General features: G+C 62.6%; 53 protein-coding genes and 2 pseudogenes (1 of these 55 cut by a window edge). 40 read left to right on the top strand and 15 right to left on the bottom strand.

Annotation, left to right across the window (positions count from 1 at the left end):
- From bamA to ACTHNZ_RS17685, 8 genes are all read left to right on the top strand, one after another.
- On the top strand, nt 1-427 hold the 3' portion of the coding sequence (bamA, locus tag ACTHNZ_RS17720) for an outer membrane protein assembly factor BamA (protein WP_440543855.1). The gene continues 1,880 nt to the left of window position 1, outside the view; only the last 427 of its 2,307 coding nucleotides appear in the window; its start codon lies beyond the left edge, outside the window; the stop codon is at nt 425-427.
- A 36-nt stretch (nt 428-463) separates the two neighbouring features.
- Nucleotides 464-1,003, top strand: coding sequence for an OmpH family outer membrane protein (locus ACTHNZ_RS17715; protein WP_440543853.1), 540 nt, complete (start codon nt 464-466; stop codon nt 1,001-1,003).
- A 19-nt stretch (nt 1,004-1,022) separates the two neighbouring features.
- The gene (gene lpxD / locus ACTHNZ_RS17710) at nt 1,023-2,099 is read left to right on the top strand and encodes a UDP-3-O-(3-hydroxymyristoyl)glucosamine N-acyltransferase (protein WP_440543852.1); all 1,077 of its coding nucleotides are present in this window, start codon (nt 1,023-1,025) and stop codon (nt 2,097-2,099) included.
- 116 nt (nt 2,100-2,215) lie between these two features.
- Nucleotides 2,216-2,674: a 3-hydroxyacyl-ACP dehydratase FabZ gene (gene fabZ / locus ACTHNZ_RS17705; RefSeq protein WP_102643444.1), complete on the top strand. Its 459-nt coding sequence runs from the start codon at nt 2,216-2,218 to the stop codon at nt 2,672-2,674.
- A 19-nt stretch (nt 2,675-2,693) separates the two neighbouring features.
- On the top strand, nt 2,694-3,482 hold the full coding sequence (gene lpxA, locus ACTHNZ_RS17700) for an acyl-ACP--UDP-N-acetylglucosamine O-acyltransferase (RefSeq protein ID WP_440543851.1): 789 nt from the start codon (nt 2,694-2,696) through the stop codon (nt 3,480-3,482).
- A gap of 3 nt (nt 3,483-3,485) precedes the next feature.
- Nucleotides 3,486-4,652, top strand: a complete 1,167-nt coding sequence (gene lpxB / locus ACTHNZ_RS17695; protein ID WP_440543850.1) for a lipid-A-disaccharide synthase — start codon at nt 3,486-3,488, stop codon at nt 4,650-4,652.
- A 110-nt stretch (nt 4,653-4,762) separates the two neighbouring features.
- Entirely contained in the window at nt 4,763-5,437 is a 675-nt protein-coding gene (rnhB, locus tag ACTHNZ_RS17690; protein ID WP_440543886.1) for a ribonuclease HII, read from the top strand.
- Nucleotides 5,434-6,219, top strand: a complete 786-nt coding sequence (locus ACTHNZ_RS17685) for a TrmH family RNA methyltransferase (RefSeq protein ID WP_440543849.1) — start codon at nt 5,434-5,436, stop codon at nt 6,217-6,219. Before rnhB ends, ACTHNZ_RS17685 begins: the two co-directional genes overlap by 4 nt.
- Nucleotides 6,220-6,244: 25 nt before the next feature.
- On the opposite strand, the gene ppsR is transcribed toward ACTHNZ_RS17685, so the two are convergent.
- Nucleotides 6,245-7,060 (bottom strand): posphoenolpyruvate synthetase regulatory kinase/phosphorylase PpsR, encoded by an 816-nt coding sequence (gene ppsR, locus ACTHNZ_RS17680; protein ID WP_440543848.1) that lies wholly within the window; start codon nt 7,058-7,060, stop codon nt 6,245-6,247.
- A gap of 296 nt (nt 7,061-7,356) precedes the next feature.
- On the opposite strand from ppsR, the gene ppsA reads away from it, so the two are divergent.
- From ppsA to ACTHNZ_RS17665, 3 genes are all read left to right on the top strand, one after another.
- Nucleotides 7,357-9,759 (top strand): phosphoenolpyruvate synthase, encoded by a 2,403-nt coding sequence (ppsA, locus tag ACTHNZ_RS17675; protein ID WP_440543847.1) that lies wholly within the window; start codon nt 7,357-7,359, stop codon nt 9,757-9,759.
- A gap of 96 nt (nt 9,760-9,855) precedes the next feature.
- Complete coding sequence (locus tag ACTHNZ_RS17670) at nt 9,856-10,332, top strand: NfeD family protein (RefSeq protein WP_440543846.1); 477 nt, start codon at nt 9,856-9,858, stop codon at nt 10,330-10,332.
- 5 nt (nt 10,333-10,337) lie between these two features.
- Nucleotides 10,338-11,276, top strand: a complete 939-nt coding sequence (locus tag ACTHNZ_RS17665) for an SPFH domain-containing protein (RefSeq protein ID WP_440543845.1) — start codon at nt 10,338-10,340, stop codon at nt 11,274-11,276.
- A gap of 16 nt (nt 11,277-11,292) precedes the next feature.
- Here the strand turns inward: ACTHNZ_RS17665 and smpB are convergent, their stop codons facing one another.
- Nucleotides 11,293-11,739, bottom strand: coding sequence for an SsrA-binding protein SmpB (gene smpB / locus ACTHNZ_RS17660; RefSeq protein WP_440543844.1), 447 nt, complete (start codon nt 11,737-11,739; stop codon nt 11,293-11,295).
- Between the two features lie 104 nt (nt 11,740-11,843).
- Between smpB and ACTHNZ_RS17655 the strand changes: the two genes are divergently transcribed.
- Both ACTHNZ_RS17655 and ACTHNZ_RS17650 read left to right on the top strand, forming a co-directional pair.
- Entirely contained in the window at nt 11,844-12,281 is a 438-nt protein-coding gene (locus ACTHNZ_RS17655) for a type II toxin-antitoxin system RatA family toxin (protein ID WP_440543843.1), read from the top strand.
- Nucleotides 12,278-12,610 (top strand): RnfH family protein, encoded by a 333-nt coding sequence (locus ACTHNZ_RS17650; RefSeq protein WP_440543842.1) that lies wholly within the window; start codon nt 12,278-12,280, stop codon nt 12,608-12,610. Before ACTHNZ_RS17655 ends, ACTHNZ_RS17650 begins: the two co-directional genes overlap by 4 nt.
- A gap of 13 nt (nt 12,611-12,623) precedes the next feature.
- Here the strand turns inward: ACTHNZ_RS17650 and ACTHNZ_RS17645 are convergent, their stop codons facing one another.
- Nucleotides 12,624-13,604 (bottom strand): DMT family transporter, encoded by a 981-nt coding sequence (locus ACTHNZ_RS17645; RefSeq protein WP_440543885.1) that lies wholly within the window; start codon nt 13,602-13,604, stop codon nt 12,624-12,626.
- A gap of 340 nt (nt 13,605-13,944) precedes the next feature.
- Between ACTHNZ_RS17645 and guaB the strand changes: the two genes are divergently transcribed.
- From guaB to guaA, 3 genes are all read left to right on the top strand, one after another.
- Nucleotides 13,945-15,405: an IMP dehydrogenase gene (gene guaB / locus ACTHNZ_RS17640; protein WP_440543841.1), complete on the top strand. Its 1,461-nt coding sequence runs from the start codon at nt 13,945-13,947 to the stop codon at nt 15,403-15,405.
- Nucleotides 15,406-15,419: 14 nt separating this feature from the next.
- Nucleotides 15,420-16,139: a hypothetical protein gene (locus ACTHNZ_RS17635; RefSeq protein ID WP_440543840.1), complete on the top strand. Its 720-nt coding sequence runs from the start codon at nt 15,420-15,422 to the stop codon at nt 16,137-16,139.
- A 140-nt stretch (nt 16,140-16,279) separates the two neighbouring features.
- On the top strand, nt 16,280-17,863 hold the full coding sequence (guaA, locus tag ACTHNZ_RS17630) for a glutamine-hydrolyzing GMP synthase (protein WP_440543839.1): 1,584 nt from the start codon (nt 16,280-16,282) through the stop codon (nt 17,861-17,863).
- Nucleotides 17,864-18,449: 586 nt separating this feature from the next.
- On the opposite strand, the gene ACTHNZ_RS17625 is transcribed toward guaA, so the two are convergent.
- Entirely contained in the window at nt 18,450-19,472 is a 1,023-nt protein-coding gene (locus ACTHNZ_RS17625; protein ID WP_440543838.1) for a LacI family DNA-binding transcriptional regulator, read from the bottom strand.
- A gap of 266 nt (nt 19,473-19,738) precedes the next feature.
- Here ACTHNZ_RS17625 and ACTHNZ_RS17620 point away from each other — a divergent pair, with 266 nt between their 5' ends.
- From ACTHNZ_RS17620 to ACTHNZ_RS17590, 7 genes and pseudogenes are all read left to right on the top strand, one after another.
- The gene (locus ACTHNZ_RS17620; protein ID WP_440543836.1) at nt 19,739-20,800 is read left to right on the top strand and encodes a fatty acid desaturase; all 1,062 of its coding nucleotides are present in this window, start codon (nt 19,739-19,741) and stop codon (nt 20,798-20,800) included.
- Nucleotides 20,801-20,817: 17 nt separating this feature from the next.
- Nucleotides 20,818-21,141, top strand: coding sequence for a non-heme iron oxygenase ferredoxin subunit (locus tag ACTHNZ_RS17615; protein ID WP_131321869.1), 324 nt, complete (start codon nt 20,818-20,820; stop codon nt 21,139-21,141).
- 82 nt (nt 21,142-21,223) lie between these two features.
- A complete protein-coding gene (locus tag ACTHNZ_RS17610; protein ID WP_440543835.1) occupies nt 21,224-22,258 on the top strand; it encodes a sugar ABC transporter substrate-binding protein in 1,035 nt (344 codons plus the stop codon).
- 19 nt (nt 22,259-22,277) lie between these two features.
- On the top strand, nt 22,278-23,525 hold the full coding sequence (locus ACTHNZ_RS17605) for an NAD(P)/FAD-dependent oxidoreductase (RefSeq protein ID WP_440543834.1): 1,248 nt from the start codon (nt 22,278-22,280) through the stop codon (nt 23,523-23,525).
- Nucleotides 23,522-24,421 (top strand): sugar phosphate isomerase/epimerase family protein, encoded by a 900-nt coding sequence (locus ACTHNZ_RS17600; protein WP_440543833.1) that lies wholly within the window; start codon nt 23,522-23,524, stop codon nt 24,419-24,421. Before ACTHNZ_RS17605 ends, ACTHNZ_RS17600 begins: the two co-directional genes overlap by 4 nt.
- Nucleotides 24,418-24,495, top strand: a pseudogene (locus ACTHNZ_RS17595) (zinc-binding alcohol dehydrogenase); the annotation flags it as partial. The gene ACTHNZ_RS17600 and the pseudogene ACTHNZ_RS17595, both read left to right, overlap by 4 nt.
- Nucleotides 24,496-24,804: 309 nt before the next feature.
- On the top strand, nt 24,805-25,581 hold the full coding sequence (locus ACTHNZ_RS17590; protein WP_440543832.1) for a type II toxin-antitoxin system HipA family toxin: 777 nt from the start codon (nt 24,805-24,807) through the stop codon (nt 25,579-25,581).
- 202 nt (nt 25,582-25,783) lie between these two features.
- Here the strand turns inward: ACTHNZ_RS17590 and ACTHNZ_RS17585 are convergent, their stop codons facing one another.
- The 3 genes from ACTHNZ_RS17585 to ACTHNZ_RS17575 form a co-directional block, all read right to left on the bottom strand.
- Nucleotides 25,784-26,659 carry a lipid A biosynthesis lauroyl acyltransferase gene (locus tag ACTHNZ_RS17585; RefSeq protein WP_440543831.1) on the bottom strand — a complete coding sequence of 292 codons (876 nt, stop codon included), beginning with the start codon at nt 26,657-26,659 and terminating at the stop codon, nt 25,784-25,786.
- Between the two features lie 108 nt (nt 26,660-26,767).
- A complete protein-coding gene (locus tag ACTHNZ_RS17580; RefSeq protein WP_440543830.1) occupies nt 26,768-28,018 on the bottom strand; it encodes an IS256 family transposase in 1,251 nt (416 codons plus the stop codon).
- A gap of 204 nt (nt 28,019-28,222) precedes the next feature.
- Complete coding sequence (locus ACTHNZ_RS17575; protein ID WP_440543829.1) at nt 28,223-28,630, bottom strand: Wadjet anti-phage system protein JetD domain-containing protein; 408 nt, start codon at nt 28,628-28,630, stop codon at nt 28,223-28,225.
- Nucleotides 28,631-28,926: 296 nt separating this feature from the next.
- Between ACTHNZ_RS17575 and ACTHNZ_RS17570 the strand changes: the two genes are divergently transcribed.
- From ACTHNZ_RS17570 to ACTHNZ_RS17555, 4 genes and pseudogenes are all read left to right on the top strand, one after another.
- Nucleotides 28,927-30,009, top strand: a complete 1,083-nt coding sequence (locus ACTHNZ_RS17570) for a type IV toxin-antitoxin system AbiEi family antitoxin (protein WP_440543884.1) — start codon at nt 28,927-28,929, stop codon at nt 30,007-30,009.
- A pseudogene (locus tag ACTHNZ_RS17565) lies at nt 29,997-30,212 on the top strand (hypothetical protein); the annotation flags it as partial. The gene ACTHNZ_RS17570 and the pseudogene ACTHNZ_RS17565, both read left to right, overlap by 13 nt.
- 30 nt (nt 30,213-30,242) lie before the next feature.
- Nucleotides 30,243-30,434 carry a hypothetical protein gene (locus ACTHNZ_RS17560; protein WP_440543828.1) on the top strand — a complete coding sequence of 64 codons (192 nt, stop codon included), beginning with the start codon at nt 30,243-30,245 and terminating at the stop codon, nt 30,432-30,434.
- Nucleotides 30,435-30,568: 134 nt separating this feature from the next.
- Entirely contained in the window at nt 30,569-30,910 is a 342-nt protein-coding gene (locus ACTHNZ_RS17555; protein WP_440543827.1) for a DHCW motif cupin fold protein, read from the top strand.
- A 144-nt stretch (nt 30,911-31,054) separates the two neighbouring features.
- Here ACTHNZ_RS17555 and ACTHNZ_RS17550 read toward each other — a convergent pair whose 3' ends face one another.
- Nucleotides 31,055-31,687, bottom strand: a complete 633-nt coding sequence (locus ACTHNZ_RS17550) for a LysE/ArgO family amino acid transporter (RefSeq protein WP_440543826.1) — start codon at nt 31,685-31,687, stop codon at nt 31,055-31,057.
- Nucleotides 31,688-31,781: 94 nt separating this feature from the next.
- Here ACTHNZ_RS17550 and ACTHNZ_RS17545 point away from each other — a divergent pair, with 94 nt between their 5' ends.
- From ACTHNZ_RS17545 to ACTHNZ_RS17535, 3 genes are all read left to right on the top strand, one after another.
- Entirely contained in the window at nt 31,782-32,246 is a 465-nt protein-coding gene (locus ACTHNZ_RS17545) for an Lrp/AsnC family transcriptional regulator (protein WP_440543825.1), read from the top strand.
- A 211-nt stretch (nt 32,247-32,457) separates the two neighbouring features.
- Nucleotides 32,458-33,066: a cytochrome b gene (locus tag ACTHNZ_RS17540; protein WP_440543824.1), complete on the top strand. Its 609-nt coding sequence runs from the start codon at nt 32,458-32,460 to the stop codon at nt 33,064-33,066.
- Nucleotides 33,063-34,658, top strand: a complete 1,596-nt coding sequence (locus tag ACTHNZ_RS17535) for a glycosyltransferase family 2 protein (RefSeq protein WP_440543823.1) — start codon at nt 33,063-33,065, stop codon at nt 34,656-34,658. The genes ACTHNZ_RS17540 and ACTHNZ_RS17535 overlap by 4 nt, the downstream gene beginning before the upstream one ends.
- A 107-nt stretch (nt 34,659-34,765) precedes the next feature.
- Here the strand turns inward: ACTHNZ_RS17535 and ACTHNZ_RS17530 are convergent, their stop codons facing one another.
- The 7 genes from ACTHNZ_RS17530 to ACTHNZ_RS17500 form a co-directional block, all read right to left on the bottom strand.
- A complete protein-coding gene (locus ACTHNZ_RS17530) occupies nt 34,766-35,503 on the bottom strand; it encodes a FadR/GntR family transcriptional regulator (protein WP_440543822.1) in 738 nt (245 codons plus the stop codon).
- Between the two features lie 45 nt (nt 35,504-35,548).
- Nucleotides 35,549-37,060, bottom strand: a complete 1,512-nt coding sequence (gene arfA, locus ACTHNZ_RS17525; protein ID WP_440543821.1) for an arabinosylfuranosidase ArfA — start codon at nt 37,058-37,060, stop codon at nt 35,549-35,551.
- 22 nt (nt 37,061-37,082) lie between these two features.
- On the bottom strand, nt 37,083-38,411 hold the full coding sequence (locus ACTHNZ_RS17520; RefSeq protein ID WP_440543820.1) for an extracellular solute-binding protein: 1,329 nt from the start codon (nt 38,409-38,411) through the stop codon (nt 37,083-37,085).
- 162 nt (nt 38,412-38,573) lie between these two features.
- Nucleotides 38,574-39,437: a carbohydrate ABC transporter permease gene (locus tag ACTHNZ_RS17515; protein WP_440543819.1), complete on the bottom strand. Its 864-nt coding sequence runs from the start codon at nt 39,435-39,437 to the stop codon at nt 38,574-38,576.
- Nucleotides 39,434-40,360 carry a carbohydrate ABC transporter permease gene (locus ACTHNZ_RS17510; protein ID WP_440543818.1) on the bottom strand — a complete coding sequence of 309 codons (927 nt, stop codon included), beginning with the start codon at nt 40,358-40,360 and terminating at the stop codon, nt 39,434-39,436. Before ACTHNZ_RS17510 ends, ACTHNZ_RS17515 begins: the two co-directional genes overlap by 4 nt.
- The gene (locus ACTHNZ_RS17505; RefSeq protein WP_440543817.1) at nt 40,350-41,438 is read right to left on the bottom strand and encodes an ABC transporter ATP-binding protein; all 1,089 of its coding nucleotides are present in this window, start codon (nt 41,436-41,438) and stop codon (nt 40,350-40,352) included. Before ACTHNZ_RS17505 ends, ACTHNZ_RS17510 begins: the two co-directional genes overlap by 11 nt.
- A 455-nt stretch (nt 41,439-41,893) precedes the next feature.
- Entirely contained in the window at nt 41,894-42,985 is a 1,092-nt protein-coding gene (locus ACTHNZ_RS17500) for an acyltransferase family protein (RefSeq protein WP_440543816.1), read from the bottom strand.
- A gap of 557 nt (nt 42,986-43,542) precedes the next feature.
- On the opposite strand from ACTHNZ_RS17500, the gene ACTHNZ_RS17495 reads away from it, so the two are divergent.
- From ACTHNZ_RS17495 to ACTHNZ_RS17450, 10 genes are read left to right on the top strand one after another with little or no spacing between them, the layout of a single operon-like run.
- Nucleotides 43,543-44,913: a glycosyltransferase gene (locus tag ACTHNZ_RS17495; RefSeq protein ID WP_440543815.1), complete on the top strand. Its 1,371-nt coding sequence runs from the start codon at nt 43,543-43,545 to the stop codon at nt 44,911-44,913.
- Nucleotides 44,914-44,930: 17 nt separating this feature from the next.
- Nucleotides 44,931-45,440 (top strand): hypothetical protein, encoded by a 510-nt coding sequence (locus ACTHNZ_RS17490; RefSeq protein WP_440543814.1) that lies wholly within the window; start codon nt 44,931-44,933, stop codon nt 45,438-45,440.
- 48 nt (nt 45,441-45,488) lie between these two features.
- Nucleotides 45,489-46,025, top strand: a complete 537-nt coding sequence (locus tag ACTHNZ_RS17485; RefSeq protein ID WP_440543813.1) for an arsenate reductase/protein-tyrosine-phosphatase family protein — start codon at nt 45,489-45,491, stop codon at nt 46,023-46,025.
- 2 nt (nt 46,026-46,027) lie between these two features.
- A complete protein-coding gene (locus ACTHNZ_RS17480; RefSeq protein ID WP_440543812.1) occupies nt 46,028-48,271 on the top strand; it encodes a GNVR domain-containing protein in 2,244 nt (747 codons plus the stop codon).
- A complete protein-coding gene (locus ACTHNZ_RS17475; RefSeq protein WP_440543811.1) occupies nt 48,268-49,521 on the top strand; it encodes a hypothetical protein in 1,254 nt (417 codons plus the stop codon). Before ACTHNZ_RS17480 ends, ACTHNZ_RS17475 begins: the two co-directional genes overlap by 4 nt.
- Nucleotides 49,518-50,678 carry a glycosyltransferase gene (locus tag ACTHNZ_RS17470; RefSeq protein WP_440543810.1) on the top strand — a complete coding sequence of 387 codons (1,161 nt, stop codon included), beginning with the start codon at nt 49,518-49,520 and terminating at the stop codon, nt 50,676-50,678. Before ACTHNZ_RS17475 ends, ACTHNZ_RS17470 begins: the two co-directional genes overlap by 4 nt.
- Nucleotides 50,675-52,126 (top strand): oligosaccharide flippase family protein, encoded by a 1,452-nt coding sequence (locus ACTHNZ_RS17465; protein ID WP_440543809.1) that lies wholly within the window; start codon nt 50,675-50,677, stop codon nt 52,124-52,126. The genes ACTHNZ_RS17470 and ACTHNZ_RS17465 overlap by 4 nt, the downstream gene beginning before the upstream one ends.
- Nucleotides 52,126-53,055: a hypothetical protein gene (locus ACTHNZ_RS17460; protein ID WP_440543808.1), complete on the top strand. Its 930-nt coding sequence runs from the start codon at nt 52,126-52,128 to the stop codon at nt 53,053-53,055. The genes ACTHNZ_RS17465 and ACTHNZ_RS17460 overlap by 1 nt, the downstream gene beginning before the upstream one ends.
- Nucleotides 53,056-53,064: 9 nt before the next feature.
- Nucleotides 53,065-55,203: a glycosyltransferase gene (locus tag ACTHNZ_RS17455; RefSeq protein WP_440543807.1), complete on the top strand. Its 2,139-nt coding sequence runs from the start codon at nt 53,065-53,067 to the stop codon at nt 55,201-55,203.
- Nucleotides 55,204-55,225: 22 nt separating this feature from the next.
- Complete coding sequence (locus ACTHNZ_RS17450; RefSeq protein ID WP_440543806.1) at nt 55,226-56,164, top strand: glycoside hydrolase family 26 protein; 939 nt, start codon at nt 55,226-55,228, stop codon at nt 56,162-56,164.
- The last annotated feature ends 135 nt before the right edge of the window (nt 56,165-56,299 follow it).

The following is a 56,299-nucleotide window of genomic DNA, read 5'->3' as shown; positions in this document are numbered from 1 at the left end:
GAATTTCCAAGGCGGCTACGGCAACGGCATGGGCGGCAAGCCGTTCCCGATCTTCAAGAACTACTTCGCCGGTGGTATCGGGTCGGTGCGCGGCTACGAGCCGAGTTCGCTCGGTCCGCGCGATGCGACGACGAACGATCCGATCGGCGGTTCGAAGATGGTCGTCGGCAATATCGAGTTGACGTTCCCGCTTCCGGGCACGGGCTACGACCGGACGCTGCGCGTATTCACGTTCCTCGACGGCGGCAACGTCTGGGGCACCGAGGGCTCGAGCATCGGTGCGAACGGCCTGCGCTACGGCTATGGTGTCGGTCTCGCCTGGATCTCGCCGATCGGTCCGCTCAAGATCAGCTTGGGTTTCCCGGTCACGAAGCACCAGGGCGATCAGTATCAGAAATTCCAATTCCAGATCGGGACGGCGTTCTAACGGCGCCATACCCTGTCCAGCATCGAGAGGAAGATTTTGCAAACCGGTACGTTTATCAGACGCGTGTTGGGTACGGTGGCATTGGCGGGGGCCCTCGTGGCCGTGTCCGGCATCGCGCAAGCGCAAGAGGCCCGCATCGCGGCAGTCAATTCCGATCGCATCTTGCGCGAATCGGCAGCGGCCAAGGCGGCTCAGCTCAAGCTCGAAGCGGAATTCGCGAAACGCGATAAAGATCTGCAAGACATGGCGAGCCGTCTGAAGACGTTGTCCGACCAGCTCGACAAGAACGGTGCATCGATGTCGGCGACGGACCGCGCGGCCAAGCAGAGCCAGTTGTCGAATCTCGACAGCGAATTCCAGCGCAAGCAGCGCGAGTTCCGCGAAGACTTGAATCAACGCCGCAACGAAGAACTGGCAGCGGTGCTCGACAGGGCGAACAAGGTGATCAAGCAGATCGCCGAGCAACAGCACTACGATTTGATCGTGCAGGAAGCCGTCTACGTGAGTCCGCGCATCGACATCACCGATCAGGTGCTCAAGGCGCTGGCTGCCTCGAGCCCGGCCGCGACGAACTGAATGACGGAGTAGCACGCGAATGGCATTGACGCTCGAGCAAATTGCGCAGCGCTTTGGCGGCGAAGTCGTCGGGGACGCGGCCTGCAAGGTCGCGGGCCTCGCGCCGCTCGATCAGGCGCAACCGCATCAACTGGCGTTTCTGGCCAACCCGAAATATCTGTCGCAGGTCGATACGACGCAAGCCGGCGCGGTGCTGATCGCGCCCGCCGATCTCGAGAAGCTCGCATCGCGCGAGGGGCGCAACTTCATCGTCACCCCGAACCCGTACGCTTATTTCGCGCGGGTCGCCCAGTGGTTCATCGACTTGGCGGCGCCGAAAACGGCAGCCGGCGTGCATCCGAGCGCCGTCATCGATCCGAGCGCGCAGGTGGCGCCGGACGCCGTCATCGGGCCGCACGTGGTGATCGAAGCCGGCGCCGTCATCGGCGAGCGCGTGCGGCTCGATGCGCACGTCACGATCGGGCGCGGCGCGCGTATCGGCGAAGATTCGCATCTGTACCCGAATGTGGCCGTCTATCATGGCTGCAAGATCGGGCCACGCGCCATCGTGCACGCGGGCGCCGTCATCGGCTCGGACGGGTTCGGCTTCGCGCCTGATTTCGTGGGCGAGGGTGACGCGCGCACGGGCAGCTGGGTCAAGATTCCGCAGGTCGGCGCCGTCACGATCGGCGCCGACGTCGAAGTCGGCGCCAACACCACGATCGATCGCGGCGCGATGGCCGACACGATCATCGAAGACTGCGTGAAGATCGACAACCAGGTGCAGATCGGCCACAACTGCAAGATCGGGGCGTACACGGTCATCGCCGGGTGCGCCGGGATCGCCGGCAGCACGACGATCGGCCGCCATTGCATGATCGGCGGGGCCGTCGGTATCGCGGGTCACGTCACGCTGGCCGACTTCGTCATCGTGACGGCGAAGTCGGGCGTATCGAAATCGCTGCTCAAACCGGGCATGTACACGAGCGCTTTCCCGGCCGTCGGCCATGCCGAATGGAACAAGAGCGCGGCGCTGATGCGCAATCTGGACAAGATGCGCGAGCGCATCAAGGCGCTGGAAGCCACGCTGGCCGAGCGAGGTGGCAACGCCGCGTAAGGCAAGCGCTCGGGCACCGCACGGCGCGGCGGTGCCTGCAGGCGAGCATATTCGTCGCCACATCAGCATTCGCAGTCAATCACCCGCGCGAGAACATTGCGTGGAGCAGACACACCATGAGCACTGAAAAAATCAATCTCGACATCCATAAGATTCTCACGCTGCTGCCGCATCGCTATCCGATCCTGCTCGTGGATCGGGTGCTCGAGCTCGAGCCGCACAAGAGCATCAAGGCGTTGAAGAACGTGTCGATCAACGAGCCGTATTTCATGGGGCATTTCCCGCAGCGCCCGGTAATGCCCGGTGTGTTGATCCTCGAAGCGCTCGCGCAGACGGCGGCACTCCTGACGTTCGCCGAGGAGCCGCACGATCCCGAAACGACGCTGTACTACTTCGTCGGCATCGACGGGGCTCGCTTCAAGCGGGTCGTCGAACCGGGCGATCAATTGATTTTGAACGTGACGTTCGAGCGCTACATGCGCGGCATCTGGAAGTTCAAGGCGCGCGCGGAAGTCGACGGCGTTACCGCCGCCGAAGCCGAACTGATGTGTACGGTCAAGCACACGAACGAGTGACGAGAAGGGCGACTAGCGCATGAGCAGGATTCATCCCACCGCGATCATCGAGCCGGGCGCACAGCTGGCCGACAGCGTCGAGATCGGGCCGTATGCGATCGTCGGCGCGAACGTCACGATCGGCGAGCGCACGACGATCGGCTCGCATAGCGTGATCGAAGGCCATACGACGATCGGCGCCGACAACCGGATCGGCCACTACGCGTCGGTCGGCGGCCGGCCGCAGGATATGAAATATCAGGGCGAGCCCACGCGGCTCACGATCGGCGACCGCAATACGATTCGCGAATTCACGACGATCCATACCGGCACCGTGCAAGACGGGGGCGTGACGACGGTCGGCGACGACAACTGGATCATGGCCTACGTGCACATCGGCCACGATTGCCATGTCGGCAACCGCGTCATCCTGTCGAGCAACGCGCAGATGGCCGGGCACGTCGTCATCGGTGATTGGGCGATCGTGGGCGGCATGTCGGGCGTCCATCAGTTCGTGAAGATCGGCGAGCATTCGATGCTCGGCGGCGCGTCTGCGCTCGTGCAGGACATCCCGCCGTTCGTCATCGCGGCCGGCAACAAGGCCGAGCCGCACGGCATCAACGTCGAAGGACTGCGGCGCCGCGGTTTTTCGGCGGATGCGATCTCCGCGCTGCGCAGCGCCTACCGGCTGCTGTACAAGAACGGCTTGTCGCTCGAAGAGGCGAAGGTGCAGCTCGCGGATCTCGCATCGGCGGGCGGCGACGGCGACGAGCCCGTGCGCAAGCTGATCGCCTTCATCGAAGCTTCTCAGCGCGGCATCATTCGCTGAGCGATGACGCAATCCCATGCATTGCGCCTCGCGATGGTCGCGGGCGAGCCGTCCGGCGATCTGCTGGCGGCCTCGCTGCTCGGCGGCCTGGCCCGCACGTTGCCGGCTTCCACGCGCTATTACGGCATCGGCGGCCCCCGCATGGCGGCACAGGGTTTCGAGGCCCACTGGCCGATGGACAAGCTGGCCGTGCGCGGCTACGTCGAAGCGCTGCGCCACATTCCCGAAATTCTTCGCATCCGCAGCGAACTGAAGCGCCAACTGCTGGCGGAGCCGCCGCACGCGTTCATCGGCGTCGATGCTCCCGATTTCAACTTCGGGCTCGAGCAGCCATTGCGCGGCGCCGGCATTCCCACGATCCATTTCGTTTGCCCGTCGATCTGGGCTTGGCGCGGCGGCCGCATCAAGACGATCGCCAAGGCTGTCGATCACATGCTCTGCGTGTTCCCGTTCGAGACGGCGCTGCTCGAAAAAGCCGGCGTGCCCGCCACCTACGTCGGCCATCCGCTGGCGGACGAAATCCCGCTCGAGCCCGATGTCGCGGGTGCGCGTGCAGCGCTGGGTCTGCCTTCAGCCGGTCCCGTCGTAGCCGTTTTGCCGGGTAGCCGGCGCTCGGAGATCGGCTTGATCGGCCCGACGTTTTTCGCGGCGATGGCGATCATGCAGCGGCGCGAGCCGGAGCTGAAGTTCGTGATGCCCGCGGCGACGCCCGCGTTGCGCGAACTGCTGCAGCCGTACGTCGCGGCGCATCCCGGACTTGCGCTGACGATCACGGACGGCGATGCCCAGCGCGCCATGACGGCGGCCGATGCGGTGCTCGTGAAAAGCGGGACGGTCACGCTCGAAGCGGCGCTGCTCAAGAAGCCGATGGTGATCTCCTACAAGGTGCCTTGGCTGACGGGGCAGATCATGCGCCGCCAGGGGTACTTGCCATATGTCGGCCTGCCGAACATTCTGGCGGGGCGCTTCGTCGTGCCGGAACTGCTGCAGCATTTCGCGACGCCCGAGGCGCTCGCGGATGCCACCCTCGTTCAGTTGCGTGACGAGGCCAATCGGCGCACGCTGACGGAGGTGTTCACGCAGATGCATCTGACGCTGCGCAGAAACACGTCCGAGCGCGCAGCCGAAGCTGTTGCGCGCGTCATCGAAGCGAGGAAGCCGCGTCTATGACGAGTTCGCCATCGCCGCGCGTGAAGCGGGCCACCGCCGCGCCGGGGCCGCAGTCCGAAGCCGGCACGCCTGGGCCTAGCCGCGCGCGGTCTGGCATTGCATCGCAGGGCATGCTCGATTTCAGCTCGCCGCTCGACATCGTATGCGGTGTCGACGAAGCCGGGCGCGGGCCGCTCGCGGGGCCTGTCGTCGCGGCCGCCGTGATCCTCGATCCAAAGCGCCGCATCCGCGGGCTCGACGACTCCAAGGCGTTGAGCGCCAAAAAGCGCGAGGCGCTCTACGAGAAGATCGTCGAGCGATCGCTGAGCTTTTGCGTGGCCTCGGCGAGCGTCGAGGAGATCGATCGGCTCAACATCTTGCATGCGACGATGCTGGCCATGAAGCGGGCCGTCGAAGGGCTGTCGATGACGCCGACGCTCGCGCGCATCGACGGCAACCGTTGCCCGCAGCTCTCGGTGCGCAGTGAAGCCGTCATCGGCGGGGACGCGCTCGTGCCGGCGATCTCGGCGGCGTCGATTCTCGCGAAAGTCACGCGCGACCGCATGCTGCTCGACTTGCACGCCCAGTTTCCCGTGTACGGTTTCGACGCCCATGCCGGCTACGGTACGCCCCAGCACTTGGCGGCGTTGGCTGAGCACGGCCCGTGCGAGCACCATCGCCGGTCGTTCGCCCCCGTGCGCGTGGCATTCGAGCGGCTCGGCGTCAAGGTCACGCTGCCCAGCGGTGCGACCGTCGCGGCGTCTGAAATCGGCGACGACGCATTCGGTGAGGGCGCGCTCTCATGAAGGCGATCACGTCGCGCGACAATCCGTTCTACAAGCGTCTGAAGGCGCTCGCTGCTTCGACGCACCAGCAAAAGAAAGGCGGCCAGGCGTTGTTGGAAGGTTTTCACCTGGCCAGTGCCTACCTCGACGTCGCGGGGCAGCCCGAAACGTGCGTCGTGACCGAAGGCGCGTTGCAGCACGACGAAGCGCAGACCATCGTCGCGCGTGTTCCGGCAGAGTGCGTCGTCGTGCTGCCCGACGCGCTGTTCGGCCAATTGTCGAACGTCGTCAACGGCGTCGGCATGCTCCTCGTCGTGCGCAAGCTCGAGGCCGCGCTGCCCGAGCGTGTGCATGAGCGCTGCGTCGTGCTCGACGGCGTGCAGGATGCGGGCAACGTGGGGTCGATCCTGCGCAGCGCGGCCGCCGCGGGCGTGAAACAGGTATTCTGCGCGCCGGGGACGGCCTATGCGTGGTCTTCGAAGGTGCTGCGCGCCGGGATGGGCGCGCATTTTCTGCTCGAGGTGCACGAGGACGTCGAGGCCGCCACGCTGATCGAGCGTCTGGCCGTGCCGGCGGCCATTACCGATTCGCACGCACCGCAGGCGCTCTACGATTGCGATCTATCGGGGCCGATCGCCTGGGTTTTCGGAAACGAGGGGGCCGGGGTATCGGCCGCCTGGCGCGCGGCCGTCTCGCATCGGCTGACGATTCCGCAGCCGGGCGGCATGGAGTCTCTGAACGTGGCGGCGGCCGCCGCCGTTTGCCTCTTCGAGCAGTGCCGCCAGCAGCGCGCAATGCGCTGACTTTCTTCTTGCTTTCCGCCGGCTTTCAATAAGTCGGCCGGTCGAGCTTGATTTCCTGCAGGATCGTCGTCGCGATCTCTTCGATCGACTTGTGCGTCGACGACAGCCACTTGATTCCCTCGCGCCGCATCAGCGCTTCGGCCTCGTTGATCTCATAGCGGCAATTTTCCGGCGCGGCGTATTTGCTTCCCGGCCGCCGTTCGTTGCGGATTTCGGAAAGCCGCTGCGGATCGATCGACAAGCCGAACAGCTTTTCGCGATGCGCGATCAGCGGCGTGGGCAGTTTGCCGCGCTCGAAGTCCTCGGGGATCAACGGGTAGTTGGCGGCTTTCACGCCATATTGCATCGCGAGATACAGGCTCGTCGGCGTTTTGCCGCTACGCGAGACGCCGACGAGGATGACGTCGGCATCGGCCAGATTGCGGTTCGACTGGCCGTCGTCGTGGGCGAGCGAGAAGTTGATCGCCTCGATCCGCGTCTTGTATTCCTCGGTGTCGGCGTTCTGGTGCCCGCGTCCGATCGCATGCGTCGACTTCATCTCGAGTTCTTGCTCGAGCGGCTCGACGAACTGCTGGAAGATGTCGAGCACGAGCGCGTTCGAATTCTTGACGATCGCGTTCGAGGCGCTGTCGACGAGCGTCGTGAAGACGATCGGACGGCGGCCGTCGAGTTCGGCCGATTCGGCGATCTTTTCGATCGTGGCGTAGGCCTTGTCGATCGAATCGACGAACGGCACGCGAACGAGACGGAATTTTTGGTCGAATTGGGACAGGATCGAGTGCGCGAAGGTTTCGGCGGTGATCCCGGTTCCGTCCGAGACGATGAATACGGTAGGCGGCATCGGCAAACGCGTCAGAAGCAGCGGGCGCTGCGGGAAGAAACGCGATTTTCGCGCGTTTTCGCGGGCATGGGTGCCAGCGATTTACATTTTGTCATCCGCTTGTCGCGACAGCGCAAGCAGGGACGGAGAAGCAGGTTAGAATAGCGGCAACCTGTTGGATAAGCAATTGCAATCGGCGGCGCGGCGCGATTGCTTCTCCAACAGGTTTCGCGTGCTGCGCGGCAGGGCTCCAATGGGCTCGCGCGCACCAAGCCCACACGCGCGACCGAGTATTTTTTTCACACTTAGGGGCTTGTATGACTAACGCAGCAAACGTCACGAAGGATCAGGCGTATGTAATTCCGTTCGAGCAGCTACGGATGACCGATGTGGAGATCGTGGGCGGCAAGAATGCGTCGCTCGGCGAGATGATCAGCCAACTGGCCGAGGCCGGCGTGCGCGTGCCCACGGGCTTCGCCACCACGGCGCTCGCCTTCCGCGATTTCCTCAATCACAACAATTTGACCGAACGGATCGCCGCTCGGCTCGAGACGCTCGACGTCGACGACGTCAAGGCGCTGGCGGCCGCGGGCAAGGAAATCCGCGCGTGGATCGTCGATGCGCCGATGCAGCCGCGCCTCGAGGCCGAAATTCGCGCGCAGTTCGATGTCCTCCAAGCCAGCTCGCCCGAGGAGCTGTCGTTCGCCGTGCGCTCGTCGGCGACGGCCGAGGACCTGCCTGACGCGTCGTTCGCCGGGCAGCAGGAAAGCTATTTGAACGTGGTCGGCATCGAGGATGTCCTCGATCGCATGAAGCACGTCTTCGCGTCGCTCTACAACGACCGCGCGATCTCCTATCGCGTCCACAAGGGCTTCACGCACGCGGAAGTCGCATTGTCGGCCGGTGTCCAGCGCATGGTGCGCTCCGACGTCGGCGCGGCCGGCGTGATGTTCACGCTCGATACCGAATCGGGCTTCAAGGATGCCGTCTTCATCACGTCGAGCTACGGCTTGGGCGAAACGGTCGTTCAGGGCGCCGTGAACCCGGACGAGTTCTATGTCTTCAAGACGACGCTCGAACAAGGCAAGTACCCGATCATCCGCCGTTCGATCGGCTCGAAGCTCATCAAGATGGAGTTCACGAAGCCGGGCGAGCCGGGCCGCGTGAAAACGATCGACGTCTCGCACGAGCAGCGCAACCGCTTCTCGATCACGGACGAAGACGTCATCGAGCTCGCCAAATACGCCGTCATCATCGAGAAGCACTACCAGCGTCCGATGGACATCGAGTGGGGCAAGGACGGCCGCGACGGCAAGCTGTTCATCCTGCAGGCGCGCCCGGAGACGGTGAAGAGCCAAGGCCACGGCAAGGTCGAGCAGCGCTTCAAGCTGCGCGGTCAATCGCAGGTGCTCGCGACGGGCCGCGCGATCGGCCAGAAGATCGGCGCGGGCCGCGTGCGCGTGATTCACGATCCGTCGGAGATGGAGCGCGTGCAGCCGGGCGACGTGCTCGTCGCCGACATGACGGACCCGAACTGGGAGCCCGTGATGAAGCGCGCGTCGGCGATCGTCACGAACCGCGGCGGCCGCACCTGCCATGCCGCGATCATTGCGCGTGAGCTCGGCGTGCCGGCCGTGGTCGGCTGCGGCGATGCGACGGACGTGCTGAAGGATGGCGCGCTCGTCACGGTTTCGTGTGCCGAAGGCGATGAGGGCAAGATCTATGACGGCCTGTTGGAAACGGAAGTCACGGAAGTCTCGCGCGGCGAGCTGCCGCCGATCCCCGTCAAGATCATGATGAACGTCGGCAATCCTCAACTTGCGTTCGACTTCTCGCAGTTGCCGAACGCCGGCGTCGGCCTCGCGCGGCTCGAGTTCATCATCAACAACAACATCGGCGTTCACCCGAAGGCGATTCTCGAGTACCCGAACGTCGATCAGGACTTGAAGAAGGCCGTCGAGAGCGTTGCGCGCGGCCATGCCTCGCCGCGTGCGTTCTACGTCGACAAGCTGACGGAAGGCATCGCGACGATCGCGGCGGCATTCTATCCGCGGCCGGTGATCGTGCGTCTGTCCGACTTCAAGTCGAACGAGTACAAGAAGCTGATCGGCGGTTCGCGCTACGAGCCGGACGAGGAAAACCCGATGCTGGGCTTCCGCGGCGCCTCGCGCTACATCGCACACGATTTCGCGCAAGCGTTCGAGATGGAGTGCATGGCGCTCAAGCGCGTGCGCGAGGACATGGGCCTCGCGAACGTCGAGATCATGGTGCCGTTCGTGCGCACCGTGAAGCAGGCCGAACGCGTGGTCGGCCTGCTCGAGAAGTTTGGCCTCAAGCGCGGCGAGAAGGGCTTGCGCCTCATCATGATGTGCGAGGTGCCGTCGAACGCGATTCTGGCCGAGCAGTTCCTGCAGCATTTCGACGGCTTCTCGATCGGCTCGAACGACTTGACGCAGCTCACGCTGGGCCTCGACCGCGATTCCGGCATGGAATTGCTCGCCGTCGACTTCGACGAGCGCGACGAAGCCGTCAAGTTCCTGCTCAAGCGGGCAATCGAGACGTGCCGGCGCTTGAACAAGTACGTCGGCATCTGCGGCCAAGGCCCGTCGGATCACCCCGACTTCGCGCAGTGGCTGGCCGATGAAGGGATTGCGTCGATCTCGCTGAACCCTGACACGATCATCGATACGTGGCAAGCGCTGGCGAAGGCCGCGAAGTAACGTCGTCGCATTAGGGGGCCGCATACGGATGCTGGCCCCGCTTCGTGTTATAACGCCCCGGTAATCCGGGGCGTTTTCATTCGAGGGGACCATTTCATGGCGCCGAACGATTTTCTTTGGTGGATCGGTGCGGGGGCACTGATCGTCGCCGAACTGCTGACGGGCACGTTCTACTTGCTGATGATCGCGCTAGGCTTCATTGCCGGGGCGCTCGTCAAGCTGGGCGGAGGCAATCTCGCCGCGCAGTGCATCTGTGCTGCGGCCGTTGCGCTTGCCGCCGTCCTGCTCTTGCGGCGCACGCGCTTCGGCCGCCGCCGCCAGCGGCGCGATGCATCGGTCAATCCGGACGTCGTCTTGGACATCGGCGCGCCGGTCGAGGTGGCGGCATGGCGCGATGGCCAAGCGCGTGTGCCGTATCGCGGCGCTCAGTGGGACGTCGAACTGGCTCCGGGCGAACGCGAGGACGCTCGCTTCTACGAGATCGCGGCCGTGCGCGCCAACCGCCTCATCTTGGTCGAGAAAGGGCGCGCCTCGGCGCGCTCGCATCATCCGGTGTCAACAACGAAGGAGTGAACAATATGGACATGACTATCGTCGCGGTCGTGCTGCTCGTCGTCGTCATTGCGATCGTCGTTCAGGCGATCAAGATCGTGCCGCAGCAGCATGCGTGGGTCGTCGAACGTTTCGGCCGATATCACGCGACGCTCGTGCCGGGGCTCAATATCGTGATGCCGTTCGTCGATCGTGTGGCCTATCGCCACGTGCTGAAGGAAATTCCGCTCGATGTGCCGGGCCAGATCTGCATCACGCGCGACAACACGCAGCTGCAAGTGGACGGCGTGCTCTATTTCCAGGTCACCGACGCGATGAAGGCCTCGTATGGATCGAGCAACTACGTGCAGGCGATCACGCAGTTATCGCAAACGACGCTGCGTTCCGTCATCGGCAAGCTCGAGCTCGACAAGACCTTCGAGGAGCGCGATCTCATCAACCACAGCGTCGTTTCAGCGCTCGACGAAGCCGCATCCAGCTGGGGCGTGAAAGTGCTTCGCTACGAGATCAAGGATCTGACGCCGCCGAAAGAGATCTTGCATGCGATGCAGGCTCAGATCACGGCCGAACGCGAAAAGCGCGCGCTGATCGCGGCGTCGGAAGGGCGCCGGCAGGAGCAGATCAATATTGCGTCGGGCGGGCGCGAAGCGGCGATCCAAAAGTCGGAGGGCGAGAAGCAGGCCGCCATCAATCAGGCGCAAGGGGAGGCGGCGGCGATCCTGGCCGTGGCCGAAGCGAACGCGCAGGCCATTCAAAAGATCGCGCAGGCGATCCAATCGACGGGCGGCATGGATGCCGTCAACCTCAAGGTGGCGGAGCAGTACGTCAATGCGTTCGGCAACCTGGCGAAAGCCGGCAACACGCTGATCGTGCCCGGCAATCTGTCCGACCTCGGTTCGATGGTGGCCTCGGCCCTCGCGATCGTGAATCGAGGCAAGGGCGCCGTGGCCGCGGACGGGCGTTGAGTGTCCTGATGCCGCCTCAGCTTGCCGAGCGCATGAGGCGCGCCTTCTCGCGCTCCCAATCGCGCTTCTTTTCGGTCTCGCGCTTATCGTGCAGCTTCTTGCCCTTGGCGAGGCCGACTTCGCATTTCACGCGGCCGTCCTTGTAGTGGAAGTTCAGCGGCACGAGCGTGTAGCCGCGCTGCTCGACCTTGCCGATCAGTTTCTTGATTTCGTCGCCGTGCAAAAGCAGCTTGCGCGTGCGCACGGGGTCGGGCTTGATGTGCGTCGAGGCTTCGGGCAGCGGGCTGATGTGCGCGCCGATCAGGAACAGCTCGCCGTCACGGATGATGACGTAGCCTTCCTTGATCTGGCCGCGCCCGGCACGCAGTGCCTTGACTTCCCATCCCTCGAGCACGAGCCCTGCTTCGTAGCGCTCCTCGATGAAGTAATCGAAGAAGGCCTTTCTGTTGTCGATGATGCTCATGGAATATGGACGGCGCCCAACTCGTTTAAAATCACGATTTTAGCAAAGCGGCGCTCAGGCGGGCCGCCACGCTCGCCCAACTTTCGCCGCGTGCAGTGCTTCTTATGGCTGATGTCCAGAAAACCGTATTGATCCGCCACTCGGCGGAGCGAATGTTCGATCTCGTCACCGACGTGGCCGACTACCCGAATTTCCTTCCTTGGTGCGGAGGCGTGGAAATTCGCAGGCAGGAGGCGCACGAGATGGAGGCGCGCATCGACATCAACTTCAAGGGCATCAAGCAGCACTTTGCCACGCACAACACGCAAGAGCGGCCCACGCGCATCGACATGGAATTCGCCGATGGCCCGTTTCGCAAGTTCACGGGGTACTGGCGCTTCACGCCCTTGCGCACCGATGCCTGCAAGATCGAGTTCGCGCTGCACTACGAGTTCTCGAGCGTGATTCTCGAAAAGATCATCGGCCCAGTGTTCAATCACATCGCGAACACGTTCGTCGAATCGTTCGTCAAACGCGCCGACGAGCGCTACGGCCGGCCATGAGCGCATCGCTGTCCGTCGAGGTGTGCTACGCGCGGGCCGGCGCGCAAACATTGATCGCGCTGACGCTGCCCGCTGGTGCCACGGTGCGTGAAGCGCTTACGGCGAGCCAAATCGCGTGTAGCCATCCCGAAATCGACCTCGCCACCGCCAAGGTAGGCATTTTCGGCAAGTTGACGACGCTCGATGCGCCGCTGGCCGATCACGACCGCGTCGAGATCTACCGTCCGCTCATCGTCGATCCCAAGGTGGCTCGCCAGCGCCGCGTGGAAAAGACGCGCCGCGCCGGCTCCGTCGAAGGGCGCAAGTGGCTGCACAAGGATTCGCGCTGACGAGCCGCCTCCGTCAAGGATTCGCGCCGAGCGGCACGTTCTCGATCGGGGCTGCGCGCCCGGCGCCATCGTCGTGACGCCGGACCGCCCACATGACGCCCGCGAGCAATAGCGCGATGGCAGCCGCTTCGAGGGGGCGGGGCAGCCGCGCATCGTAGGCGAACCCGTATAGCTGCGCGAACACCGTCTCGAAAACGATCAACTGCCCAGAAAGCGTCAGCGGAACGCGCTTGGACGCGGCGTTCCACAAGCCGGTGCCGATCCATGACGCGCCCACCGCGAGCCCGAGATTGAGGAGCCAGAACAGATGCCAGCGCTCTGGGGCGTGCGATGCCGCATGGACCGTGTTGGAAGCGAGCGCGCAGACGGCCCAAAGACAGGCGCCGAACAAGCCCGTGGCCAGCCCCAGCAGCACGGACCACTCGTTGCCGTCGAAACGAGGATTGCGCCGCAGGTAGCGCGTGTTGGCGACGGCGAACCAAGTCCAGGCGAAGAGGGCGCCCGCCGCGCAGACGATGCCCACGAGCTTGCTCAGCAAGCCGCCTCCGCCCGACGGCGACGGCGCGGCGGCGAATACGTCGACGTTGATGCAGACGATTCCGGCCGCCACGAGCACGAGCGGCCAGCGCAGCCGCGCGAGCGGAACGGCACCCGTGTCGCGCCGTCCCGCCAGCGTGACGGTGACGGGCAGCACGCCCACGATCAGCGACGTCGGGCCGATCCCGACCCGATGCACGCCTGCCGTCAGAAAGACGTAGTAGACGAGATTGCCGACGAGGGCGAGTGTGCCGACCGCCTTCAGATCGGCGCCCGTGAGCTTGCCCGCCAGGCGGCGCGCCATGGGCAAGGCCGCGGCGGCGGAGACGAGCCCGTACATCATGCAACGCGCTGCGCCGAACGGCAGCGGCGCGAAATCGGGCAGCAGGCGCGGCACGAGAAAGACCGTCCCCCAAATCGCGCCTGCCAACATCCCGTACATCACACCACGCCGCATGCCGCGCTCCTTCGTCGAAGTCATCGATGGGGCCAAGCGTAAGCGGGGAGGGATTCGGCGTCTTGTTCGATTCTGCAATGGCCCGTTCGGCGTGTCGCTTGCGCGCGACGCGAGAAGCCTGTGCTTTTCGTCTGCGTTTAATGTGCCGAGCGCGCGCCGAGGGGCCGCCAAGGGGCCGAACACGCGCCGGAGGCAAACGAACGTCGCGCGAACACGGGGTGAACCGAAAAGCGAAACTGCTCGCGGCGTTTCCCCACAAAAAACGCTAACTTGCTGTTCGCACAGTGAAAAACCAGGGAGGTATCGCGTATAATTCGCTTTTGCGCCTATAGGATTTGCCATGCGTCTGATCCAAAAAGCACTCACGTTCGATGACGTGCTCCTCGTCCCGGCGTTCTCCGACGTTCTGCCGCGCGACACCAGCCTCAAGACCCGGCTGACCCGCAACATCTCCTTGAACATGCCGCTCGTTTCGGCTGCGATGGATACCGTCACCGAAGCACGGCTCGCGATCGCGATGGCCCAGCAAGGCGGGGTCGGCATCATCCACAAGAACCTGACGGCCGCCGAGCAGGCGCGCGAAGTGGCGAAGGTCAAGCGGTTCGAATCGGGCGTCGTGCGCGATCCGATCACGGTTCCCCCGCAAATGAAGGTGCGCGACGTGATCGCGCTGTCGCAGCAGCATGGCATTTCGGGCTTCCCCGTCGTCGAAGGCGCCCAGTTGATGGGCATCGTCACGAATCGCGACCTGCGTTTCGAAACGCGGCTCGACGAGCCCGTGCGCACGATCATGACGCCGCGCGAGCGCCTCGTCACGGTCAAGGAAGGCACCGCACTCGCCGAAGCGAAGGCGCTGATGCACAGCCATCGCCTCGAGCGTGTGCTCGTCGTGAACGACGCGTTCGAGCTGCGCGGGCTGATGACGGTCAAGGACATCACGAAGCAGACGGAGCATCCGGACGCTTGCAAGGACGAGCACGGCAAGCTGCGCGTAGGCGCGGCGGTGGGCGTGGGCGCGGACAACGAAGAGCGCGTCACGGCGCTGGCCGCGGCCGGCGTGGACGTCATCGTCGTCGATACGGCGCACGGCCATAGCAAGGGCGTGCTCGAGCGCGTGCGCTGGGTCAAGAAGAGCTTCCCGCACGTCGAAGTCATCGGCGGCAACATCGCAACGGCCGACGCCGCGCGTGCGCTCGTCGAATACGGCGCGGACGGCGTGAAGGTCGGCATCGGCCCCGGCTCGATCTGCACGACGCGGATCGTGGCCGGCGTGGGCGTGCCGCAGATCACGGCGATCACGAACGTGGCCGAGGCGCTGAAGGGCACGGGCGTGCCCGTGATCGCCGACGGCGGCGTGCGCTTCTCGGGCGACGTCAGCAAGGCGCTGGCGGCCGGCGCGAATGCGGTCATGATGGGCAGCATGTTCGCGGGCACCGAAGAGGCGCCGGGCGACGTGTTCCTGTTCCAAGGCCGTCAGTACAAGTCGTACCGTGGCATGGGCTCGGTCGGCGCCATGAAGGACGGCGCGGCCGATCGCTACTTCCAAGACAACTCGGCGAACATCGACAAGCTCGTGCCCGAGGGTATCGAGGGGCGCGTGGCGTACAAGGGCTCGGTAGGCGCGATCCTGTTCCAATTGATCGGCGGCGTTCGCGCGAGCATGGGCTACTGCGGTTGCCGGACGATCGACGAGCTGCATGAGAAGGCCCAGTTCGTCCAGATCACGGCGGCCGGCATGCGCGAATCGCACGTGCATGACGTCCAGATCACGAAGGAAGCGCCCAACTACCACGTCGAATAACCGCTCGAGCGCCGATGAAACCGCTGCTGCGCGCCGTTCTGATCGTCGATGCGGGGCTCTATCTGAGCGCCGGCGCGGCGCTGCTGCTTTCGCCGCTTGCCGGCGTGCAGCGGACGCTGCAGTTGACGCCGATCGAGCCGGCCATGGTCGGGCAAATGCTCGGTCTCGTGCTGCTAGGGCTGGCGTGGCTTTCGCTGCGTGGGGCCTTCGACGGTGCGATGACGATCGGGGTAGCCAAGATCGTCGGCCACGTGACGTGGCTCGCCGGCGCGCTCGTGCTGGCGTGGACGATCGGGCCGCACGCATTGTGGCTGCCCGCGCTCGGTATCGTCCCGAATCTGCTCGTTGGCGGCTTGCTCGTCATCGTCGGGCTCGGCGGTGCGCGTTTCGCGGGGGCGGTGCGCCGGCGCGAGGTCGAGAAGGCGGCGCAGGCCGCGACCGGCGCGAAAGCGGCGAAGAAGCGCGATGCGGCGGTGGCTGCATCGGCGGCTTCGCAGGCGCCCGCTGAGCCGGTGCTACGGCCGCAGCCGGCGGCCTCGGGCGATGAGGCGGTGGCGGCTGCGGCGCCACGCCCGGAGCGCCGGATCGAGCGTCCGTTTGCGCCGTCGCCGGAGCCGAGCGTTCGTGCCCCCGATGGGGCGGCCGAATCGGCGCGCGCCGGTGCCGCCAGCGGCAGCGACGACGTGCACACAGATCGTCCGGCGTCCGCGCCGCGGCCTCCGTTTCATGGTTGAGTGCGCTCGCTCCCGCGCTTTCGACACAACGTTAACTCCTGCTCGTGCGCGGCCGTTGCGCGGCGCTCGATGCTTGGCCATTCATTCGCAGCGCGACGAGCGCTGCGTTCGCATTCGTTCACTATCGATCCGTGCCAGCCATGCATGACAAGATCCTGATCCTCGACATGGGTTCGCAAGTCACTCAGTTGATTGCGCGCCGTATTCGCGAAGCGCACGTCTATTCGGAGATTCATCCGTATGACGTCGACGACGCGTTCATCCGCGAATTCGCCCCGAAGGGCATCATCCTTTCCGGCGGGCCGAGCTCGGTCACGGAAGCGGATGCGCCGCGTGCGCCGCAGGCGGTGTTCGAGCTCGGCGTGCCGGTGCTGGGCATTTGCTACGGCATGCAGACGATGGCCGAACAACTCGGCGGCAAGGTGGAGCTCGGGCACGTGCGCGAGTTCGGCTATGCCGAGGTGCGTGCGCGCAACCATACGAGCCTGCTCGAGGGGATCGAGGATTTCCGCACGCCTGAAGGCCACGGCATGCTGAAGGTGTGGATGAGCCACGGCGACAAAGTCACGCAGATGCCGGAAGGCTTTGCGTTGATGGCATCGACCGAATCGTGCCCGATCGCCGCGATGGCCGACGAAGCGCGGCGCTTTTATGGGCTGCAGTGGCACCCGGAGGTAACGCACACGGTCAAGGGGCGTGCCATGCTCGAGCGCTTCGTGCTCGGCATTTGCGGCGCGCAGGCTGATTGGGAGATGGGGCATTACATCGACGAGGCCGTCGAAAAAATTCGCGCGCAAGTGGGCGGCGAGCATGTCATTCTGGGCTTGTCGGGCGGGGTGGATTCGTCCGTGGCCGCGGCGCTCCTGCATCGTGCGATCGGCGATCAATTGACGTGTGTCTTCGTCGATCACGGCTTGCTGCGATTGAACGAGGCCGAGCAAGTGATGGCGACGTTCGCCGATCATCTCGGCGTGCGCGTGATTCACGTCGACGCGAGCGAGGCGTTCCTCTCGAAGCTCGCCGGCGTGACGGACCCTGAGCAAAAGCGCAAGATCATCGGCGCGGAGTTCGTGGAAGTGTTCCAGGCCGAGGCCGGCAAACTGACGGACGCCAAGTGGCTGGCGCAGGGCACGATCTATCCGGACGTCATCGAATCGGCCGGCAAGGGCAAGAAGGCGACGCACACCATCAAAAGCCACCACAACGTGGGCGGGTTGCCCGAGACGTTGAATCTGAAGCTGCTCGAGCCGTTGCGCGAGCTGTTCAAGGATGAAGTGCGCGAACTGGGCGTGAAGCTCGGGTTGCCGCCTGGGATGGTCTATCGGCATCCGTTCCCGGGGCCGGGCCTCGGCGTGCGGATTCTCGGCGAAGTGCGTCGTGATTTTGCCGATCTGCTGCGCCGTGCGGATGCGATTTTCATCGAGACGCTGCGCAATACGATCGACAAGGAAACCGGCAAGTCGTGGTACGACCTCACGAGCCAAGCGTTCGCGGTGTTCCTGCCGGTGAAGAGCGTGGGTGTGATGGGCGATGGGCGTACGTACGAGTATGTCGTCGCGCTGCGGGCCGTGCAGACGCTCGACTTCATGACCGCGCATTGGGCGCATCTGCCGCATGAACTGCTCGGGCAGGTGTCGAATCGGATCATCAACGAAGTACGCGGGATCAATCGGGTTGTTTACGACATCTCCGGGAAGCCGCCGGCGACGATCGAGTGGGAGTAGGGGTTTCTCGAATTTCCTTTTTGATCAATGAATTGCGATGACCGTTAGATTTTGCGAAACCAATTATAAATTTGCGGTCGCTGGTCAGTAGGTTATTGACGAATAAGGGCTTTCCTAGCGAGCGTTTGCGCCTGCGGAAAGCCCTAGCCACTGCGATTTGACGGTATTTTTGACGGTCATACGCGGGCAGCGTGCGCCTACGCTGGCTCGATACCGTCAGCGGTGTTGACGGTATACCTGACGGTATCCTCACGAGGTGTGATAGTCGTAGACGCCCGACGCATGACGGACGACCGCCGGAAACCGAACGCAACGTCGCCCTGGTCCGATCAAGATGCCAACCGGCGAGTCAGAATTGCTTTGATGGGGCTTTTCTCGGACGATCGTATGGTGCCGCGCCTCGTGTTTGACGTCTTTTGGCATGGGACCGGAACCGGCCATCAACGGCCGCTGGACGAACTTGTCTGAGGGTCTGCTCGCAGATTGGCAAGAGACGATCGATGAAAGCCGATCAACGCGTTTCCCAAGGTGCGACGCGCAAGACTGAAACGCACGGCGCAAGCTTGCTGCGCACGGCACACATTTGCTAGTACAACGAGTAGCGGGAATAGGTCTCGATTGGAATGATTGCCTGAGCGGGAACGTCGCCCCCAGCGCGGGCTGTTCTCAAATGTTCGACCGCAGTGCGAAGCAGGAGCCGAAGATCCTGTGTGAGCAAATAGTCGATGGTATCGGAACGCAATAGCGGCTCTGTTATCCGGTTTACTTCGTGCGTGATATAGACCGTCCGGCCCACAAGATCGTGTTCGCGCAGCGCCGCAGCCAATCCTTCGTTGCCGCCCGCCACGTTGTAGATGGCGTCGAGCTTGCCGTGTCCCTGTAGAAAGCGCATCGTCGCCTCATAGGTCGCAGCGCCGGAATCTGCGCCTTTGATCACCTCCACGAGGCTCACGTTCGGGAACCGTTGTCTTAGCAACGAACGGAAGCCAATCTCGCGGTCCTCGTGGCACGTATAGGAAAACGTGGCGACGACCACTGCGACGTCGGGTGCGGTGTGCGCCTGCAGATGCCGTCCAATGAGGAACGCAGCAGACTGACCCGCCGCACGGTTATTGACGCCGACATAGGTGTGACGGGCGTCGGCATCGACGTCGGTGATCAGTGTCACGACCGGTTTGCCGGCAGCCATGCATTTGCGCAGTGCTGCGGTCGTTGCAGCCGTATTCGTGCAGATGATCGCGATACCGTCTGCCTCATCGGCAGCCTTGTGTACCCTCGCGGCGACTTCATCGTCAGGCACGCCCACGCAACCCTCGACCTCCAGGCGCACGCCCGACGCCGCGAATTCCGCTTCGAGTCCGGCCGCGCTGCGCGTCAACTCCTCCGTAAACGCGTCGCCTGCCTGCGACAGCAACCTGAACACGTAGCTGCGCTGTCCCACGGGAGATGCCGGGCGCACCGGCGTCTCCGAAGCCAATTGCCTTATCGCTGCATCGATAGCACTGCGCGTGCGCGGATGCACCCCGGGTCGGTTGTTCAACGCACGATCGATTGTCGCCCGGCTGAGCTGCGTCATTTCCATCAGTTGTTTCAGTGTCGGCTTGCCCATCGTCGCCCGGTCCTGGTCGTCGCAGCGCGGCATTGCCGCGCAGGCATCATTTTGCCTCAAAAATGAGTCTTTTGAGGCTTATCCGAAGGCGCATCGCCAAATCCGGCAAAAACTCGCTTTCGTCTCAGGGAATATCCTTTTTTGCCTCAAAATGATGCATCTATGCGTTTGACATTGGCTCAAAAAGAGCCTTAAATGCGCTCAAGGATGATCAATGCATCACGCAGATCATCACGACGGTTAACATCAGGCACAGGGTCCGATTCATGTCCAACCAGCAAGACGGCAGGCAAACGATCACCATGGACGACTGGTATAAATGCCGGCTCGACAGGAAGGTGCTCAAAGAGGTCACGCGGCGTAACGACACCGCCGCGTTGCTGCATTTTGGCGGTTTCATTGCGTTGGTGGCGGCAAGCGGGGCGTTCGCGTGGCTGTCGCTCGATACTCCCTGGTGCGTACCGGCGTTCTTTCTTTACGGAACGCTCTATGCCTTCGCGGAGGCGATGGAGCACGAGTTACGTCATCGCACGCCCTTCAAAAGCGAATGGCTGAACGAGTCGGTGCACTGGCTGATCTGCTTCATGACGTGGCGCGAACAGATCTATAGCCGCTGGTCGCATGCGCAACATCATACGTACACGCACCTGACAGCAACCGTCCCATCCGACGTTGAACTCGCGGTCAAACGGCCGCCGAACTACCTGAAACTCGTTACCGATTTTCTGCGTGTTTCGCACGGCATTCATCACCTAGGCAATATCGTTTTGCACACTTTCAGCATCGTGTCGAAGAGCGCGAAAGCCGTCGTGCCGGTCACCGAATATCGTGCAATGTGCCGCAATTCACGCGTGATTCTGCTGCTCTACATTGGCGTGGTCGGGTCGTCCATCGCCGCCCATAGCTGGTTGCCCGTGGTGTTTCTTCTGTTGCCGCGTGCCTACGGCGCATGGCTGCATGAATTGCTGGCGATTACCCAGCATACGGGGTTGCGCGAAAACGAACTCGATCATCGCGTTTCGACACGAACGATCAAGCTCAACCGGATGCTTCAATTCCTTTACTGGAATATGAACTATCACGTCGAGCATCACATGTTTCCTAACGTGCCGTTCCATGCGTTGCCGAAGCTGCGTGAGGCAATCCGGGAGGATCTGCCGCCTGCCTACGACGGCCTCTTTAGCGCGTGGAGAGAAATCCTCCACGTGTTCAGAATGCAGCGGCGCGATCCTGACTTTATGGTGACCCCCCTCGTGCCCGGCAAGCTGCCCGCCGCGGCTGCAGGCCAAACCGTCGGTACGCCGCCTGGCGCGGTTGAGGCTCGCTGAGCCGCGGAGATACGCCAATGAACATCCTGCAATGGCATCACGTCTGCGCGTGCGATGACATCGAAGAAGAGGACGTCATCGAGTTTAGTCACGACGGCAGGCTGTATGCGATCTATCACACGCCGACCGGCTTTTACGCGTCGGCAGGCCTTTGCACCCATGAAACAGCGCGCCTCACGGAGGGGCTCGTGTTTGGCGACATTATCGAATGTCCGATGCACATGGGACGCTTCCACATTCCGACAGGCGCGGCGAAAGGGGCGCCCGTCTGCATCAATCTCGCCATTCATCCCGTGAAGGTCGAGGACAACAAGGTTTTCATCGGGTTGCCAGCGGATTGACTGTGGCGACGCGCGGTTGAGGCAACGCATGAATGGCCGATGTCGCCACATCGGCACATAGACCATAACCAAGGAGACAGCCATGAAACATGCTATTGGAAAGATGCTCGGCCTGAGCGCCGTTGTGTTGAGTCTGGGACTCTGCACGAGCGCCTGCGCGGACCCGGTTGCCCATTTCGATTTCATCACGCACGCGCCGGATTCCGACGCGTGGTGGAATACCGTCAAGAACGGCATCACGCAGGCCGACCAGGATTTCAACGTACGGACCGACTATCGCAATCCGCCAAACGGTGACATCGCGGACATGGTGCAACTGGTCAATCAGGCGGCAGCACGCAATTATGACGGCGTGGTACTCACGATTGCCGACTACGATCTGCTGAAAGGAGCCGTCTCGAAACTGAAGGATAAAAATATCCCTTTCATTACCGCCAATACCGGTACGGAGCAGCAGAGCGCTGACCTCGGTGCACTCATGCACGTGGGCCAGCCGGAGTACCTGGCTGGCAAGGAAGCTGGCCTGCGTGCGAAAGCCGCCGGCATCAAAACGTTTCTCTGTGTGAATCACTATGCCACCAATCCGCTCTCATTCGAGCGTTGCCGTGGGTTTGGCGAAGCCATTGGTGCCGACTCGAAGGCGTCGTCGCTCGACGTCGGCACGGACCCAACCGGCATCGAAGCGAAGGTAAGCGCATATTTGCGGGCGCACCCGGATACGCAAGCCGTGTTGACGTTAGGACCGACTTCTGCGGACCCGACCATTCGCGCCGTGACCAAGCTGGGGCTTGCCGGGAAGATCTGGTTTGCCACCTTCGACATCGATCCTGACGTCGCGCAAGCAATCAAGGACGGCACCATCAAGTTCTGTACCGACCAGCAGCCGTATCTGCAGGGGTACATTCCGATTGCCATGCTCGCAATCATGCACAAGAACCACAACACGGATGTCGTCGCGGCTCGCGCGGAGCTCGAGAAGGACCCGAACTTCATCAAGCGTCTTCAGGCCTATGGGCTGAAGCCAGTCTACGAGGCGCGCAACATCAGCTCAGGACCGGGCTTCATTACGCCGCAGAACATCGAGCAGGTCTCGGCGCTGGCTGGCCGCTACCGCTAAGCGCAACCGGGAGCCGCTGATGAGCACAACGGAGCCGATGGTGATCGTCGGCGCGGGCCAGTGCGGAGCGCGTGCGTCGCAGGCGTTACGCGAGAACGGCTGGGACGGCGCCATCACGCTTTTCGGCGACGAAGGTTTGTTGCCCTATGAACGGCCGCCGTTATCGAAGTCGGTGCTGCTGGGGCAAAAGACGACCGCCCAGTGCGCGATCTACGACGAGGCGTTCTTTCGGGAACAGCGCATCGATCTGCGTACCGATGCGCCTGTGGCTGCGATCGATCGCGTGGGGCACAGGGTGGTGCTTGCCAGCGGCGACACCCTCGGCTATCACCGCTTGCTGATTGCGACGGGTTCCCGGCCACGCCGGCTGGATCTGCCGGGGGCGACGCTCGCCGGCGTACATATGCTGCGTAGCGTGTACGATGCGCATGCGATCAGCGCCGAACTGCGCCCGGGTCGCCGCATCGCGGTGATTGGGGCGGGTTTCATCGGCCTTGAAATTGCAGCGACAGCGGTAGCACTCGGTTGCGAGGTCGTCGTGCTCGAAGGGGGGCCGCGGGCGTTAATGCGTGCGGTGCCTGAAGTCGTGGCGCAATGCCTCGTTGCGCAGCATAGACAACGAGGTGTAGACGTCCGCTTCGGTGTACGTGTGGAACGCTTTGTCGGAACGGCGTGCGTAAGTGGTGTGCAGCTTGTCGACGGCACAACCCTGGCGTGCGACGCCGTGATCGCTGGCATTGGCGTGACGCCGTGTACTGAACTTGCACAGGCCGCGAATCTTGACGTCGAAAATGGCGTCGCAGTCGACGCGACGTTATGCACGAACGACCCACGTATTTTCGCGGCCGGGGATGTTTGTTCGTTTCCCCACCCGCTGTTTGGCCGCCGGATTCGGCTCGAATGCTGGAAAAACGCTGAAGACCAGGCGCGTGTCGTCGCGCGCAATATGCTCGGCCACGGCGAGGCCTGTTCGTCAGTGCCATGGTTCTGGTCCGATCAATACGACATGACGATCCAGATCGCCGGCATGCCTGCGCTTGGAACGACGACGGTGGCACGCGAGACGGGTGCGGCGTCGCGCGTGTTCTTCGCATTGAGCGGCGACGGCGTGCTTGTCGGCGCGAGCGGAGTCGGACAGACTGGCGAAATTGCGCGGGATGTGCGCTTCGCACAAGAGCTGATTGCGCGGCGCGCATGCGTGGAGCCTCATCTGCTTGCCGATCGCGGGACGAAGCTCAGGTCGTTGCTCGCCGCGGAGGCGCAATGAAGCGACGACTGCTCGTGTTTCAGTCGCTGTGGGCCATGGAGCGTCGCCACACCGATGGCAACGAACGCACACTCGAAGAGAACGTGCGGATGATTGCCGACGCCGGCTTTGACGGCGTAAGCGCGCACTATACGAAGCGTGCGGACGTTCGGCGGCTGGCCCGGTTGCGTGCCACATGCGGACTGCACGCGGAAGGTCAGTGCTTTCCACGCACGATAGACGATTTACAGCCCGTGCTCGAAAATGCCGTCGAATCCGGCGTGCATCACATCGACCTGCAGCCCGACGTACGTCCTCGCACCGTCGCAGAATGCGTAACGCTGCTCGACGGCTGGCAGAGACTGGCCGAACAGGTCGATTTCCCGGTCTACATCGAGACGCACCGCGATCGCATGACCACGGATCTCTATTTCACGCTTGACCTGCTCGACGCGCGGCCCGATCTAAAGCTGCTTGGGGATATCTCGCATTACCTCGTTGGACGCGAATTCTCGTGGCCCGTGTCCGACGAGAATCATGCGTTGATGCACCGTATCCTGGATCAGTCGTGGGCCTTTCACGGGCGCGTCGCGAGCCGCGAGCAGGTGCAGATAGAGCTATCGTTCGAGCCGCACCGGATGTGGGTCGATCTGTTTCTCGGCTGGTGGGGCTATGGCTTCGCGTCCTGGTGCCGACGGGCGGGCGCGGACGACACCCTGGCCTTCACGTGTGAACTCGGCCCCAAACCATACGCGATCATCAACCGCGACGGTAACGACACGACCGACCGCTGGGCGGAATCGCTGCTGCTGCAGGACATGATCCGCAAGGTGTGGGCAGAGGTTCAACGCGACGTTCGACCAACGGGCCACGCAAATCACGAACGACAAACGCTTCAGCAGAGGAATGCAGTATGAAGACACAAGCAGCAATTGCATGGAAGGCCGGCGCGCCGCTGACGATCGAGGAAGTCGATCTCGAAGGACCGCGCGACCTGATGAAGAAGGGCGAGTCGATCCGCTCGGTGGTGTTGTACTGAGGCGATGCGCTGACCGTCTCGCTTTGCTTGAACAGCCAGGTGTCAGTTCGCTGGTGGCTCCACCTGCTAGCGATTTATCCCATGAAGTGTTGAGTGGGCGATATGAGCCCAGTGCTCATATCGTTTTTCTTCGCGTAGTACCTCGACTGACCCAAATACAACCGGTTGCAGCCCATTGATCATAGCTTTTAAGGGGCTGAAACGGGTCGAAAAGACACATTCGCCGCTCGGGAGAGCGGAGCATTACTGTCACGTTCGAATATGGAAACCGATGAGGATTTGCAGCTGATCTTCGCGCCAGGGTCGTCGCTCGGTGGCGCACGTCCAAAAGCATCTGTCATCGATCAATACGGCCACTTGTCGATTGCCAAGTTTCCGAAGGAGACCGACGACTACAGCATCGAGACCTGGGAGGAAATCGCGCTGCGATTGGCTGAGCGCGCTGGTATCTCCACTCCGCATCACGAACTCCTCGACATAGCGGGCAAGGCCGTGCTGCTATCGCGTCGCTTCGATCGCGCGGGGAATATTCGCATTCCCTTTCTCTCGGCCATGTCGATGACGGGATCGCGAGACGGCCAACGCGGCAGTTATCCCGAATTGGTTGACGCACTGACGCAACACGGGGCGAAGGCGCGGGCCGATGCTGCACAGTTGTATCGCCGCGTGACGTTCAATGTGCTTGTGTCCAATGTCGATGATCATCTGCGTAACCACGGTTTTCTGTGGGCGGGACACGATGGCTGGCAATTGTCACCAGCCTATGACCTCAATCCCACGCCGACCGATGTGAAGGCGCGCATCCTGACAACAAACATTGATCTCGACGAGGGAACGTGTTCGGTTGGCCTCCTCGAAAATGCCGCGGAGTTCTTTGGATTGTCGCTGAGACAGGCTCGAGCGACGATCCGGGAGGTGTCGGAAGTGACCCGGACGTGGCAATCGGTTGCCGAGGAAGTCAGTTGCAGGCGCGCGGAGATCGCACGGATGGCAAGTGCATTCGAGCACGATGACCTTTGCGCCGCATTAAAGTTGTGACGGTATCGAGGACGGCGTTCGGACGGGCCTGACCCCCGGGAGGCGTCGCCCGGCATCTTCCTTCGATACGTTTGGGCGTCCGGTCAACCGCAAGACCGCCGCTCCATTGGCGAGCCGGAAAAGGCGGAGCAACGCGGACGTTGCCAAATATGCATCGACGCCGGCAAACGCTGCTTGCAGGCTCCATGACCTGTAGAACCGTTCAATAGACCGATGCCATACCAGGTGGTCGGTGCTTGAAGCGTCGGTGCACCCAGTAATATTGCTCGGGAAACTTAACGACCTGCTCCTCAAGAAACGCATTCATGCGGCGTGCGTCGACCACATCGCTCCCCGATGGGAAGTCCGCGAGCGGCTCGAAAATCGTCAACTTGTACCCTTGATAGTTCGGGAGCACCTCAGTCACGAACGGAACAACCCGCGCGCGCCCCAGTCTTGCGAGACGCGAAACGGCCGTTAGCGTGCAGGCGGGAACGCCGAAGAAAGGGACAAAAACAGAGTTGTCGACGCCCTGGTCCATATCCGCCGCGAGCATGACGGGTTTGCCGGAACGCAACAATGCGACGATCTTTTTGGCGCTGGTCGCGCGCTCGATCATTTCTGCCCCGAATCGCCCGCGTTGCCGCTTGGCCAGCGCGCATAGGGCCGTGCTTGACATACGTGTGTACAGTGAGGCAACGGGCAGGTGCGTCGAGTAGAGCATGCAGCCGACCTCGATGCCCACGAAGTGAAAACCCATGAAGATGGTAGGCGGGGCCGCGTCGTCGTCGAGATCGATTTTGCTTTCGATCTGGACGATATCCCGGATCGCCTGCGCACTGCCAAACCACTGGATGCCGCGCTCGAGATAACTGCGAACAACGTGGCGGAAGTGCTCTCTTGCGAGCTTCTGATGTTCGCTGCTGGTCTTCTCGGGGAAGCAAAGACGCAAGTTCACCAGGACGATATGCTTGCGGCGGCTCGGAAGCGCATACAACGCGGTGCCGATAATCATCCCGAGCCTTGCGACGAATTTGTAAGGAAGTACGGAAAGTGTTCGTAGCAATGCCACGATGAGCGCATGGCTGAGGCGTTTCAAAGATTGCGCCCTATGGATGGTTAAGTTTGGAAAGCGAAGTCAAACGCCGGGCAGGTGACCTTTGTGCTGGAGGTGTCAGAATTTCCGTGTTCAAGGCGGGGTTGAGATTTACACGGATGGCCGAACGAATCGATCCGCGTAAAGGATAGCGAATTGGTTCATGGCCTGCTTCCAATCGTGAGCGGAACGACTCCACCCGGCCGTGATGTTGCGCAGGGCAAGCCAGATGAGTTTCGTGGCGGCGTCATCGGTCGGGAAGTGGCCTCGCGTCTTGATGATCTTGCGTAGCTGCGCGTTGATATTTTCAATGGCATTGGTTGTGTAAATGACCTTACGCACCGCTGGCGGGAACGCGAAGAAGGGAATGACGCGATCCCAGGCGTTGCGCCACGCGGCGCTGACCGTCGGGAATCGTTGCCCCCAAGGCCCTTGGGCAAACGCGTCGAGTTCGGCCTGAGCGGCTTCCGCGCTCGCCGCCGTGTAGATCGGGCGAATCGCCGCAGCCAGCCCCTTACGATCCTTCCAGCTCGCGTAATCAAGGCTATTTCGAATCAGGTGAACGATGCAGGTCTGCAGCGTGGTTGCCGGAAACACGACGGCCAGTGCCTCTGGCATGCCCTTCAGGCCGTCGGTCACGGCGATCAGAATGTCGTTCACGCCGCGGGTCTTCAAATCGTTGAACACCTTCATCCAGAACTTAGCGCCCTCGGTGTTCTCGATCCACAGGCCCAGAATGTCCCGTGTTCCGTCGGGCAGGACACCCAGCGCAAGGTAGACGGCCTTGTTGCGTACGACAGCATCTTCGCGGATCTTGACGCGCAAAGCATCGAAGAACACGACCGGATACATCGGTTCGAGCGGCCGTGACTGCCAGGCCGTGACTTCAGCCATGACCTCGTCGGTGACCGAGCTGATGAACTCGGGCGAAACCTCGGTGCCGTACTGTTCCTGCAAGAAGCCCTGGATCTCGCGTACTGTCATGCCCCTGGCGTACATGGCGACGATCTTCTCGTCGAAGCCTGTAAAGCGTCTTTCGTGCTTGGGGATCAATAGTGGTTCGAAGCTGCCGTCGCGGTCGCGCGGCACCTCGATGCGGATCGGGCCGTCTTCGGTCAAAACGGTCTTGGCGCCTTTGCCGTTGCGCTGGTTGGTGACTGCGGCCGGTTTGGCCGCGCCCGGTGAATAGCCCAGATGATGGTTCAACTCGCCGCCGAGCGCGCGCTCAATCAACGCCTTCTTCAGAGCCATGGTCGCGGCATTGATGGATTCGGCCGTCATCGGGCCGTTGCCGAACTGCTCAAGCAACTCGGCAGGAATCGCCGGCAGATCTACCGGTGGGGTCTTGGGTTTGCGAGGCATATTTTCTCCTGGGGAGCATCATATGCCTTGAACACGAAATTACTGACAGACCCTTTGTGCTCGCCGCAACTTCATGAAAATCTTTTCTCTCGAGATACCAACCGTGGACCGTACAGCCCGAAGCGTGACCACCGGGTTGTTGGGACGGCTCGCGAATATAGAGAGTGTAACAGGCGGCTCGGATGCGACCTACCTCCGAAGAGTCTAGTCGTGAGTCGTCGCCGCCATCCGCTGCTCCAGCGCCGCTCTGACCCAGCCGAACCCGATGCGCTCCTGTTCGAGCCGCAATCCGTGCCGAATCCGGTTGTCGCGCAGGTCGTCAAAGAGCTCACTCTCCTGCGTCGTGAGTCGCGGCAGATCGCGTATGACCTGATCATCTTCGTCGCCCCAAAACGCTTCATGCGCCATCAGCGTCGCACGATCCATCAAGAACGACCCCACATGCGGAAAGCGGCTGCGCAATTGATCGAGAATGGCAAAGCCGTGCGTGTCTATGTCGCCCCAGTAGTGGAGCGCGCAGCCTGTGAGCCATCGTGCTGGTTCCAGAACTTCCCACCCGTAGCCTGCTCCGAAGAGTACGGTCGACTGCGGAACGTCGGGGAACGCTCTCATGATGCTTGCGTCAGTATGGAAGTTATCGCGCTGCGCCGGCCTTTCGTGCAGCCTGATCGATCAGGCTCGCAACGTCGTCCGGGCGATCTTGCGCGGCGAGGAAACCGATGAGGATTTGCATCTGATCTTCGCGCCCGGATGATCGCTTGGTGGCGCACGTCCCAAGGCTTCCGTCATCGACCAATACGGGTTCAAGCCCCAAATTTCATTGAAATGACCTCTTTCAGCGTCTGCTGAAATTCGCTCATCTATTGAAATTCCTGCCGGACTTTCATAAGATATGTTGTTTTCAGCGTATGTTGAAAGGGGCAAATATTGTGAAAGAGATCGACGCCCGGGTTAGCGAAGCACTGCGAGAGGTGCTTGAGAAGATTCCGATTCTGCAGGTCGAAGGTATCGAAGCCGAGGCGATGTCCGGCGATTGGGAGCCGGACTTGATCGCCCGGTTGCTAGTGGACGGTCGGCCCCACCTACTCATCTGCGAGTACGAGTCGAACGGGCAACCACGGTACGCCCGATCCGCGCTGCTGGAGTTGCGGAACTACGTTGCGCACCGAGTCCCCGCGGCGACGCCCGTCTTGATCGCCCGCTACATCTCACCCGCAGTGAGACAGATGTGTGAGGAGAAGGGCGTGGGCTATCTCGACTTGGAGGGAAATGCCCGGATCACCTTCGGTGGCGTTTTCATCGAGCGCGCAGTGGCGGACAAGCCAGTGGCGGAACAGCGCGAACTCAAATCGCTGTTCAGGCCGAAATCTGCGCAGGTGCTGCGCGCCATGCTGCGTGAGCCAGGCCGGGCATGGCGGGTTACCGAGTTATCGGAAATCTCTGGAGTCAGCCTTGGACATGTCAGTAATGTGCGCACCGGCTTGATTGATCGGGAATGGGCACGGGTCTCGGACGATGGCCTGGTCCTCTCGGAGCCCGATGCACTGCTGGACGCTTGGCGGGACAGCTACACAGCGCCACTAGGTGAGCGGCTGCATTTCTACACGCCACTGCATGGCGGCGCACTTGAAAACGCGGCACGAAGCGCTCTGCGTGCGAACAACGGCCCCGGGTGTGCAGCCTTCGCATCGTTTTCGGCGGCGCAGTGGCTTTCTCCGTATGCGCGCACCGGCTCGCACTACTTCTTCGCCGACGCTGAAGGTCTGCACAAGCTCCAAGCGGCGCTGAAGCTCACGCCTAGCTCGAAGGGGGAGAACGTGGTGGTCACTGTGCCAAAGGACTTGGGACTGCTCGCCGATACCGTTGAACCTGCGTCAGGCGCTGTGTGTACGAGCCCGGTTCAAACCTACCTTGACCTCTCCATTGCCGGCGAGCGTGGCGCCGAAGCTGCGGATCACCTGCGACAGAAACGACTCTCATGGCGCAAATGACACCCCCGAAAGAACCGCAGTCCGCGGCTGAGTACGACGACCGCACGACCGCGGCCGTGAAGTCCGTGCTGATCGAAATCGGCCAGATCCTTGGTAGTTTCAAGGGCAAGTTCGCCATCATAGGCGGCGCGGTCCCCTGGCTGCTGCTGGCCAGCGAAGACATGCCCCACGTTGGCACGCTCGAAGGGCGGCTAGGCGTTGACCTCTGCCGTCGATGACCACGGCGTCCAACGATGCGCCACGATCTTCGTCGTCGGTCCGGTTTCGGCCACAACCGGCCGGTTGGCGCCGAGACAGAATTCCGCCGTGTCGGGTCATCGAGCGGTGAGGACGCGCGCCCAAGGCTCATCGATGTCGACCAGACCCAGCACGGCGACCACGTTGTCGAGCATTCCGGCGCCGAGACGCTTGCCGCCATTCTGTAGAGCGTCGCCAATCAGACTGGCATTCGTGTAGTAGTCTTCGTTGTCGCAAGCCGATCAGTGGCGAGAGTAACGTGTGAATTACGATGGCGGATTGACCTGGGAACGAGAGCCCGACTTATACAGGACGCAATCGAATGAAAATGGATGCATTTGCCTTCGGCACGACCAACTGGGGCGAAGTCGAAAGAACGGAGCACCGGGGGGAGACCGGCGTAGCTTATTGGCGCACACGGTTCTTCGGTGAGAAGCCGAATCAAATCCGGGTGAGGATGGTCGAATATGCCCCCGGGTACCTCGCAGATCATTGGTGCCAAAAAGGACATATTCTTTTTTGCCTGGAAGGCGAGCTGGAAACGACGCTCGAGGATGGGCGGAAGTTCGTTTTGACCGCGGGTATGAGCTACCAGGTCGGCGACAACGCGGAGCCGCATCAGTCCTACACCAGGACGGGTGCGAAGCTCTTTATTGTGGACTGAGCGGTGCGTTCGGTTGCAATTTGATCGCGCGAGAAGTCGGGTTCAGGCGCGCAGATTGCCCGTATGGCGAGTGTCTTCGAGCGCGTGACCTGAGCGCTGCATGACGGTTGTGATGGAATCTTGCGGCGCCGATACGCTCCCTTGTCAGACGACGAACCGGCCAAGCTGCCATAACCCGAGCCCGGCTAGTAGCCCGGCCGAACAAAGGTTGACGGCCCGTTGCCAACGCGCGTCGAAACGGTCGCGCAACCAGTTCACGCCGGTCGACAAGATCAACCACCACAGCGCCGAGCCCGCCAGAACGCCCGCGACCATGACCCAAGGGGATGCCGCAGGCGCGCGGCCGGCCAGCGCACCGAACACGGCCATGAACGAGAGAATGGTCGTCGGGTTCGACAGCGTAAGCACGAACGTGCCCGACACGTAACGCAGCAGCGTGCCGGCGGGCGGATGGTCATTCGCACTGCGCGCCGCCGGCTGGGTGGCGATGCGCCAGGCCAGCCATAGCAGGAAGCCGCCGCCGAACAGGCTCAGCCACATCCTGAGGCTCAATAGCCACGCTATGAGCCCTTTGATCCCGAACGCGCCGATGGCGCCGTACAAAGCATCGGCGAACGCGGCCCCGAGTCCGGTCGCCAGTCCGGCTGCACGGCCGTGGTCCAGCGTCCGTTGGATGGCCAGCAAGCCGATCTGCCCGACAGGCGCGGCGATCGATAGTCCGATCAAGAACGATTGACCGAACAGGATCGGAGAGGTGGAAGCGAAGAGGGTATCCATGCGGAGAATTATCAAATCGCCCGGATGGCTTGCACAGAATGAAACATCAACCGAAAATCGATTTCATCTTCGATTTTTCAGGTAAAAGCCGATCATGACCGAATCGCTGCAACTCGACGCCAAGGCCTGGGCGCTGCTGACGGCGTTGCAGGAGGACGGCCGCGCGCCGCTCAAGACGCTGGCACTTGCCGCGGGGCTGTCGGTGCCCGCCACGGTGGAAAGACTCAAGCGCCTGAAGGACGCCGGGGTGGTGCGCTCGCTCGGGGCCGAACTCGACCCGGCGCTGGCCGGCTATCCTGTGCGCGCCATCGTCGGAATCACGGTGCAGCAGCCTGGTAAGAAGCCCTTTCTGGAGAAGCTGCGCCGCGCGCCCGAGGTGCTCGAGTGCCATCACGTGGCGGGTGCCGACTCCTACATCGTGACCGTCGTGTCCCAAAGCCTCGAGCACTTGGAGCAGTTTCTCGGCTCGATCAACGGCTATGGCGAGACCCGCACCTCGATCGTCTTCTCCACGCCCGTCCCGCGCCGCGGCCTAGTGGCACCGGGCACGTCACGCTGAATCGATGAATTCGCTCGGCCGCATCGGCGCTTCTGCGAATTTCATCTCGATCGCCTATGATCTCGGGCGCGCCGCAACTTTTTGCTCGCCCAATGCACTCACGGCAGGGCCCGATGGAGGGCCGCCATTTTTGCTCGGCGTCGCTCGGCATGCGGGGCCGCTTCCGATCCAACTTTCATTCATTACAGCCGTTCAGACTGCCGCACAATTCATGACAACACCCGCCAACGTCTCATCGCCTCCAGTATCGCGTGCTGGATCGTCGTCTACCGAGCGCTTCACGCGTATCGCAATCATCCTGCATTGGGCCGTTGCGGTCGGCATTATCTGCAATGTCGCGCTTGCATGGTCGGTCGATTACCTGCCCGACGATTGGGTGCGCCCCGTCATCGACACGCACAAGTCGATCGGCATCACCGTGCTGGGCCTCGCGCTGCTGCGCATTCTATGGCGCGTTTCGCATCGGCCGCCGAGCTTGCCGGACGCTTTTCCCCGTTGGGAGCGCACGGCGGCGAGCGTTGCGCATGGTTTGCTCTATCTGCTCATGCTCGGTTTGCCGCTATCGGGGTGGCTGCACGACTCGGCCTGGAAGGATGCCGCCACGCATCCGATGACGCTGTTTCATCTCGTGCCATGGCCGCGCATCGGTTTCGTGATGCACCTCGAACCTGGCTTGAAAGAGCACATGCACGACGTATTCGGCGCCGTGCACGCCTGGTTCGGCTATGCGCTATATCTGCTGCTCGCGCTTCACGTCGGTGGTGCGCTCAAGCATGAATGGATCGACCGCCAATCCGTTTTACGGCGCATGTGGCGATGAGTTCGACGCCGCATTGCGAGGCGCCTCGAAAGGCAGAGGCACGGCAGCGCCGACAGATCGAACAGATCGTAGACACGCAACCGATTCACGAGCCCGGGCACGGGCACGGCCCCAACGAGGACCGGGCGCGCCACACGACACCGGGCGCGGGGGCTGCTCTGAGCGACGCGTTCGTTCGCGCATCGCCGCGATTGTCGCCGCGCGGCACGTCTCTCTTTGCGGTGCTGATTCACGGTGGAGTAGTCCTGCTGTGGATCGGCTTGTTCGCGCGCGCGTTTGCGTTGCGCGGGCTCGTCGCGTGGGCGGTCGGGATTGCCTACGTCCTTTACGACACGCTGCTGTTGGCCTTCGTGACGTTCAAGACGCTGCCTTTGCTGAAGTCGCGTCGAGAAGCGCCGCCGCAGGGCGCGGCGCCGACGCTTGGCGTGATCGTCGCGGCCTACAACGAAGCGGCGGTCCTCCCTCTGACGCTTGGCGCACTGCTCGAGCAAGAGGCCATGCCGCAACGAATCGTCATTGCCGACGACGGTTCGACGGACGGCACCGCTGCGTTGCTGACGCGCGAATACGGGCTCGTCGAACCGCCCGAAGGGCAGGTCAGTGCACCGAGCGCGCGCTATCCGAACTTGTGTTGGCTGCGTCTGCCGCATGGCGGCAAGGCGCGAGCCCTGAATGCCGCCATCGCGCTGCTCGATACCGACACGGTGCTCACGGTCGATGCGGATACGCATCTTGCCCGCGATGCCTGTGCGGCGATGCGCGATGCCTTCGCTCGCGAGCCCGAGCTCGTCGCGGCGACCGGAATCATTACGCCTGTCTGCGCGCGCACGATGACGGGGCGCTTCTTTCAGTGGTTTCAGACCTACGAATACATCCGCAACTTCATTTCGCGCTTTGCGTGGATGCGCACGGACAGTCTGCTGCTCGTCTCCGGGGCATTCGCGTGTTTCCGGCGCGATGCGCTCGCCAGCGTTGGCGGGTTCGATCCGCAGTGTCTCGTCGAAGACTACGAGCTGATCCATCGTCTGCGCCGCTATGCGGTCGAGCATGGCAAGCGCTGGCGCGTGCGCGTGATCGGTTCGGCCCATGCGCGCACCGATGCGCCGGGAACGTTGCAAAGCTTCCTGCGTCAGCGGCGCCGTTGGTTCGCGGGATTCCTGCAGACGCAGTATTGGAACCGCGACATGACGGGCAACCGGCGCTACGGCGCGCTCGGGCTTTTGATGATGCCGGTCAAGGCGATCGACACGGTGCAGCCGATCTACGGGCTGACCGCCTTCGCGCTATTGCTCGGGTTTCTCGTGACGGGGCGCCTCTCCGTCGTGCTCCCGATCTCCGGCGTCATTGCGGCCAAGATCGCGGTCGATCTCGCGTTTCATCTATGGTCCGTCTACCTTTACCGGCGCTGGACGAACGATCGTCGAAGCTCGCGTTTGCCGATGGCGATTCTCGCGTCGATCATCGAGCCGTTCAGCTTCCAATTGCTGCGGCACACGGGCGCTACGCTCGGCTGGCTGCATGTGCTGATCGCCCGGCATAGCTGGGGCGTGCAGGAGCGCACCGGGCTCGTCGACCGCAAGGATGCGCCGTGAACGGCGCTATTGTGAACGCCGGTCTAGATCCGACACTAAACGACGGCGTTCCGAGATCGAGCCATTGAGCGGCCGGATCTTTGAGCGAACTCGGCGAGAAGTCACGCTCATGGCGCGATCGTGTACCGCAGGATCCGGTCGCGCGAAGATTCGAGCAAGCGCGTCATCGCGGCGGATGCCGCTTCGGCTTCGCGCGCCACGATGTGCCGGCGCACGGCATCGTGCAATTCCAAGTCCTCGCTCGGTTGGGCGGCCTGGCGCTGCATCATTTCCGACGACACGCGCAGTGCAGCCTTGATGGCGTTGCCGATCGTGATGAACATGCCGTTTTGCGATGCCGTGATGATCGCGAGATGAAATTCGAGGTTCGCGTCGGCGGCGGCTCGGATGTCCGCGGCACCATGCGGCGCTGCTTGGCTGCGCGCCGCCGAGAGCTCGAGGTAACGCCGCTCGATGATCTGGAACGACTCCTCCTTGCCGTGACGCGCGGCCAGAAAGCTCGCACGCGGCTCGAAGCAAATGCGCATTTCGAAAATATCTTCGACGATCTTCGAGTCGAACTGCGCATTGAGCCGCCACGCGAGCACATCGCGGTCCAGCAAGTTCCAATCGGAGAACGGCAGCACCCGTGTGCCGATTTTTGGCGAAACGGCAATCAGGCGCTTGCCGGCCAGTTGCTTGATCGCCTCGCGCAGCGTCGTTCGGCTCACGCCGTACGCACTGCATAATTCGCTTTCCACCGGCAGCGCGTCGCCCGGTGCGAACTCTCCCGAGACAACGCGCATGCCGATTATCTTGGCGATCTGCGTCGTAATGTTTCCAACGATCGGTTCGCGCTCGAACATCAGTTCCCCTTCATGGACATCGTGCACAAGCGTGTCCGCGCTGCGTTATTTGGCGGTCGTCACGATCACGTTCCACGAGCCCGGTTTGAGCTTCGCACGCACGCGCTCCCCATCGACCGACACGGCATCGTTGACTGCCGGCGCCACGGTCGTTGGCGCGTCGGCCGTGTTCACCGCCTTCATGTTGGGATGATACAACTCGATGGCGTGATCGAGCCCGCGTGCATGGCCGAGGCCGCGCAACTCGATGTCGAGCTCCATTTCGTCGCTCAAGTGACGGTTGAGCGCGAACACGGCCGTTCTACCCGTGGTGCGGTCGTCCACGACCGCGGCGCACAAATACGGAATCTCGGGAAACGTCTCGGCTTCGTAGCTGGCCGATTCGATCACGGGCTTAAGAACACGTCCATGGCCGAATTTCGATGCGTGCGAGAACGGATGGAAGATGGTCTGGCGCCATGCGCGGCCGCCCGGCTCCGTCATGATGGGGCCGATCACGTTGACGAGCTGGGCGAGGCAGGCCGTTTTCACGCGATCGGCGTTGTTCATCATCGTGATGAGCGCGCCTCCCACCAAGATGGCATCTTCGTGGTTGTAGACTTCCTCGATCAGCCGCGGCGCCTCGGGCCAGCCCGGCTTGCGCAGGTCATTGATGGTGCGCGCCTTGTACCAGACGTTCCATTCATCGAACGAGAGCATGATGCGCTTTGACGAATGCTTGCGCGCCGCCACGCTGTCCGCGACGGCCGCGATCTCTTTGATGAACAGATCCATGACTTCGATGTTGCCGAAGAACTCCGCGGTCGAGTCGCGCCGGTTTTCGAAGTAGGTATGCAGCGAAATGAAATCGACTTGCTCGAAGCAATGATCGAGCACGCGATCTTCCCACGCGCCGTAGGTGGGCATGTCATGCGTGGACGAGCCGCAGGCCGCCAGTTGGATCGTCGGATCGACCGAGCGCATGAGCTTGGCCGTTTCCAGTGCGGTGCGACCGTATTCCTCTGCGGTCTTACGGCCGATTTGCCAGGGGCCGTCCATCTCGTTGCCTAGGCACCAGAACTTGATGTCGTGGGGCTTCTCGTGCCCGTGCTCGCGCCGCAGGTCGGACAAAGCCGTGCCGCCCGGGTGATTGCAGTATTCGATGAAGCGGCGCGCTTCGTCGGGCCCGCGCGTGCCGAGGTTCACGCCGTACATCGGCTCGATGTCGAGCGACCGGCACCATTCGATGAACTCGTTCGTGCCGAACTGATTGGTTTCCGTCGAAAACCAGGCGAGATCGAGGCGGCGCGGGCGCTTTTCGCGCGGGCCCACGCCGTCTTCCCAGTTGTAGCCGGACAGGAAGTTGCCGCCCGGGTAGCGCACGATCGTCGGGCCGAGCTCTCGCGTGAGCGCCATGACGTCGCGGCGGTAGCCGCGCTCGTCGGCTTGAGGATGCCCCGGCTCGAAAATGCCCGTGTACACGCAGCGGCCCATGTGTTCGACGAAGACGCCGAACACGCGCCGATCGAGCTCGGAGATGACGAAGTCGCGATCGACGATGAGGCGGGAAGCGATCATGGTGTTCCTCTATTCGATGATGTTATCGCGCGAGCAAAGCGTTGGTGCGCTGTTCCGCTTCCTTTTGCACGTCCGCGACGGACTTGCCGGTCGAGAGCATGCTGCTGATCTCCTCGCCCACGATTGCCTGAATGGCGAACTGGCGCGGCACCGTGTTCGGCAGCGCATAGCCCGTCGTGGAGATTTCCTTGATCTCGGCGCGATGCGGCAGTGCATTGAAAGCGGCGCTCGTGATGATCGATTGGCGCGAGGGCAGGTGCCCCGTGCGAGCCCAATCGCCGTCGTGGTCATAGAGGAACTTGAGAAATACGAAGGCGGCATGGCGCGTTTTCTCATCCTTCGCGCCGCCCTTGAGCATGACCCACGAATGGCCGTCGGCCCACACGGCCTTTTTCTGGAAGAGGTTCGGGAACGGCACCACGTCATAGCCGTCGGCGAGCGCGGTGCCGGGCTTCTTCGATAGATTCGTGAAATCCTCGATCACCCATGTCCCGCACATGAGCACGCCTGCCTTGCCGTTCTCAAAGGCTTGATTGGCGGCACCGTAGTCGAGCCCCGGCGTGATGTCGCCGGCTTTCATGAGCTTGTCGTAAAGCGTGAGCGCGTTCGTGGCGGCCGGTGTGTGCATGTCGATCTTCGACGGGCCGTTCGGAAAGAGCGTGCCGCCTTGCTGATAGACCCACGTATAGAAGGTGCGCGTTTGCGCGGCCGATTCATTGGCGATCGGCACCGTGAAATAGGGCAGCCCCGTTTTGTCCTTGAACTGCTTCGCTTGCGCGAGCAGTTCGTCGGGCGTTCTCGGCAGTATGGGCTTGCCGCTTGCGTCGACGAGCCCCGCCTTCTTGAATAGATTCACGTTGATGTGCCAGAGCCACGAATGCGTGTCGAACGGCAGCGCGTAGGTCTTCTCGCCGAAGGTGATGGCACGATGGGCCTGGCTCGTGAAGTCGCTCTTGTCGATGCCGACCGATTTGAAGCCGTCGTCGAGCGGCTCGACGAGATTGCGCTTGACGTAATCGCCGAGCACGGATTCGTGCATGACCGAAATCGTCGGCACGTCGCGGCTCAGGATGCGCGCGTCGAGCTGCGTATAGTACGGCGTCCATTCGATGATTTGGGGCTTGACGACGATGTCTTCCTTGTTCGTCGCATTGAACTGATTCACGAGCGTGGTGATGATGCCGCACTCGCCCGAGGCTTTGGTCACGTCGGTGACATGGCCATATTCCGCATCGCATGCGCCGAAAAAGCGCGACAGTGTGATTTCGGTCTTGGCGTGAGCCGGTGCTGCGACGGCTGCCACGCCGAGCGCGGCGAGCACGAGTGCGCAGCGCACCAACGATCTACTCATGTCTTCTCTCCTGGGAAAGCTGGCGGCACGCGATCCGTTCGTGCTCACCGTCAGTCTCGTTAGTAGAACTAATCAATGGAAATCGCCGCAAAGCTGCGTTTGGCAGGGCACACCTTCGATTCGACCGGGGCCGAGTCGCTTTTTGCCAGCGCTGCTCTGCGGCTAACGCACTGCCGTGCCGGACACCGCCGCCACGATGTACTTCTGGAAGAACAAGTACAGAACGAAGATGGGCAGGCCGGCGAAAATCGCCTGCGCCATCAGATAGCCAATGCCTTCGGACTGTGCGAAATTGCCTTGCGTCGACGCGAGGCCGATCGTCAGCGTATACATTTCAGGCTTCGATGCGGAGACGAGCGGCCACAAGTAATCGTTCCACGCGCTGAGGAACGTGAAAATCGCGAGCGTGGCTTGCGCCGGCAGGGAGAGCGGAAGCACCACGCGCCAGAACACCTTGAAGCGCGACGCGTTGTCGAGCAATGCCGCCTCCTCGATCTCGACGGGAACGGCCTTGAAGTACTGGGTCATGAGGTAGACGCCAAAGGGGGACGCGAGGCGGGGCAGGATCAGCGCGCCGTAGGTGTTGTGCCAATCCAGCGTCGCGAAGATATGGTGCAGCGGAATGACCAAGGCTTGCTCGGGCACCGCGAGACCGCACAGGCACATGAGATAGAGCGTGCGCCGGCCGGGAAACTCGGTGCGCGCGAAGCCGTAACCCGCAAGCGATGCGATCACGAGCGTGAGTAGTGTCTGTCCGACGGAAACGATGAGGCTGTTGACCAACCATCCGCCCACGGCCGACGTGTGAAGGATGTTCGTATAGTTGCGCAGCGTGAACGGAGGCGAGAAGAGCACGTCGGTGTGCTGTTCGAGGAACGCGTTGGGTTTGAACGAGAGGCACAGCACCCAGATCAGCGGCGCGATCCAAAACAGCGCGAGCAAGATGACGGCGCCGAGCATCAGGCGGTCGCCCAGGCGTCCGGCCAGGGTGCCGCGGGGGCGCGTCTCGAAAGCTAGCGTGCTCATGCCTGCTCCTTTTTGCGCAACAGCCAGGCCTGTGCGACTACGCCGATCAGCATCAGCGCGAACAGCACTTGCGCCGCCGCCGCGGAATAGCCGAACGACCATTGGCGAAAGCCGGTTTCGTAGATGAACTGCACGAGCGGGCGCGTCGAGTTGTTGGGACCTCCGTCCGTGAGCAGTTGGGCTTGGCCGAACAACTGGAACTGCAGCACGGCCTCGATCACCGCAACGAGCGCCACGGTGCGCCAAATCGACGGCAGCGTAATTCGGGTGAACGTGCGCCAGCGGGTGGCGCTATCGAGCGCCGCGGCTTCGTAGAGCTCTTGCGGAATCTGCTGCAGGGCTGCGAGAAAAAGCATCATCGGCAGGCCCATGATCCACCAGAGCGTGACGACGGCGATGGTGGGCAGCGCGGTGGCCTCGTGCATCAGCGGCAGGAACTCGGGCAGATGGAGTGCGCGGCTCGCATCGGCGAGCAGCCCATTGCCCGGCATCAAAACGAGTTTCCAAACGAGCGTGACGATCGTGACCGAGAGCACGGAAGAACCGAAAAAGAGCGCGCGCAGCGCCGCGCCGAGGCGGCCGGGCCGATTCAGCGCGAGCGCGAGGGCCAAGCCGAGCACGACGAAGACGGGCACCGTCAGCAACACGAAATAGAAGGTGTTGCGAATCGCACCGCGGAATATCGGGTCGAGCGTGAGGTCGAGGTAGTTGCGAACGCCGATGAATTCGCTCGTGCCGGCCAGCAGATCCACGCGTTGCAGGCTGAGCCACCAGCCGAAGCCTAGCGGCACGACGAGGAGCAGGACGTAGACGGTCACGAAAGGCAGCACGAACAGCGCATTGGCCCACGGCGCGTGGGCGTTGCGGTGCCGGACCCCATGCTTGTTGGGGAGCGGCATGGCGAGCGAGCGGTCAGACGCCATGCCATGCCTTGCCGGTTTCGTCGAACAGGTGCAAATGCGACGCATCGAGGTTCATGCGGATCGTATCGCCGATCTTGAACTCGAGATCCCTGGCGGGCGGCAATTGGGCCACGAGCAATTGACCGTTGGGCATGCTCACGTGCGCCAGCGAACGGTCGCCGAGTCTCTCGATCACTTCGGCGCGGCCAACTAGCGGCCCTTGCGGATCGAGCAGCACGTGCTCGGCGCGCACGCCGAGCGTAAGCTTGCCGGCCGGCAAGCCGGAGGCAGCGATGGCCGACGGCATTCGAACGCCCTCGAACGGCAGCGAGACCGTGAGCCGGCCGCCGTTCTCGCCTGCGCGCTCGACGTCGATGAAGTTCATGGCCGGTGAGCCGATGAAGCCCGCGACGAAGCGCGTCGCGGGCCGCTTGTAGATCTCGAGCGGCTCGCCGATTTGTTCTATCCGGCCGCGGTTCATGACGACGATCCGGGTGGCGAGTGTCATGGCTTCGACCTGATCGTGAGTGACGAAGACCATGGTCGAGTGCAGGCGCTGATGGATCCGAGCGAGCTCGAGGCGAGTGCGTGTGCGCAGCGCTGCGTCGAGGTTGGAGAGCGGCTCGTCGAACAGAAAGGCGTGAGGCTCCTTGACGACGGCGCGGCCGATCGCGACACGTTGACGCTGCCCGCCGGAAAGCTGCGCAGGCCGGCGCTGTAGCAGCGGGCCCAGCTCGAGCATGCGGGCCGCCTCGCCGATGCGCCGCTCGACATCGGCCGCGCGCACGCCTGTATTGCGCAGGCCGAACGCCATGTTGTCGTAGACGGTCATGTGCGGGTAGAGCGCGTAATGCTGGAACACCATCGCGACGCCACGCTTGCCCGGCGGCTGCTCGTTGACTTGCCGGTCGCCAATGCTGATCTGGCCGTCGCTGACCGTCTCGAGGCCCGCGATCATTCGCAGCAACGTCGATTTTCCGCAGCCTGATGGACCGAGGAAGACGAGGAATTCGCCCGAATGAATATCGAGGTCTAGGCCGGTGATGACCTCGGTTTCGCCATAACGCTTCGTCACGCCGCTCAATCGAATGCTCGTCACGGTGTCTCCTGGGGAGTGATCGCGTACCGCCGCATTAGTACGTTGATATTATGAAAATATCGATGCGATGACCCATCCGTGTAAACACTGACCGCCGCGATTCGTTCAGTCGTTCGATTGGGCCCGGTTTTCCTTGCCAAGAGCGGGGAGAGGGGCGCCGATCGCGCGTGGCACAGTCGCTTTTTGCCGTGTTGATTCACGGGGGCGTATTCCTGCTCTGGATCGGATCATTCGCGCGAGCATTCGTGCTGCGTGGGCTTGTCGCGTGGTCGGTGGGCATTGCGTTCGCGGGATTCCTGCAGACGCAGTATTGGAACCCGGACATGACGGGCAACCGGGCGCTACGGCGCGCTCGGGCTCTTGATGATGCGGGTCAAGGCGATCGACACGGTGCAGCCGATCTACGGGCTGACCGCCTTCGCGCTATAGACCGCAACGATGCGCCGTGAACGGCGCTATGCTCGCTCCGCGTAGAGCGATAGCGGGACCTTCGAATCCTTGAGCGCGAGCAGCCGTTTCTCGATGAGGGTCCACGATAGATGAGCGAGGAGAAAGCTGACGGCAAACGTCAGCACCGCCCCGATCAGCGGACCCGCGGCACCGAAAATCGGGGCGAGCCGATCATGCTTGCCGATGTTCGGCACGAAGGGATGGAAGAGATAGAACCCGTAGCTGATTCGCCCGAGATAGGCGAGCGGCCGCCATTCCAGCAGCCGCGTGGCGATGCCGTCCTGGTTCTGCGCGATGGCCAGCACGATGAGGCCCGTAGATCCGATCTGAGCCAGTTCGGTCAGCGCAAGATCGAAGCCCCGCACGTGCAGACCGAGCAGATCCCGCAGAAGGATGACTGAGAGCACGGCAACGCTGATCGCACTCGGAAGCGCGCCGAAGCGCCGCTCGCCGGCGGAATAGAAATAGCAGAGCCCGCCGAACAGCAAGATTGCGAAGTTGTTGAACGAGAACGTGTGGATCATCCAGTCGGAATACCCGGAGACGCGCAAGTAGATATGAAGCAAGACCGCCATTGCGCAGAGGAACAAGCAGAGCTTTACGTGATGTCTGGCCGCGAAGAGAAGCAATATCGGCGCGGCTAACAGGTAGAACTGCTCTTCGATCGAGAGGCTCCATAGATGCGTCAAATACGCGTCGTAGTCCTGGTGAATGCAGCCCAGCCAAATGTTCGAGAGGTAGGCGTAGGCATAGGGCAAGCCCTGGATGTTGCTGATGCTCCAGTTCTTATGCATGGCGACCGATGACAAATCGATCGCTGTTACTAATATAAGGACGATGTAGTAGATCGGAAAAATTCTCCACGATCGACGCCAAAAGAATTTTCTGATTTCGGTGGAGAAATCGGAAATCCCTCTGTCGCATGCGAGCCTGGAGCGGCTAAGAATTCCGATGATCAAGAAACCGCTGAGGCAAAAGAACATCCATACCCCTTCTCGGCCGAGGTCGATTCCCTTGATCGGCAGCTTGTGATGCATGAAGACCATGAGGACCGCGATTGCTCGCAAGCCGTCGAACCCGCGAATCCTGGAATTCATTCCTGAAACTCCCCGTGAGATCGTGACCCACCGAGAATCATAGCCGACAAAGCGCCGCGATATGCCGTGCCGAACCACCTAATTCGATCGTCCGGTTCAAATTGGCGAATAACGACTAGCCCATTCCCTGCGACGCGGATGCGCCTAGGCTTCAATGGCCGAAGCGGTGAGCCGCCTGGGCTCACGGGCATACCAGAGCGTGTCGTTCGGACGGTTGCGGCACGGGTTGGCACATTCATCTGGTTTTCCGGCCGATTAGTGCTAATTCATCGTTCTACCGGGGTATCGATGCATCGGCTTCGAAGGGCATAAAAACAGACGAGAAGGTTCGATGACGTTACGGACCGTTACGTAACGTCGAGCCCCATTGTCGGTTCCGGCGGAGCCGTTTTTGGCGGTTTGTTATGCATTGAAAATAAATTGCCGATCGAAAATAACGGTTTATCGAAGTGGCGTGTTTTGCGAAAAAACCGCCAACCGCGTTGGCATACTTTCTGCAAACGAGTGGCCCGCTCGTTATTCCGCACGAAATTCGATAACCAAGCGAGAGCTCAAGCATGACATCCGCCCCGAAGCTGTCCGCTCTCTATCTGTCGTCGCGCCCGCCATTTCCGCCGGCCGGCGGCCGTGAGCGTTTGATCGCACAAAACATCCGCTTTCTGGCCGCGGAGTACGAGTTGCACGTCATCGTGTTTTGCCGCAAGGGCGAGCGCCCCGATCTTGGCGAACTCATGCGCATGGGGTGCCGCTCGGTACGTCTTGCGCGGTTGCCCGGCGTGGCGGAGATTGCGCTCAATCTCTTGACGCGGCGTCGCTACTCGTTGCAAGAGAGCCTGTTTTTTTCGCGGCGCAGCCGAGAACTCGTTCACGAACTGGCGGTGAGCGGCATCAGCTTCGTCATCGCCGATATGCTTCGCACCGGCCAGTACTGCGAGGACCTGCCCGTGCCGAAGCTGATCGACCTGGACGACCTGCTCTCGGAACGCTATCGCCAATTCCTCGCGAACGGCTACCGGCAGGCGGTATTCGGCACGTTCTCACAGCGGGTTCCGAAGCCCCTCGTGATGCTGGAGCCGCTGCTGCGACGTCAGATGCTCGAATGGGAGCGCAGGGTGCTGGCAGGCCGCGAGGCAAACGCGCCGCATCGCTTCGATGTGACGCTGCTGACCTCCGACGAGGAGGTGGCGCGCCTGCGTCTGGCGAGCCACGCCACGCAGATCTACGCGAATCCGCAAGCCACGCCGGTACCGGCGGCGGCATGGCAGTGCGACGCCGGTGCTAGCGCGGGCCGCGTCGGCTGTTTCTTTCTCGGCAATATGCGCACGTCGCAGAACCTCTCGTCGCTGCAACTGATCGCGGACGACGTCATGCCGCTCGTATGCGGCGAGGGAATCGACGTTCACGTGCACGTCGTCGGTGATTTCGACGATCGCGCGGTCGCCATCGCGCGATCCACCGGCGATCGCATCACGCTGCACGGCTTCGTTTCCGACTACGTGCCCATTGCGCGCAGTTGCAACGTTGCGCTGCTGCCGGTCGTCGAGGGCACCGGCGTGAACACGAAGGTGCTCGATGCGATGGCTTTGGGCATTCCCGTCATTACCACGAGGATGGGGATCAAAGGGATCGGCGTGGAACACGATCGAGAGGTGCTGATCGCGGACACCGCGCTCGAGATGCATCGAATGATCGTTCGGCTCGCCGAAGACAGCACGCTGGGCGTACGCCTGTCCGCGGCGGCACGGGCCTACATCCTCGATCATCACGATCCGATGCGGTTGCACGAGCAGTTTCGCGAGCATGTAGCGAAAGCCATCGAGTCCGGGCGTGCGCGCTTGGCCGATCGCGCGCGCGTGTTGTCGGACGTGTTGCTCGCACCGCATGCGGCCGAAGCGCCCGTATCCGTCGTCGATCAGAGGGCGACATGAGCGCTCGGATGCATCGAATGGCACTGGTGATCGCAGGCGCCGTGGTCCTCGCCGGCAGCGGTGGCGCGTGCGCGCAAGCGATGTCGACGAGGGGCTCGCCTTCATCGCACACGTCGAGCGTGTCGCCCCCGCCACAGACGCTGGGCGCGCTTGCGTGGATCGAGAAGACCCACACCCGGCTGGGGTCGTTCGATTCCGCGCGGGCACCAAGCGCATCTCAGCGGTCTTCGTCGTCGGCCGGTACCCCGATGGACAAACCTGGCGGCAGCGATGCCACGCTCGGCGCTCGCAAAGGCACGTCGTCGCCGCTCGCGGCTGCCGATCCGCAGTCGATCGACGCCCCGAGCACACTGCAGCGGCTGCCCAGCCTGCTTCCCGCGTCTCCTCTCGCGGGCGCGGGCACATACGCGCATTCGCAGAGCGGCACATTGAGAATGAACCCCGTCGGCAGTCTGCTGCCGACACCTAAGGCTACCCAGGGGCCATGCCTCGGCGTCATCGGTTCCGCGCAATGCGCGAAGCAATGAAACATCGAATTCATTGATACAGGTGGATTTCTATGAGGGCTCCGGCATATGAGCATTTCGAACGTTCTCGTCGTCTGCACCGCGAACGTGCGTCGTAGTCCGATCGCCGCGGCCGTGCTGAGCGGGACGGCGCCATGGCTGACCGTGAGGTCGGCCGGCCTGCATGCGCAGATCGGCCATCGCGCGGACCCGCACGCCGTGGATCTGTTGGCCGAGCGAGGCATCGATCTGTCTGCTCATCGCGCGCAGCAGTTGAACCGCCTGCTGTGCGCGCAGGCGGATCTGATCTTCGTCATGGAATCCGCCCAAAAGGCCGAGCTCGAGCACCGCTATTCGGTCTTGAAGGGGCGCGTATTCAGGCTGGCGCACCACCACGGGGCCGACATTGTCGACTCGCATGCGGCCGGGCGGACTGCGCTCGCTCCCCTGCTGGATTCGATCGAAGCGGCGGTCGAGCGTTGGAGCGCACCTTTGGCCCGCTTGGCCGGTGCACCGCGCAGGCGTGAGAGCCGAGCCGGAGAGGGAGTCAGGGAAGAGGGGGCGCAGGCGCGCACGATTTCAATTCGACGAGAGATGGCGGTGTAACCATGAACAAACTCGATCCAAATTTTCAGATCGTCGAGGCCGATGCCGATACGCTCGATCTTTCTTCGATGGTCAATATGGCCGTCGAAAACCGCAAGATGATCATATTGATCGTCTGCGCCTGCCTGCTGTTCGGCACGCTGTATTCGGTTCTGGCCCGCAAGGTCTATCGCGCCGACATCCTCGTTCAAGTCGAGGACAACTCGAGCGCGACCACGACAGGCAGCCTGCTGTCGAGCATCGCGCCGCTGCTGAACATGACGTCGACGGCCGACGGAGAGATTCAACTGCTCGGCTCGCGGCTCGTCGTCTCGAAGGCCGTCGACGACACGCATTTGTACATCGATGCGCAGCCGCAGTATTTCCCGCTGATCGGCCGCTTGATCGCCGAGCACAATCCGACGATTTCGACGCCGGGTTTGTTCGGCCTGGGCGGCTATGCCTGGGGGGCGGAATCGATCGACGTCGACGCATTCAACGTGCCGAGCCGGATGGAAGGCCATACGTTCGAGATCAAAGCCTTGCCCAACGGCCGCTACGAGCTGTCGGGCCGAGCGCTCGATCAGAGCGTCCAAGGCGTCGTCGGACAGCCGTTGAAAGTGTCGACGCCGCTCGGCCCGATCGAGCTTCACGTGAACAAGCTCATCGGGGAGCCGGGCGTGGTGTTCGACGTGGTGCGCAACTCGCGTCTGCAGACGATCGAGGAGCTGCGGCAAAAGAAGCTCGTCATTACCGAGCCGGGCAAGGATTCGAACGTGCTCCAGGCCACCTATGACTCGTTCAACCCTTTGCTCGCCAGCCATTTGCTCAACGAGATCGGCAAAGAGTACGTCGCACAGAACGTGAAGCGCAAGGCCGAAGAGGCGCAGCACTCGATCGATTTCCTGAACAGTCAAATGCCCGTGCTCGAAAACGAGATGCACGAGTCGGAGGCCCGTTACAACGACATTCGCCGTCAAGCGAAGTCGATCGATCTGAGCGACGAAGCCAATCTCGTGCTGCAGCAGTCGGTCGACGTCGAAACGCAAATGAGCGCGCTCAAGCAAAAGCGCGCTGAATTGGCGCAGCAATTCACCGATAACCATCCGGCGATTCGCGCGATCGATGCGCAGCTCGCGCAGTTGTCGCTGCGCGAGAAGTCGATCGAAGGGCAGATCGCACAGCGTCCGGCCATCGAGCAAGGGGTGTTGCGCACGATGCGCGACATGCAGGTCGATCAGCAGTTGTACCTCGAGTTGCGCCAGAACCTGCAGCAGCTCAACTTGATCAAGGCCGGCAACATCGGCAGCGTTCGCGTCGTCGATACCGCACCCGTCCCCGAGGCCCCCGTGTGGCCAAAGCCGTTTCTGATCATTCCGATCGCGGCGCTCGGCGGCCTGTTCATCGGATGCGCGGTGGCTCTCGTGCGCAACAAGCTCTCGCGCCGCGTGAACGATTCGTACGACGTCGAACGCCTCGTCGGGCTCAACGTCTATGCGTCCGTGCCGAACAGCCTTGCGCAGCGCCGCATCGACAAGCTGGCGCGCCCGACGCTCGGCGAAGTGCGCCTGCTCGCGACGCGCGCCCCCAACGATCCCGCCATCGAGAGCTTGCGCAGTTTCCGCACATCGCTCGAATTCCTGATGTTGAACGCGCCGAACAATCGGATCATGTTCACGGGCGCGCTGCCGGATGTCGGCAAGTCGTTCGTCGCGGCCAACTGTGCGGCGCTGCTCGCGTCGTCCGGCCATCGCGTGCTGCTCGTCGACGCCGACATGCACAAGGGTGAACTGCATCGGTATCTCGGCTTGGAACTCGGGGGAGGCTTCGCTCAATTGCTCGATGGTGCGGACGAGCACTCGGTGATCCAAATGACGAGCGTGCCGAACATGGACTTCATTTCGGCGGGATCGACCGGAGCCAACGTGGACGGTCTGCTGCAGCGGGCGACCCTCGGGCGGATCTACGAACGCTTGTCGTCGAACTACGATTACATCATCGTCGATGCGCCGCCTCTCCTCGCGGTTGCCGATCCGCTCGTCTATGCCCCGCATTGCGGAGCCGTATTCTTGGTGGCGCTCGCGGGGGCGACGCGCGTTGCGGAATTGGACGAATCGCTGAAGCGCTTGCGTCTGGTCGGCGTGCACCTGCAGGGCGCCGTTCTCAATCGCGCGACCGCGCCGCTCGGCAAATACGGCTACGGCGCGGGCGTCTACGGTGCGGCGAGCAGCTATGGCTACCGCAAGCTCCTGGGCGTCTCGCGATGACGAGGCGCTCGATCAGCGCGGCCGAGCGCCGCACGCGGCGCAAGCTCCGCGGGCTATTCGTGCTGTTCGCGCTCGGCGTCGCGACGCAGCGCCTGGCGCTGCCGCTCGGGGCACAGGCGCAGTTGCCGGTCGCATTCCTGATCTACTGGTTCGCCGTGTTCTGGCTTGGCCTGGAACAGGTCATCGCGCCGCTGAAGACCATGGCGCTCGTGCTCGGGCTCGCGTTCGGTGCGGTGTTGACCTGTTCGATGCTGGCGGTAGGCATTCCGCAACTGTCCTCGCTCGCCTACCTGCTGGGCCTATACGTGCCGTTTGCGTGCGGGGCGACGCGCGCCATCGAGCCGCATCATATGCGTCGCGCCGCACGTTTTTTCGTCTCCATGATGATTGCGTTCGCGCTGCTCGCGATCATGCAGTTCGTCACGCAGCGGTTCATGCACATTCCCTACGTGGATCCGTTAGGGAGCCTGCCCGAGTCCGTGGTGCTGCAGGGGTACATGACGTCGTATCCGATCTTCTATGGTGCGGATCTCTATAAATCGAACGGGTATCTGTTCGTCGAGGCATCGCTCCTCTCGCAGTTTCTCGGGCTGGCGATCATCATCGAGTTGAGCTTGTTCAGGCGCTTGTTGCCGCTCGCCGTGCTCGTCGCCGCGTTGGCCACGACGTTCTCGGGCACGGGAGCATTGTTGATCGCCTCCGTGAGCCCCGTGCTGTTCATGCGCTATTGGTCGAACCCGCGCACGATCTTGCTGGGCGCGCTCGCGATCGCCGTGATGGGCACCGAGATCGCGACGCATCCCGAGCTGCTGAGCCGGCTCGGCGAATTCGGCGGACGCGATACGAGCGCATCGGCCCGCTTCGTCGAGCCTTATTTGATGATGGTGCGCGAATCGTTCGGCGACCCGGCCAGCTTCCTGTTCGGGCATGGCGCGGGCGCTGCCAACCGGCTCGTCACCTCGAGCGACTCGCTCGTCAATTTTTCGGCTGTGCCGAAGGCGGTCATCGAGTACGGCTTGGTCGGCGGCGGGGCGCTCTTGCTTGCGATCGTATTTCGGATCGCGCGCTCGGGGCAGCCCTCAACGGTGATCATTGCATTGATCGTCATGCACTATTTCCTGTCGGGCGCGCTGCTGCAGCCGATCTCGGTGCTGCTGCTGTTCTTCTTCATCGCAACCGGTGCCCGGCCCATCCGCTCGGAGCGAGCGGTGCCCGCTGCGTCGCCCGTGTTGGCGGGGAGCCAGGCATGAGCCCGACGACCCAGCAGGCGCTGGCGGGCCAGCGTCTGCTCGTGATATCGCACGTGCGCGACGACGTGGGCGCGAACGGTGGCGCCGTTTATACCGCAGGCCTGCTCGCGTTGTTGCGGCGCGTGTTCGCGGACGTGCGGATCGAGTATGTCTATGCCGAGGCGCCACGACACCGTAGGCTGAGGATCGCGGCGGCTTTCTTGCGCGCCGCGTTTTCCGGGCTCGCGGCGAAAATCGAATATTTCCGCGTGAACGACGCAAAAAGGCGCATCGGCGAGGCCATCGCGCAGCATGCGCCGAGCCTCGTCGTCTTCGATCACCTGGAAACCATGCTGTATGCACCGCTTGTGGGCGGCGACGTCAAAACGCTGCTCGTTCAGCACAACGATGAGGTCAAGCTCTACGCGGAGCGTGTCGGCAACGGGCGGCCGCGCTGGCTGCGTGCCGCTCTGGGCCTCGAGTTGCGCCGCCTCGAGCAATTTCAGCGTGCGGCGTATGCGCGCTGCGGCAACGCCGTTTTTCTTTCCGCGGACGAAGCCGCGCAAGGGGCGCACGCCGGCGTGCGCAAGATCTTCACGTTGTTGCCTTCGTTCGATTACGCACCCATCGATGCGAAGGATAACGACGATGGGCGCGTGCATTTGCTGTTCGTGGGCAATATGCAGTGGTGGCCGAACGTCGACGCGCTCGAGTGGTTCATCGAAGAGGTCCTTGGCGCCGTGCCGGACGACGTCGTGCTGCACGTCGTGGGGCGAGGCTCGGAACAGTGGGCGGCCCGGCACCCGCAACTGATCGCGCACGGATTCGTCGAGCGCCGCACCGACGTTTGGGGCATGGCGCCGATCTTCATCGCGCCCGTACGGCTCGGTGCGGGGGTCAACATCAAGGTAGCGGAGGCCCTCTACAACGGCCGCGCGCTCATCGCCACGCCGCAGGCCCTGCGCGGCTTGGCGCTGGGTGCCGATGGAGCGGTCGCGAACTGCGCATCCGCCGCCGAGTGGATCGACTTATTGCGCGACGGTGCCAAGCTGCGCGCGCTCGCGCGCTCGCAGCCGTTGCAGCGCCATCGCGATCTATTCGCTCGAGGGCGCGTAGAGCCGCGCTTCGCCGAGTATCTGACGAACCTTTGCTCGAGCCCCGGGAGGTCGATGCGATGAGCTCCGTGGCTCGAAAAGGATTGGCCCAGTTGATGTCGTCGGCGGTCATGGCGCTCTTGCAGCTCGCACAGATCGCCGTCGTGGCACGCACCTTCCATGGCGCGCAGCTCGGCGTCGTCGCGCTCTATTCGATGATGATCGCGCTGGCGACGGTCCTGTGCGACTTCGGCTTGCAAAGCTTCGTCATTCAAGACAAGCGGGAGCGCGAGGCGACTCTTGCCGACGTCGCAGCGGCGCTGCCGTGGTTCGTTTGCGTGGGTATCGGGATCTGCGCGATCGGCTACGTCGGCGTTCATTTCATCGCGCGCGACGCCGCCGAGGCGAGCGGTATCGGCCGTGCTCTGCTGTGGATCGCACCGGCGATTCCGCTCGCGATCTTCATGGGACCGTTGCAGGGCTTCGCCGTGCGCGATCTCGACCTCGAGCGCTTGGCTTTCGCCGAGGCGGCGGGCAAGTGCGTAGGGGTGGGTGCCACGGTGCTCAGTGCCCGCTTCGGGCAGCACACCTCGTGCGTGATGATCGGCTTTTATGCGGCGCTGATCGTCAAGCTCATTTGCATGCAGCACACCGTGCGGCACATCGTGACGATTGGTAAGCACGTGAAGGATGGGCATCACAAGGGCAGTGCGAAGGCGACGGCCTCCTATGCGCTCGCACAGTTGTTCGGCCAGTTCGTCAACGTGCTGGGTGGGAAAGCCGATGAGGTGATCGTCGGCGCGACCATGCCGCTCGCCGTGTTCGGCGTCTACTCGTCGATGAAGCAGTTCGTCTTGCAGGCGAGCGCATTTATTTCCCCCATGATGCGGCGCACGACGATGCCGCTGTTCGCGGCATGGCGGGCCGACGCGCCCGAGCGGTTCGGAGAGTTCGAACGCGTGGTGTGCTGGTCCACGTCGCTCTACGCCTGTTTCTTTCTTGCACTTGCACTCAACGCGGGGCTCGTGACCAAAGTGCTCTATGGGCACGCGTTCCTCGGCTATTCCGATTGGCTCGCGTGCCTTGCGCTGCTTTGGTCCGTGCGAGCGTTCGAGGGGGGGACTATTTCGGCCTTCTTGCAAAGCACGGGGGCGCCGTTCGTCGACGTGGGCTATGCGATGCTGCAAACGGCCGTGCAAGCATCGCTGCTTCTCGTGACGGCACGCTACGGCATCGAGCGAATGCTGCTGGTCGTCATCGCCGTTCAAAGCGTCATCGCCGTGATCGGGCACTTCGTCCTGCTTGGCAAGCGGGCTCGCATGGGCGCGTCCGCCGTGACCTTCAAGCTGCTGTTGCCGACGGCATGCTTCCACGTGATCGCGCTGTCGTTGGCCGCGCTCGAGCGGGCATTCGAAATCGTTTGGCTGCAACCTGTTTTCGGCATCGTACTGGCCGGCGCGATCGCAGCAATCACGGCCTGGGTCACTGGGTATCCGAAGCTACTTCCACAAGCGAGAACAAGATGGACGTGATGAACACTGCCCTGGTCGTATTCGCGTACAAGCGACCTCAGCACCTGGCGCAAACGCTCGCGGCCCTGTCCGAGAGCGTCGGCGCCGATCGTTTGGATCTCTTCATCTTCTGCGACGGCCCGCGCAAGAGCGCGGATGCGGACGCGGTCGCGCGCGTTCGCGACGTCGCGCATCGCGCAAAGGGCTTTCGCTCGCTGCAGGTGAAGGCATCGCCGGTCAACCTGGGGCTCGGGCGCTCCGTGATCGAAGGGGTCAGCGCCGTCCTCGCTCGGTACGAGTCGGTGATCGTGGTCGAGGACGACATCGAAGTGGCAAAGGGATTCTTGCCCTACATGCAAGCGGGTTTGCAGGCGTACGGCGGCGATCGGCGCGTCTTTTCAGTGGTCGGGTATGCGCCGCCGGTGAGCGGGGGAGAGCGGCATGGCGACGCTTTCTTCGTGCCGCGCATCGGCGCGTGGGGATGGGGGACTTGGCGCGATCGTTGGCAATCGGTGGATTGGGCATGCTCGCAATACTGGTCGTTCATGAACGACCGCCACCGCCGCGCCCAGTACACGCGCGCCGGCCGGGACATGCTCGACATGCTCGTCAATCAAGTCGAGGGCGAGGCGGAGTCATGGGCCGTGCGCTTCGACTTCGGCCGCTATCTCTACGGAGATGCGCTCGTGCTGTACCCGGCGCGCTCGCTCGTGTCGAACACGGGAATGGACGGCAGCGGCGAGCATCGCGCGGCCACGACGCACTACGAGGGGGCGTTGAGCGATCAACTGCGCTTCGAGATGCCCGCGCAAGTTCGCGAAGCGCAGGACATGACGCGTGCGTTCGCGCAATTCTATCCGCGCCCGCTGCACAGCCGGCTGGCGATTTGGGCGCGGCGCCTACACTTGCATGGGCCGGCGCGAAAGGTCTACCGATTCGTCTTCAACTAGCGAGCCACGATGAAAATTATCGTTGCGGTGCCCGACATCACCTTCAACGGCGGGGCCGAGCAAGTCGCGCGAGATATCGGAGCAGCGCTCCTCGAGCTGGGCGAGGTCGTGATCGTCAGCGTGTTCTCGCATGCCCGCGATCGGCCGTCCGCGAATGCGCGCGGTTCCGAAGACGGCGGCCGCGTTGCCGTGGTGCACCTCGGGATGAGTCGTCCGCGCAATGCATTGGACAAAATCTTCATCCGGCTCACGCTGATGCGCAATGTGATGCGTGCGGTGCCTGATGCCGACGTCGTCATCGGCAACAACTTTTTCCGTTACTTTGCGCTGCGGCCGCTGTCGAAGCGGCCGGTGTGCATCGAGGTCCAGCATCTTTGCTACGAGGAAGAGCGCCCTCGGTGGATTCAGCTGTTGATGCGCGACACGCTGTACAAGCAGCTCGACAACGTGGTTGTACTGACCGAGCGCGACCGCGCGCTGTTCGCCCGGCATGGCGTCACCAACGCGTCGGTGCTCTACAACGCAGTGCACTTGCCGCAGACGATCGGCGATCCCGCCGCGCGGCCCAAAGTGGTGGTGGCGGTCGGGCGGCTCACCGCGCAAAAGAACTTCGCGGCGTTGATCGAAGTCTGGGCCGACGTGGCCGACCGGCTGCACGACTGGTCGCTCGCGATATACGGGGAAGGCGAGCAGCGCGACATGCTGCAGGCGCTGATCGACGCGAAGGGGATCGGGCATTGCGTCACGCTGGCCGGCTTTCGCAGCGACAAACGCGACATTTACGAAAGCGGCTCGCTCCTGTGTTCGGTATCCCGATACGAAGGCTTTCCGCTCTCGCTTTGCGAGGCCGCCGCATACGGCTTACCCGTCGTGGCGTTCGATTGCCCGTCGGGGCCGCGCGAGCTCCTTTCGATGGGAGACCTCGGACGGCTCGTGGAGCTGGACGACAAGGCAGGCCTTGCCAACGCCTTGATCGAGCTGGCAGAAGACGAAACGCTGCGCCTGCGGTGCTCGCGCAACGGGCGCATGGCGGCGCGCGTGTTCGCCTTCGACGCATTTGCTTTGCGCTGGCGGCAACACGTCGAGCGGCTCGTGCGCACGCGGGTCTCGCCCAACCAATTCGCCATCGATAAGCCAATGGGAGCCCATCCGATGAGTAGTCCCGCAAAACCGCGGCTTGCGGCTGCACGCGCCGCAGGCCCATCGCGCTCGGTGGGGGTGAAAAGCACCGTTCGCGCATCGGCACACGGCATGCTGCGCCGCTTGAAGCACATGCTGCCCGATGAGCTGTACTTGTACATTTGGCATCGAGTGAAGGTCGGACGGTTCCCCAATCTGAAGAACCCCACGACGTTCAACGAATGGATCTTGCACCGAAATCTGAACCCCCAGCCCCAGTGGACGGAGTTGGCCGACAAACTCGCCGTTCGCGAATACGTGAAGAGCAAGATCGGCGAGAAACATCTGGTTCCGTTGCTTGCGGCGCCTACCGTCTTCACGCGCGAAGTGTTCGATTCGCTGCCCAACGCGTTCGCGATGAAGGCGAATCACGGATGCGGATTCGTCAAGTTGGTCCGGGACAAGTCGAGCACGTCGTTCGAGGAACTGAATCGCATCGCCGAGAAGTGGCTGGCGACCGACTACTATCTCGTCACGCGCGAGCGGCACTATCATGCGATCGAGCGCCGGATTTATTTCGAAAAATTGCTGCTCGATCGCGCGGGCAGGGTGCCCTCGGACATCAAACTGAACATGTTCGGGAGTAGCCCGGACGGCCCGATCATCTACGCGGGCGTGGTCTCCGATCGTTCCGGCGATACCCGCATCGCGATGTTCGATGCGCAGTGGAACCGGCTCGACCTCGCGCTGGGCGAATACCGCCCCAACGAGGTGTCCGTACCGCCGCCGGCCAACTGGGAGGAGATCAAGCGAATCGCCATGGCATTGGCGGAGGATCTCGGTTATGTGCGAGTCGACCTCTACGCGCCCGATAACGAGGTGTACTTCGGCGAGTTGACGTTCACGCCGGGCGCCGGTGTATTTCCCTTCCATCCCGATCGATTCGATCACGATTGGGGGCGGCTCCTCAAGGAAATGATGACGGGGCATCCGATGAGCGGCATCCGTGTGCAGTTCGGCTCGACATGACGACGCAACTTAGGGAATGCTCATGAAAGCTTCTACGCTTGGACGATTCACCGTTTGCGCCGCGCTCGCGGCGAGTTTGTGCTCCACCGCCCACGGTGAAGCCGCGCTAGGATTGCACGCGGGGAAGGATACGCAGATCGCGCAGTACGAGGAATTCAGCAACTGGCTCGGCAAAACCGTGCTATACCGCGTGACGTTCGACAGCGACGATTCATGGAACGCGATTGCATCGCCGTATTTTCTGAGTGCGACGCGCCAGTGGCTCGCGTCGAATCCGCAGCGTCACGAAGTCGTCTCCGTGCCGCTCGTTCCGAAGGGCAGCGGCTCCGATACGCTTTCGGAGGTCGCGGCCGGAAAATACGACAGCTACTTCCGGCAACTCGCCCAGAATCTCGCCGGCAAGACCGGTGCGCCTGATCGCATCATCGTGCGGCTCGGCTGGGAGCCGAACGGCACTTGGTATGCGTGGTCGGCGGTGAAGTCGCCTGACGCTTACATCAAGGCCTTCCGCCGCGTCGTGCAAACCATGCGCTCGGTCAGCAAGGATTTGCGCTTCGAGTGGAACGTCGCCAGAACCGGGGCGAAGGGTTTCGATTGGACGAACGCTTACCCGGGCGACGATGTCGTCGATATCGTCTCGATGGATGTCTACGATCAGTACATTCACGATTGGGATGATCTCCTCAACGGACATCAAGGCCTCGCGTTCTTCCGCAGCTTCGCGCGGCAGCACCACAAGCCCGAAGCGTATGCGGAATGGGGGTTGTCGAACGGTTCGCACGGCCACGGAGACAACCAAGCATTCGTCCAGCACATGCATGAATGGTTCGTTTCGGGCGATGTGCTGTATGCCGCCTACTGGAATACGTCTTCCGGCGGCCCCGATGCGGCGATCGAAGGCCGCGACGCCGGGAAGGTGCCGAACTCGGCGCAAGTGTTCAAAAGTCTATTCAGCCGATGACGGTGCGCACCTGGTGCGAGCGGGGCAACCCTTCGCGCCGGGCGCAAAACGAAAACGCGGATAGATAACGAAAATAACCGGCAACAAAACGCGGGTAGACTAACTGGGGCTGAATCGCCGCGCGTTTCTTAATTG

The sequence above is a fragment of the Trinickia sp. genome (assembly GCF_051953955.1).
Classification (GTDB): Bacteria; Pseudomonadota; Gammaproteobacteria; order Burkholderiales; family Burkholderiaceae; genus Trinickia.
This window is presented reverse-complemented; position numbering and strand designations above follow the sequence as displayed.

Coding starts and splice junctions, on each gene's coding strand:
- ACTHNZ_RS17650 (WP_440543842.1), top strand. CDS start 12,278: ATGAGCGCATCGCTGTCCGTCGAGGTGTGCTACGCGCGGGCCGGCGCG.
- ACTHNZ_RS17490 (WP_440543814.1), top strand. CDS start 44,931: ATGGCACTGGTGATCGCAGGCGCCGTGGTCCTCGCCGGCAGCGGTGGC.
- ACTHNZ_RS17510 (WP_440543818.1), bottom strand. CDS start 40,360: ATGGCGTCTGACCGCTCGCTCGCCATGCCGCTCCCCAACAAGCATGGG.
- guaA (WP_440543839.1), top strand. CDS start 16,280: ATGCATGACAAGATCCTGATCCTCGACATGGGTTCGCAAGTCACTCAG.
- rnhB (WP_440543886.1), top strand. CDS start 4,763: ATGCTCGATTTCAGCTCGCCGCTCGACATCGTATGCGGTGTCGACGAA.
- ACTHNZ_RS17480 (WP_440543812.1), top strand. CDS start 46,028: ATGAACAAACTCGATCCAAATTTTCAGATCGTCGAGGCCGATGCCGAT.
- arfA (WP_440543821.1), bottom strand. CDS start 37,060: ATGATCGCTTCCCGCCTCATCGTCGATCGCGACTTCGTCATCTCCGAG.
- lpxA (WP_440543851.1), top strand. CDS start 2,694: ATGAGCAGGATTCATCCCACCGCGATCATCGAGCCGGGCGCACAGCTG.
- ACTHNZ_RS17460 (WP_440543808.1), top strand. CDS start 52,126: ATGAACACTGCCCTGGTCGTATTCGCGTACAAGCGACCTCAGCACCTG.
- ACTHNZ_RS17685 (WP_440543849.1), top strand. CDS start 5,434: ATGAAGGCGATCACGTCGCGCGACAATCCGTTCTACAAGCGTCTGAAG.
- ACTHNZ_RS17535 (WP_440543823.1), top strand. CDS start 33,063: ATGAGTTCGACGCCGCATTGCGAGGCGCCTCGAAAGGCAGAGGCACGG.
- ACTHNZ_RS17635 (WP_440543840.1), top strand. CDS start 15,420: ATGAAACCGCTGCTGCGCGCCGTTCTGATCGTCGATGCGGGGCTCTAT.
- ACTHNZ_RS17645 (WP_440543885.1), bottom strand. CDS start 13,604: ATGCGGCGTGGTGTGATGTACGGGATGTTGGCAGGCGCGATTTGGGGG.
- ACTHNZ_RS17620 (WP_440543836.1), top strand. CDS start 19,739: ATGTCCAACCAGCAAGACGGCAGGCAAACGATCACCATGGACGACTGG.
- ACTHNZ_RS17520 (WP_440543820.1), bottom strand. CDS start 38,411: ATGAGTAGATCGTTGGTGCGCTGCGCACTCGTGCTCGCCGCGCTCGGC.
- ACTHNZ_RS17555 (WP_440543827.1), top strand. CDS start 30,569: ATGAAAATGGATGCATTTGCCTTCGGCACGACCAACTGGGGCGAAGTC.
- ACTHNZ_RS17450 (WP_440543806.1), top strand. CDS start 55,226: ATGAAAGCTTCTACGCTTGGACGATTCACCGTTTGCGCCGCGCTCGCG.
- ACTHNZ_RS17575 (WP_440543829.1), bottom strand. CDS start 28,630: ATGAGAGCGTTCCCCGACGTTCCGCAGTCGACCGTACTCTTCGGAGCA.
- ACTHNZ_RS17655 (WP_440543843.1), top strand. CDS start 11,844: ATGGCTGATGTCCAGAAAACCGTATTGATCCGCCACTCGGCGGAGCGA.
- guaB (WP_440543841.1), top strand. CDS start 13,945: ATGCGTCTGATCCAAAAAGCACTCACGTTCGATGACGTGCTCCTCGTC.
- ACTHNZ_RS17610 (WP_440543835.1), top strand. CDS start 21,224: ATGAAACATGCTATTGGAAAGATGCTCGGCCTGAGCGCCGTTGTGTTG.
- ACTHNZ_RS17485 (WP_440543813.1), top strand. CDS start 45,489: ATGAGCATTTCGAACGTTCTCGTCGTCTGCACCGCGAACGTGCGTCGT.
- ACTHNZ_RS17560 (WP_440543828.1), top strand. CDS start 30,243: ATGCGCCACGATCTTCGTCGTCGGTCCGGTTTCGGCCACAACCGGCCG.
- ACTHNZ_RS17470 (WP_440543810.1), top strand. CDS start 49,518: ATGAGCCCGACGACCCAGCAGGCGCTGGCGGGCCAGCGTCTGCTCGTG.
- ACTHNZ_RS17530 (WP_440543822.1), bottom strand. CDS start 35,503: ATGTTCGAGCGCGAACCGATCGTTGGAAACATTACGACGCAGATCGCC.
- ACTHNZ_RS17665 (WP_440543845.1), top strand. CDS start 10,338: ATGGACATGACTATCGTCGCGGTCGTGCTGCTCGTCGTCGTCATTGCG.
- ACTHNZ_RS17600 (WP_440543833.1), top strand. CDS start 23,522: ATGAAGCGACGACTGCTCGTGTTTCAGTCGCTGTGGGCCATGGAGCGT.
- ACTHNZ_RS17590 (WP_440543832.1), top strand. CDS start 24,805: ATGGAAACCGATGAGGATTTGCAGCTGATCTTCGCGCCAGGGTCGTCG.
- ACTHNZ_RS17495 (WP_440543815.1), top strand. CDS start 43,543: ATGACATCCGCCCCGAAGCTGTCCGCTCTCTATCTGTCGTCGCGCCCG.
- ACTHNZ_RS17625 (WP_440543838.1), bottom strand. CDS start 19,472: ATGGGCAAGCCGACACTGAAACAACTGATGGAAATGACGCAGCTCAGC.
- ACTHNZ_RS17540 (WP_440543824.1), top strand. CDS start 32,458: ATGACAACACCCGCCAACGTCTCATCGCCTCCAGTATCGCGTGCTGGA.
- smpB (WP_440543844.1), bottom strand. CDS start 11,739: ATGAGCATCATCGACAACAGAAAGGCCTTCTTCGATTACTTCATCGAG.
- ACTHNZ_RS17570 (WP_440543884.1), top strand. CDS start 28,927: ATGTTGAAAGGGGCAAATATTGTGAAAGAGATCGACGCCCGGGTTAGC.
- ACTHNZ_RS17455 (WP_440543807.1), top strand. CDS start 53,065: ATGAAAATTATCGTTGCGGTGCCCGACATCACCTTCAACGGCGGGGCC.
- fabZ (WP_102643444.1), top strand. CDS start 2,216: ATGAGCACTGAAAAAATCAATCTCGACATCCATAAGATTCTCACGCTG.
- ACTHNZ_RS17515 (WP_440543819.1), bottom strand. CDS start 39,437: ATGAGCACGCTAGCTTTCGAGACGCGCCCCCGCGGCACCCTGGCCGGA.
- ppsR (WP_440543848.1), bottom strand. CDS start 7,060: ATGCCGCCTACCGTATTCATCGTCTCGGACGGAACCGGGATCACCGCC.
- ACTHNZ_RS17500 (WP_440543816.1), bottom strand. CDS start 42,985: ATGAATTCCAGGATTCGCGGGTTCGACGGCTTGCGAGCAATCGCGGTC.
- ppsA (WP_440543847.1), top strand. CDS start 7,357: ATGACTAACGCAGCAAACGTCACGAAGGATCAGGCGTATGTAATTCCG.
- ACTHNZ_RS17475 (WP_440543811.1), top strand. CDS start 48,268: ATGACGAGGCGCTCGATCAGCGCGGCCGAGCGCCGCACGCGGCGCAAG.
- ACTHNZ_RS17550 (WP_440543826.1), bottom strand. CDS start 31,687: ATGGATACCCTCTTCGCTTCCACCTCTCCGATCCTGTTCGGTCAATCG.
- ACTHNZ_RS17580 (WP_440543830.1), bottom strand. CDS start 28,018: ATGCCTCGCAAACCCAAGACCCCACCGGTAGATCTGCCGGCGATTCCT.
- ACTHNZ_RS17670 (WP_440543846.1), top strand. CDS start 9,856: ATGGCGCCGAACGATTTTCTTTGGTGGATCGGTGCGGGGGCACTGATC.
- ACTHNZ_RS17545 (WP_440543825.1), top strand. CDS start 31,782: ATGACCGAATCGCTGCAACTCGACGCCAAGGCCTGGGCGCTGCTGACG.
- lpxB (WP_440543850.1), top strand. CDS start 3,486: ATGACGCAATCCCATGCATTGCGCCTCGCGATGGTCGCGGGCGAGCCG.
- ACTHNZ_RS17465 (WP_440543809.1), top strand. CDS start 50,675: ATGAGCTCCGTGGCTCGAAAAGGATTGGCCCAGTTGATGTCGTCGGCG.
- ACTHNZ_RS17605 (WP_440543834.1), top strand. CDS start 22,278: ATGAGCACAACGGAGCCGATGGTGATCGTCGGCGCGGGCCAGTGCGGA.
- lpxD (WP_440543852.1), top strand. CDS start 1,023: ATGGCATTGACGCTCGAGCAAATTGCGCAGCGCTTTGGCGGCGAAGTC.
- ACTHNZ_RS17615 (WP_131321869.1), top strand. CDS start 20,818: ATGAACATCCTGCAATGGCATCACGTCTGCGCGTGCGATGACATCGAA.